The 57,671-nt window shown below is 52.4% G+C and carries 57 protein-coding genes, 2 pseudogenes and 3 riboswitches (1 of these 62 cut by a window edge); all 59 genes and pseudogenes read right to left on the bottom strand.

Annotated features, from left to right (window positions below; genetic code table 11):
* Positions 1 to 572: 572 nt before the first annotated feature.
* Positions 573 to 1,097 (bottom strand): annotated as a pseudogene (locus MHFGQ_RS13955) (methyl-accepting chemotaxis protein); the annotation flags it as partial.
* Between the two features lie 531 nt (positions 1,098 to 1,628).
* A riboswitch (cyclic di-GMP riboswitch) is annotated at positions 1,629 to 1,715 on the bottom strand.
* Positions 1,716 to 2,112: 397 nt separating this feature from the next.
* Positions 2,113 to 2,199: riboswitch (cyclic di-GMP riboswitch) on the bottom strand.
* Positions 2,200 to 3,020: 821 nt separating this feature from the next.
* Positions 3,021 to 3,194: a hypothetical protein gene (locus MHFGQ_RS05855; protein WP_170066328.1), complete on the bottom strand. Its 174-nt coding sequence runs from the start codon at positions 3,192 to 3,194 to the stop codon at positions 3,021 to 3,023.
* Between the two features lie 358 nt (positions 3,195 to 3,552).
* Complete coding sequence (locus tag MHFGQ_RS05850) at positions 3,553 to 4,299, bottom strand: glucose 1-dehydrogenase (protein WP_106005778.1); 747 nt, start codon at positions 4,297 to 4,299, stop codon at positions 3,553 to 3,555.
* A 24-nt stretch (positions 4,300 to 4,323) separates the two neighbouring features.
* Positions 4,324 to 5,208, bottom strand: coding sequence for a DMT family transporter (locus MHFGQ_RS05845; RefSeq protein ID WP_245907872.1), 885 nt, complete (start codon positions 5,206 to 5,208; stop codon positions 4,324 to 4,326).
* A gap of 117 nt (positions 5,209 to 5,325) precedes the next feature.
* Entirely contained in the window at positions 5,326 to 5,910 is a 585-nt protein-coding gene (locus tag MHFGQ_RS05840) for an FGGY-family carbohydrate kinase (RefSeq protein WP_425463822.1), read from the bottom strand.
* Positions 5,911 to 6,372: 462 nt separating this feature from the next.
* Positions 6,373 to 7,485: pseudogene (locus MHFGQ_RS05835) on the bottom strand (ribulokinase); the annotation flags it as partial.
* Positions 7,485 to 8,951, bottom strand: a complete 1,467-nt coding sequence (locus tag MHFGQ_RS05830; RefSeq protein WP_106005781.1) for a rhamnulokinase — start codon at positions 8,949 to 8,951, stop codon at positions 7,485 to 7,487. The pseudogene MHFGQ_RS05835 and the gene MHFGQ_RS05830, both read right to left, overlap by 1 nt.
* Positions 8,952 to 9,016: 65 nt before the next feature.
* Entirely contained in the window at positions 9,017 to 10,195 is a 1,179-nt protein-coding gene (locus tag MHFGQ_RS05825) for an acetate/propionate family kinase (RefSeq protein ID WP_106005782.1), read from the bottom strand.
* A gap of 102 nt (positions 10,196 to 10,297) precedes the next feature.
* Complete coding sequence (locus MHFGQ_RS05820) at positions 10,298 to 10,576, bottom strand: EutN/CcmL family microcompartment protein (RefSeq protein ID WP_106005783.1); 279 nt, start codon at positions 10,574 to 10,576, stop codon at positions 10,298 to 10,300.
* Between the two features lie 4 nt (positions 10,577 to 10,580).
* Positions 10,581 to 11,264: a phosphate propanoyltransferase gene (pduL, locus tag MHFGQ_RS05815; protein WP_106005784.1), complete on the bottom strand. Its 684-nt coding sequence runs from the start codon at positions 11,262 to 11,264 to the stop codon at positions 10,581 to 10,583.
* A gap of 27 nt (positions 11,265 to 11,291) precedes the next feature.
* Positions 11,292 to 11,837 carry a BMC domain-containing protein gene (locus MHFGQ_RS05810; protein WP_106005785.1) on the bottom strand — a complete coding sequence of 182 codons (546 nt, stop codon included), beginning with the start codon at positions 11,835 to 11,837 and terminating at the stop codon, positions 11,292 to 11,294.
* On the bottom strand, positions 11,837 to 13,186 hold the full coding sequence (locus MHFGQ_RS05805) for a 4Fe-4S dicluster domain-containing protein (RefSeq protein ID WP_211292920.1): 1,350 nt from the start codon (positions 13,184 to 13,186) through the stop codon (positions 11,837 to 11,839). Before MHFGQ_RS05805 ends, MHFGQ_RS05810 begins: the two co-directional genes overlap by 1 nt.
* 32 nt (positions 13,187 to 13,218) lie before the next feature.
* On the bottom strand, positions 13,219 to 14,691 hold the full coding sequence (locus tag MHFGQ_RS05800) for an aldehyde dehydrogenase family protein (protein ID WP_106005786.1): 1,473 nt from the start codon (positions 14,689 to 14,691) through the stop codon (positions 13,219 to 13,221).
* Positions 14,692 to 14,705: 14 nt separating this feature from the next.
* On the bottom strand, positions 14,706 to 14,978 hold the full coding sequence (locus tag MHFGQ_RS05795) for a BMC domain-containing protein (RefSeq protein WP_106005787.1): 273 nt from the start codon (positions 14,976 to 14,978) through the stop codon (positions 14,706 to 14,708).
* 1 nt (position 14,979) lies between these two features.
* The gene (locus tag MHFGQ_RS05790) at positions 14,980 to 15,309 is read right to left on the bottom strand and encodes a BMC domain-containing protein (RefSeq protein ID WP_106005788.1); all 330 of its coding nucleotides are present in this window, start codon (positions 15,307 to 15,309) and stop codon (positions 14,980 to 14,982) included.
* A gap of 13 nt (positions 15,310 to 15,322) precedes the next feature.
* Complete coding sequence (locus MHFGQ_RS05785; RefSeq protein WP_106005789.1) at positions 15,323 to 15,595, bottom strand: BMC domain-containing protein; 273 nt, start codon at positions 15,593 to 15,595, stop codon at positions 15,323 to 15,325.
* 77 nt (positions 15,596 to 15,672) lie between these two features.
* Entirely contained in the window at positions 15,673 to 16,473 is an 801-nt protein-coding gene (locus tag MHFGQ_RS05780; RefSeq protein ID WP_106005790.1) for a class II aldolase/adducin family protein, read from the bottom strand.
* A gap of 36 nt (positions 16,474 to 16,509) precedes the next feature.
* Positions 16,510 to 17,484 carry a sugar phosphate isomerase/epimerase family protein gene (locus MHFGQ_RS05775; RefSeq protein ID WP_170066330.1) on the bottom strand — a complete coding sequence of 325 codons (975 nt, stop codon included), beginning with the start codon at positions 17,482 to 17,484 and terminating at the stop codon, positions 16,510 to 16,512.
* A gap of 75 nt (positions 17,485 to 17,559) precedes the next feature.
* Positions 17,560 to 18,606, bottom strand: a complete 1,047-nt coding sequence (locus tag MHFGQ_RS05770; protein ID WP_245907873.1) for an autoinducer 2 ABC transporter substrate-binding protein — start codon at positions 18,604 to 18,606, stop codon at positions 17,560 to 17,562.
* A gap of 121 nt (positions 18,607 to 18,727) precedes the next feature.
* Positions 18,728 to 19,738, bottom strand: a complete 1,011-nt coding sequence (locus tag MHFGQ_RS05765; protein WP_106005793.1) for an ABC transporter permease — start codon at positions 19,736 to 19,738, stop codon at positions 18,728 to 18,730.
* A 14-nt stretch (positions 19,739 to 19,752) separates the two neighbouring features.
* On the bottom strand, positions 19,753 to 20,754 hold the full coding sequence (locus tag MHFGQ_RS05760) for an ABC transporter permease subunit (RefSeq protein ID WP_106005794.1): 1,002 nt from the start codon (positions 20,752 to 20,754) through the stop codon (positions 19,753 to 19,755).
* 28 nt (positions 20,755 to 20,782) lie between these two features.
* Positions 20,783 to 22,297 (bottom strand): sugar ABC transporter ATP-binding protein, encoded by a 1,515-nt coding sequence (locus MHFGQ_RS05755; protein WP_106005795.1) that lies wholly within the window; start codon positions 22,295 to 22,297, stop codon positions 20,783 to 20,785.
* A gap of 34 nt (positions 22,298 to 22,331) precedes the next feature.
* The gene (locus MHFGQ_RS05750; RefSeq protein WP_146127164.1) at positions 22,332 to 23,129 is read right to left on the bottom strand and encodes a DeoR/GlpR family DNA-binding transcription regulator; all 798 of its coding nucleotides are present in this window, start codon (positions 23,127 to 23,129) and stop codon (positions 22,332 to 22,334) included.
* A 288-nt stretch (positions 23,130 to 23,417) separates the two neighbouring features.
* Positions 23,418 to 23,657: a hypothetical protein gene (locus MHFGQ_RS05745; protein ID WP_245907866.1), complete on the bottom strand. Its 240-nt coding sequence runs from the start codon at positions 23,655 to 23,657 to the stop codon at positions 23,418 to 23,420.
* A gap of 63 nt (positions 23,658 to 23,720) precedes the next feature.
* Positions 23,721 to 24,575 carry an ABC transporter permease gene (locus MHFGQ_RS05740; protein ID WP_106005797.1) on the bottom strand — a complete coding sequence of 285 codons (855 nt, stop codon included), beginning with the start codon at positions 24,573 to 24,575 and terminating at the stop codon, positions 23,721 to 23,723.
* Positions 24,532 to 25,332, bottom strand: a complete 801-nt coding sequence (locus tag MHFGQ_RS05735; RefSeq protein WP_106005798.1) for an ABC transporter ATP-binding protein — start codon at positions 25,330 to 25,332, stop codon at positions 24,532 to 24,534. Before MHFGQ_RS05735 ends, MHFGQ_RS05740 begins: the two co-directional genes overlap by 44 nt.
* Positions 25,333 to 25,390: 58 nt before the next feature.
* Positions 25,391 to 25,876 (bottom strand): MarR family winged helix-turn-helix transcriptional regulator, encoded by a 486-nt coding sequence (locus tag MHFGQ_RS05730; protein WP_245907867.1) that lies wholly within the window; start codon positions 25,874 to 25,876, stop codon positions 25,391 to 25,393.
* A gap of 273 nt (positions 25,877 to 26,149) precedes the next feature.
* Positions 26,150 to 26,809, bottom strand: a complete 660-nt coding sequence (locus MHFGQ_RS05725; RefSeq protein WP_245907868.1) for a metal-dependent hydrolase — start codon at positions 26,807 to 26,809, stop codon at positions 26,150 to 26,152.
* Positions 26,810 to 26,816: 7 nt separating this feature from the next.
* Entirely contained in the window at positions 26,817 to 27,254 is a 438-nt protein-coding gene (gene hepT / locus MHFGQ_RS05720) for a type VII toxin-antitoxin system HepT family RNase toxin (protein ID WP_245907869.1), read from the bottom strand.
* A complete protein-coding gene (locus MHFGQ_RS05715) occupies positions 27,244 to 27,678 on the bottom strand; it encodes a nucleotidyltransferase domain-containing protein (protein ID WP_170066333.1) in 435 nt (144 codons plus the stop codon). The genes hepT and MHFGQ_RS05715 overlap by 11 nt, the downstream gene beginning before the upstream one ends.
* Positions 27,679 to 27,878: 200 nt before the next feature.
* Positions 27,879 to 28,313 carry a PIN domain-containing protein gene (locus MHFGQ_RS05710; protein WP_106005801.1) on the bottom strand — a complete coding sequence of 145 codons (435 nt, stop codon included), beginning with the start codon at positions 28,311 to 28,313 and terminating at the stop codon, positions 27,879 to 27,881.
* Positions 28,303 to 28,545: a CopG family transcriptional regulator gene (locus MHFGQ_RS05705; RefSeq protein ID WP_106005802.1), complete on the bottom strand. Its 243-nt coding sequence runs from the start codon at positions 28,543 to 28,545 to the stop codon at positions 28,303 to 28,305. Before MHFGQ_RS05705 ends, MHFGQ_RS05710 begins: the two co-directional genes overlap by 11 nt.
* Before the next feature lie 126 nt (positions 28,546 to 28,671).
* Complete coding sequence (locus MHFGQ_RS05700; protein ID WP_106005803.1) at positions 28,672 to 33,507, bottom strand: DEAD/DEAH box helicase; 4,836 nt, start codon at positions 33,505 to 33,507, stop codon at positions 28,672 to 28,674.
* Positions 33,479 to 37,399 carry a hypothetical protein gene (locus MHFGQ_RS05695; RefSeq protein ID WP_106005804.1) on the bottom strand — a complete coding sequence of 1,307 codons (3,921 nt, stop codon included), beginning with the start codon at positions 37,397 to 37,399 and terminating at the stop codon, positions 33,479 to 33,481. The genes MHFGQ_RS05700 and MHFGQ_RS05695 overlap by 29 nt, the downstream gene beginning before the upstream one ends.
* 224 nt (positions 37,400 to 37,623) lie before the next feature.
* Entirely contained in the window at positions 37,624 to 37,989 is a 366-nt protein-coding gene (locus MHFGQ_RS05690) for a DUF5615 family PIN-like protein (protein ID WP_200901620.1), read from the bottom strand.
* A 16-nt stretch (positions 37,990 to 38,005) separates the two neighbouring features.
* Complete coding sequence (locus tag MHFGQ_RS05685; RefSeq protein ID WP_011391714.1) at positions 38,006 to 38,227, bottom strand: DUF433 domain-containing protein; 222 nt, start codon at positions 38,225 to 38,227, stop codon at positions 38,006 to 38,008.
* 114 nt (positions 38,228 to 38,341) lie between these two features.
* The gene (locus tag MHFGQ_RS05680) at positions 38,342 to 38,473 is read right to left on the bottom strand and encodes a hypothetical protein (RefSeq protein ID WP_277997034.1); all 132 of its coding nucleotides are present in this window, start codon (positions 38,471 to 38,473) and stop codon (positions 38,342 to 38,344) included.
* Positions 38,474 to 39,457: 984 nt separating this feature from the next.
* Positions 39,458 to 39,718 carry a type II toxin-antitoxin system HicB family antitoxin gene (locus tag MHFGQ_RS05675; protein ID WP_106005805.1) on the bottom strand — a complete coding sequence of 87 codons (261 nt, stop codon included), beginning with the start codon at positions 39,716 to 39,718 and terminating at the stop codon, positions 39,458 to 39,460.
* 96 nt (positions 39,719 to 39,814) lie between these two features.
* Positions 39,815 to 40,024: a DUF2283 domain-containing protein gene (locus tag MHFGQ_RS05670; protein ID WP_106005806.1), complete on the bottom strand. Its 210-nt coding sequence runs from the start codon at positions 40,022 to 40,024 to the stop codon at positions 39,815 to 39,817.
* Positions 40,025 to 40,199: 175 nt separating this feature from the next.
* A complete protein-coding gene (locus tag MHFGQ_RS05665) occupies positions 40,200 to 41,051 on the bottom strand; it encodes a hypothetical protein (RefSeq protein WP_106005807.1) in 852 nt (283 codons plus the stop codon).
* Positions 41,035 to 41,262, bottom strand: coding sequence for a hypothetical protein (locus MHFGQ_RS05660; RefSeq protein WP_106005808.1), 228 nt, complete (start codon positions 41,260 to 41,262; stop codon positions 41,035 to 41,037). The genes MHFGQ_RS05665 and MHFGQ_RS05660 overlap by 17 nt, the downstream gene beginning before the upstream one ends.
* Positions 41,234 to 41,662, bottom strand: a complete 429-nt coding sequence (locus MHFGQ_RS05655) for a hypothetical protein (RefSeq protein ID WP_106005809.1) — start codon at positions 41,660 to 41,662, stop codon at positions 41,234 to 41,236. The genes MHFGQ_RS05660 and MHFGQ_RS05655 overlap by 29 nt, the downstream gene beginning before the upstream one ends.
* A gap of 307 nt (positions 41,663 to 41,969) precedes the next feature.
* Positions 41,970 to 43,646: a ribonuclease J gene (locus MHFGQ_RS05650; RefSeq protein WP_106005810.1), complete on the bottom strand. Its 1,677-nt coding sequence runs from the start codon at positions 43,644 to 43,646 to the stop codon at positions 41,970 to 41,972.
* A 119-nt stretch (positions 43,647 to 43,765) separates the two neighbouring features.
* On the bottom strand, positions 43,766 to 44,650 hold the full coding sequence (dapA, locus tag MHFGQ_RS05645; RefSeq protein ID WP_106005811.1) for a 4-hydroxy-tetrahydrodipicolinate synthase: 885 nt from the start codon (positions 44,648 to 44,650) through the stop codon (positions 43,766 to 43,768).
* A complete protein-coding gene (gene dapG, locus MHFGQ_RS05640; RefSeq protein WP_106005861.1) occupies positions 44,637 to 45,878 on the bottom strand; it encodes an aspartate kinase in 1,242 nt (413 codons plus the stop codon). The genes dapA and dapG overlap by 14 nt, the downstream gene beginning before the upstream one ends.
* 18 nt (positions 45,879 to 45,896) lie before the next feature.
* Positions 45,897 to 46,904: an aspartate-semialdehyde dehydrogenase gene (locus tag MHFGQ_RS05635; RefSeq protein WP_106005812.1), complete on the bottom strand. Its 1,008-nt coding sequence runs from the start codon at positions 46,902 to 46,904 to the stop codon at positions 45,897 to 45,899.
* A gap of 21 nt (positions 46,905 to 46,925) precedes the next feature.
* Positions 46,926 to 47,528: a dipicolinate synthase subunit B gene (locus tag MHFGQ_RS05630; RefSeq protein WP_170066334.1), complete on the bottom strand. Its 603-nt coding sequence runs from the start codon at positions 47,526 to 47,528 to the stop codon at positions 46,926 to 46,928.
* Between the two features lie 22 nt (positions 47,529 to 47,550).
* Positions 47,551 to 48,444 carry a dipicolinate synthase subunit DpsA gene (gene dpsA / locus MHFGQ_RS05625; protein WP_106005813.1) on the bottom strand — a complete coding sequence of 298 codons (894 nt, stop codon included), beginning with the start codon at positions 48,442 to 48,444 and terminating at the stop codon, positions 47,551 to 47,553.
* A 78-nt stretch (positions 48,445 to 48,522) separates the two neighbouring features.
* The gene (dapB, locus tag MHFGQ_RS05620; protein ID WP_245907870.1) at positions 48,523 to 49,269 is read right to left on the bottom strand and encodes a 4-hydroxy-tetrahydrodipicolinate reductase; all 747 of its coding nucleotides are present in this window, start codon (positions 49,267 to 49,269) and stop codon (positions 48,523 to 48,525) included.
* 143 nt (positions 49,270 to 49,412) lie between these two features.
* Positions 49,413 to 49,591: riboswitch (Lysine riboswitch) on the bottom strand.
* 59 nt (positions 49,592 to 49,650) lie between these two features.
* Entirely contained in the window at positions 49,651 to 49,917 is a 267-nt protein-coding gene (locus MHFGQ_RS05615) for a YlmC/YmxH family sporulation protein (protein ID WP_106005815.1), read from the bottom strand.
* Positions 49,918 to 49,923: 6 nt separating this feature from the next.
* Positions 49,924 to 50,238 carry a hypothetical protein gene (locus MHFGQ_RS05610; RefSeq protein WP_170066335.1) on the bottom strand — a complete coding sequence of 105 codons (315 nt, stop codon included), beginning with the start codon at positions 50,236 to 50,238 and terminating at the stop codon, positions 49,924 to 49,926.
* Positions 50,239 to 50,284: 46 nt separating this feature from the next.
* The gene (locus MHFGQ_RS05605) at positions 50,285 to 50,662 is read right to left on the bottom strand and encodes a dUTPase (protein ID WP_106005816.1); all 378 of its coding nucleotides are present in this window, start codon (positions 50,660 to 50,662) and stop codon (positions 50,285 to 50,287) included.
* A 12-nt stretch (positions 50,663 to 50,674) separates the two neighbouring features.
* A complete protein-coding gene (locus tag MHFGQ_RS05600; protein WP_106005817.1) occupies positions 50,675 to 51,940 on the bottom strand; it encodes a M16 family metallopeptidase in 1,266 nt (421 codons plus the stop codon).
* Positions 51,941 to 51,967: 27 nt separating this feature from the next.
* The gene (locus MHFGQ_RS05595; RefSeq protein ID WP_211292921.1) at positions 51,968 to 53,059 is read right to left on the bottom strand and encodes a D-alanyl-D-alanine carboxypeptidase family protein; all 1,092 of its coding nucleotides are present in this window, start codon (positions 53,057 to 53,059) and stop codon (positions 51,968 to 51,970) included.
* Positions 53,060 to 53,146: 87 nt separating this feature from the next.
* Positions 53,147 to 53,857 (bottom strand): polysaccharide deacetylase family protein, encoded by a 711-nt coding sequence (locus MHFGQ_RS05590; protein WP_106005819.1) that lies wholly within the window; start codon positions 53,855 to 53,857, stop codon positions 53,147 to 53,149.
* Positions 53,858 to 53,926: 69 nt separating this feature from the next.
* Entirely contained in the window at positions 53,927 to 56,164 is a 2,238-nt protein-coding gene (locus MHFGQ_RS05585) for a polyribonucleotide nucleotidyltransferase (RefSeq protein ID WP_106005820.1), read from the bottom strand.
* Positions 56,165 to 56,307: 143 nt separating this feature from the next.
* Entirely contained in the window at positions 56,308 to 56,577 is a 270-nt protein-coding gene (gene rpsO / locus MHFGQ_RS05580) for a 30S ribosomal protein S15 (protein ID WP_106005821.1), read from the bottom strand.
* 122 nt (positions 56,578 to 56,699) lie between these two features.
* Positions 56,700 to 56,921 carry a hypothetical protein gene (locus MHFGQ_RS05575; RefSeq protein WP_106005822.1) on the bottom strand — a complete coding sequence of 74 codons (222 nt, stop codon included), beginning with the start codon at positions 56,919 to 56,921 and terminating at the stop codon, positions 56,700 to 56,702.
* Between the two features lie 83 nt (positions 56,922 to 57,004).
* Positions 57,005 to 57,671: the 3' portion of a bifunctional riboflavin kinase/FAD synthetase gene (locus MHFGQ_RS05570; RefSeq protein ID WP_106005823.1), read on the bottom strand. The gene runs 263 nt beyond the window's last position; the window shows 667 of its 930 coding nt (coding positions 264–930); its start codon lies off the right edge, out of view; the stop codon is at positions 57,005 to 57,007.

The following is a 57,671-nucleotide window of genomic DNA, read 5'->3' as shown; positions in this document are numbered from 1 at the left end:
TGCCTGATCCCTTTAATCAACTCATTTACCCTGACTTTGTTCTCAGCCAGCAAGTCACTAAGTTCCTGTACTGCAGTTTTAGACTCATCGGCCTCCTTCGCAATTACTCCCATCGATTTTTCGATCTGCTTGATGGCGGCGGAGGATTCCTCAGAAGCCGATGCCTGTTGCTCTGCCGATTTCGCTATTTGATTTAGGGCGGCGTTAATCTCTTCTGCCGAACGGCTGGCCTCCTCAATGGCCGAGGATAGTTCCTCCGCCGCTGCCGCCAGGCCCTCGGCCGATTTGACCACATCAGTCGAGTGCTTGAGTTCATCAGCCAGATCGGCTAAATTATTACTGTTATTGCTTATCTCCTCTAGTGCCCGGGCCTGTTGCTCAACCCCCTGCAAGGCCTGCTCAGTGGCGCTGGCCTGCTCCTCAGCAGTCGCAGCTATCTGTTCGCTACCTTTCTGGAACTCGGCTACCGCTTTTTCTACTTCCGTGACCAGCTGCTCAATCCTAGCAGCTCCTTCCACTACTTTGGCTACAGAAGTAGCAATCTTCTTAAGCTCTTCCGTGATAGTCTTACCTTTTTCCGCCTCGCCCCTGGCTACCTCAGCTGCCTTGTTGATGGCTTCAGCCACCGTGCGCACGTCTTCTTGCACATTGTCTACTATCTTCCGTATGTCGCTGGCCGCTTTCTCGGAAGTCTCTGCCAGGGTTCTTACTTCATCTGCCACTACAGCAAACCCGCGGCCGTGCTCCCCAGCCCGCGCCGCCTCAATTGCAGCGTTCAGGGCTAGAAGGTTTGTCTGGTCGGCTATCCTTACTACGGTCCGGACGATCTCGCCAATCTTGGACGCCTCTTCTTCCAGTTTGGCTACTACTCTAGCCGACTCCTCGTTCCTGGCTGCGCTGGCGTCCACCCCTTGGATCAAAACCTCAATATCTTCACTCGTGCGGCTCACAAGGTTCCTTATGGCTTCACAACGAGCAAGGGACTCCCGTGTCTGTTTTACCGAAACCTTGGCCCCTTCGCCAATAACCTGAATAGCGGACAGGGATTGCTGGCTAGCACCGCTGGCCTCCTGTGCCCCGCTAGCTATCTGCTCCATGGCAGTGCGCAATTCTTGTACTGCGCTGGAAGCCTCTTCCACACCAGAAGAAAGTTGCTCCGTCGCACTGGCAATCCGCTCGGCGATCTGTTGTTGCTTCGCAAAAGTCCGCGCCTGCTTCCGACGTGCTTCCATATCTTTTTTGTCACTTTCTTTGACTGCTCCACTTTTACGGGCATCGCCGTATATCCCACGGTTAGCAGAAGGTAAAGGCTCCAATGTTTTAGTGGCATTAACAGTCATGATTATTAACTCCTCCTTAAACTTTTTAGTATTTGTTTAGTTTATTGCCATTTCCTTTAGCTCATCAAGTAGTGATCTCTGCTATGGCTTCAGTGTTCTTTAACTTGTAAATATCTTTGGGCTCACTAAAAGGCCTTTTGATATTGATATGTAAATTGTTCCTACGTCGTGTTGTAACCTGAGTTCATGCAGCCACTCCTCCTTCCACCTTCTAGCAAAAAATTAAGGGAACAGGTTACCTGTTCCCTCTAAGAGCCAATACAATTCACTTCATCTCCCAGAAGGTTCACCGGCAACCTGACAACCATAGCTTATACAAGCCTTAGGCCCACGGCTTTGCGCCCCCGTCTTTCGACGGGTTTGCCCTTAACGGTGTCTTCTGTCAGTTATGGGGTTTTCAGGGTAGTTCCAATTTAACTCCACTTTAACATGTGGCGTTACTTAGCTTTTTGGGTAAACAATCCACCATTTTTCTTCCAAAAGAGCAGCAAGTACCATCTTTTTCCTGTATAGGTAGCCGAGTTAGTGTCGGCACTTTGTCCTCCTTAATCTGGGCTATTAGTTTTTCGTACGCAGCCAACAGTTCGTTAATTTCTTCCTCAGTTAATGGGCCATCAACCATACTTTGCTCCCCCGTAAACAAATGTCTAATGACTTCAGGTGGTAGGCGTTGCCTGGCTTATTACCCTACTTAGCATTTAACCATAGCCTTGAGGATTTTTCCTTACTGTTGCATGGTAAAGGAAAATAATGCCAGTAAAAGGCAAAAACCTACGCCAACTGGCGTTAAAACCCATGAAAGGGCTTTAGGCCCATGGCTTTGCGCCCCTGCCTTTCGCCAGGTTTGCCTTGAGTGTAAGATACGTAGGTAAAGTGAGTTTACTGTTGGTTAGGGGAATTATGGAAAAGAAGAATAATTTTACCGCGGGCGAGACAAAGGAATAGGAGGCAAAATAGAATGAGGATGTAAAGAGGGTTTATTTCCAGTAATCGGAGGTTATGGTAATTATACCCCCCCCCCCCCCCGTTTAACATTCTTTACCATCTTAAATCTCCTTCCCAATTCCTTAATTACTACCGTATTAGTTGTATATTCGCTGTTTCCTTCAAAATTCCTCCTAAAAACCACAATGAAATACAAATTTCATCACATTAACTAAAATCTCGACAGTAATAGCCAAGAACTCCCAACCCGGTAACGTCCGGCCTATCCTTTCTATCCATTTCGTCACTTTCCAGCGTTAGGCGCTGCGTCTCTTAATCTTCGGCAGTCGAGACCTTAAAGGTATTCGCGAAGAGGTTCTAGGGTGAGCGCTTCAAGGTTTTTAATTGCCTGTAGCGGTACAATCTCCCCATCGCCGTTTTCAAAAGCTCGGCAGCACCTCCCTGGACAGGAGAATTGTATATTTCTGTCAGAGACCCAGCCTTGCGCAGGTACGTCCCGCCCCCGTTTTCCCTCAACCACCGGCAAAACCCGCATGTGGCCGCCGGGCATGCGAACAAACGGGCGTTTTTCAACGTAATACCTCCGCACGCGGTCGTACCGGAACACTATGCTAAAGCAGTCTTCATAGATATTACCGCCTTTCCTCCCGCCTCCTTCAAAAGGCTGGAGGAAAGGCGGTTAAGACACCTTTTTTGAGGAAAAATAGCAAGATCGCCAGGAAACGCTGGTGAACACTAGGCAGTCTTCCGGCCTTCCGTTTTGGGTGAGCCTTTTGCCGTTTTCCGGTCGTACAGGCTCAAGCGGCCGTTTAAATGACAGCCGATGGAGCACAGATCGTAGTTCGGGTGCTTCACCAGGATCCCGCGCTTGAAACCGCAACTGCAGGTGCCGCCGTAAGGCTTCCGCACGCCACCTTTTTCCTGTTCTAACCGGTCAGCTTGCGACGTTGGAAGCGGAGGGGGACTAGATAGTGGAAACCGATGTGGTCCGGTTTTTCAGCCCCTGAAACGGAGGCCGCCAGAACCCAGGCGTCCACGTAGTGGCTGTAGACTATTTAGCTCCCTAACTACTTTGGACAAAAAGTCTTAAGTCTGCTAGATTAAAAGAAGGTTGGTCTATCTTCCAGCATGGTTAACCGTTGGATGCTTTGGCACTCTTCTCTTTCTCGCTGGCCCCTCTCCCGTGTCCCATTTTGCCTGTCAATATATTTTTACCCTTGCCGTAATTTATACTGATAACCCCAAGTGTAATAACTAAACGCACCTTTTACGGCTCATAAATCATCTTCCGGGTCATACCGCCGTCAATCACGAGGTTTGCTCCCGTAATGAAGCTATTTTCATCGGCCGTAAGAAAAAGGCATGCCCTGGCGATATCGTCGGGCCTTCCCACGCGACCTGCCGGGTGTTGAATATGGTCGATTTCCCGTAGTTTACCGTAATCCCCTGTCTCGATCCATCCGGGGCTGATGGCATTAACCCTTATTCGATCCGGTCCCAAAGAAACCGCCAGCGCATGTGTGAGGGCGAGTATGCCCCCCTTCGAAGCGGCGTAGCTTTCGGAATTGGGCTCGGACATGATTGCTCTGGTGGAAGCTATGTTTACTATAGACCCTCCGCCGCTTTTTCTCATGATTTTAGCCCCTTCCCGGGAACACAGGAATGTGCCGCGAAGGTTGGTATTTATGACGCCGTCCCACTCTTCCACCGTGAGGTCATAGGGAGACTTCCAGCAGCCGAACCCGGCGTTGTTTACGAGAATATCCAGTCTTCCGTACCTTTCTGCGGTCTTTTCCATTAATTTCACAACATCTTCAGGCTTGCTCACATCGACAAGGAGGGCAAGGGCTTCGCCACCTCCCTCCTTTATAAACCTCGCCGTCTCCTGTGCCCCCCGAAAATCTCGATCGGCTACGACCACGTTGGCACCATTGGCTGCGTACATCCCGGCGATGCTCCGCCCTATACCCCGACCGGAACCCGTTACCACCACCACTTTGCCTTTAAAATCCATACCTATGATCTCTCCCTGTCCTTATTATCTACCCGCGTTTACGGTAATTCTCGCTTTATAATTCGGTCTGCCTTGTGTCGACATGCGGTTTACGATAACAATCCCCAGGGCCACCAGGGCCAATCCCAGCAGCAGGTTCAGGGTCAGCTTCTCACCCAGGATCAGGGAGCTGAAGGTTACGCCGAATACAGGAACCAGGAAAAGGTAAACGCTAGTACTTCCGGCCGGGTAACGGGTCTGGACGGTGAGGAGGATGGCAAAGCCCAACGCCGATGTAAAAAGGGTCGTATAAGATATGATTCCCAATGCTACAGGCTCCCAGGAAAAATGAACCCCACCTTCGATTAGAGCGGCAACTAAAAATAAAACCACCGAACCGTATAACATTTGGTAAGTAGTTACCGCCAGCTTGTCATGCTCCTTAAACCGTGCCTTTAAATAAACGCTGGCGAGGCCCCAGCTTACCGCTCCGCATAAAAGAATGATTAAACCGGCTATTTCCGGCCCTGTTAAATGGGCCCGCCAGGGGTCAACGGCCAAAACCAGGCCGACAAAACCAAGCAACATACCCGTTATCTGCTTCCATGACAGGTCTTCCTTTAATAGTACAAATGCCATAAAAGTGAAAAAGAAAGGATAGCTATACAATACAACCGAGGTTAAACCACTTTTAACAAGACTTGACCCAAAATGCAGGGCCCCGCCCATGATGGTGGTCTGCAGGAGGCCCAAAAGCATTAAAGGTCCGAAATCCCGCCTTTTATGCCACACCTCGCCCCGGCGCCGCACCACCCAAAAATAAAGGCAGAGCGCCCCCAGGAAAAAACGCCAGGCACCGAAGGATAAAGGTGGCAAATAGCGGTTGCCTATTTTTAAAAGGGGAAAAGTCACGCCCCAGAAAAAAGTCACTAAAAGCAATAGTTGGACATCCCTACTTTTCAGGACCGGTCACTTCCCTTTGGCCATTTAAAACGACTGGGCTGAAGGAGCGCCAATTTCCAGATATAATTATAAGCCCTTCAACCTTTAGAAACAATTTCTAAAACCCACGTTCTGCGCCTTTAATAAACCGCCTCCCTCCAGCACCCTGCCCAAATCCAGGTAGTCCTTATACAGCCTACGATACTTGGCGGCATTTTCAGGGTCAGGGGTATACGTCTTGGCAAAGCCGCAGCCCATCTTTTCCTGGGCCGCCTCTACCGTCGGGTACAACCCGGCAGCGACGGCACCAAACATGGCGGCTCCCAGGGCGCAGGTCTGATCCGAAGCGGCGACCTTAATGGGCATGGCCAGCACATCGGCCAGGACCTGCATGGCAAAGTCGTTCTTCCTGGCAATGCCGCCCAGGGCGATGATTTCTTTAATTTCTAGGCCTTCTTCCCTAAACCTTTCGTTAATGGCCCTGGAGCCAAAGGCAGTAGCCTCTACCAGGGCGCGGAAGATCTTCGGCGCTGAACTTCCCAGGGTCAGACCGGCAATGGCTCCCTTGAGGGTCTGGTCCGCGTAAGGGGTCCGCCTGCCGTTGAGCCAGTCCAGGGCCAGTAAGCCCGTCGCACCAGCGGGTATCCTGGCCGCTTCTTCTGAAAGACGCTGGAGGAGGCGGCCTTCTATCTCTTCCTGTAGCTTCTGACCGGTTTCCTTATCTACTAAAAAAAAAAAAAAAAAAAAAAAAAAAAAAAAAAAAAAAAAAAATTTTTTTTTTTGTGGAGTAGGGGAAGAGGGGGTAAAGATTTGGTTTTTTTTTTATTTCCCTTTTTTTTTTTTTTTTTTTTTTTTCCCCCCCTTTTTTTCTTTTCCCGAAAAAAGGGGGAATGGGGTTTTTTTTTTCCGGGGGGATAGGAGGACCCCGGATTGTTTTTTCCTTTGCGAGAGTTTTTATTTTGTTGAGGGGATTTTTTTTTTTCCCCCCCCCCCCATAAGAAATAGGAAATGTGGATATTTGTTTTTTTTTTTTCCTTTTTTAGAGAGTGGGAAACCCCTTTTAGGTTTTTTTTTTAAGGTAGTTTTTTTTTGATTTTTTTTTTTTTTGGTTTTTTTCCCTTACAATTTTTTTTTTCTTTATCAACCTAGTGTATCTACTAGGGAGGTTTCCGGCAGCAGGACCTTCAAGGGCCAGGAGAGGAGGTCTTTGAACCAGGCATAGACGTCGCCGTAGGCTGACTGGCCCGCTTCCAGGCCGATGAGGCCGGGGATGACCGAGCCGTCTACCTGGCCGCAGATGCCGTCGATTAATTTAGCACCGATTGTTTCCTTAGGTGCAACCATTATGTCGCAGGTGGACGTGCCCATGATCTTCACCAGGGCGCCGGGGGTGATCCCGCCGCCTACGGCACCTACATGGGCATCCACAGCCCCTACCGCTACCGTGATGCCCGGTGGTAAACCAAGGCGCTCCGCCCAGGCGGGCGTAAGATTCCCGGCCTTGGTAGCGGCGGTGTACGTCTTGGTGTAGAGCCGGTCGCGCAGGCCCTGCAGGAGGGGGTCGATACGGACTAGGAATTCCTCCGGCGGCAGCCCTCCCCATTCTTCGTGCCACATGGCTTTGTGCCCGGCCGCGCAGCGGCTTCTTTTGAGGAGCCGGGGGTTTTCGGTGCCTGTGAGCAGTGCCGGGATCCAGTCGCAATGTTCTACCCAGGAATAGGCTGCCGTCCTTACCGCCGGGTCGTGACGTAATATGTGAAGAATCTTGGCCCAGAACCACTCGGAGGAATAGACCCCGCCTTCATATTTGGTGAAATCGGTGCCGCCCCAGTGGCGGGCCGCATGGTTGATCTCCCCGGCCTCCTCCACGGCGGTGTGGTCCTTCCAGAGGATAAACATGGCGTTGGGGTTCTCGCTGAATTCTGGCAACAGGGCCAGGGGGCGCCCACTGCCATCGACGGGGCCCGGCGTTGAACCGGTGGTGTCGATGCCGATGCCCACCACCCGTTGCGCCGCCCCGGGCGGTAATTTGGCCAGGGCTCCCTTGACGGCGGCTTCCATCCCTTCGAGATAGTCCCGGGGGTGCTGGCGAAATTGGTTCTTGCCGGGATCGCAGTACAGGCCTACTGCCCAGCGCCGGTAATATGCTACCTCACTGGCCTCCTCTTCCCCGGTGGCGGCGTCGACCACCATCGCCCGCACCGAATCGGTACCAAAGTCGAGGCCGATGACCAGGTTATAGTCTTGCTTCGCGCTCTGCCGCATCAGCTCACCAGCTTAACAAATACTTCATATTTTTCTTCCCATGCCCCTGTATTTTCCGGATCATAAGTTTTCAGGACAAAGGAGCGGCGCACTATCTCCCGCGCTTCAACCAGGTTTTTTATTTCACCCATAGCCATGGCCTGGACCAGGAGGTTGCCGGCGGCCGTGGCTTCCACCGGGCCGGCCACCACCTGACGCCCGGTGGCACCGGCGGTAAACCGGCAGAGGAGCTCGTTTTGCGTACCGCCGCCGACCATGTGGACGACAGGTAGCTTTTTCCCCAGGATATCCTCCAGCTTTTCCAGCACCCAGCGGTATTTCAGGGCCAGGCTCTCCAGGGCGCACCTGACGATCTCGCCCTTTGTCCCAGGCACCGGCTGACCCGTTTCCCGGCAGTAGGCCTGGATAGCCGCCGGCATGTCTTCCGGGTTCAGGAAGGAGGGGTGGTCCGGGTCGACAACTGCCTCCAGGGGCTTCGCTTCCCGGGCCATGGCCGTAAGCTCGCTGTAACTTAAATTTTCCCCCCGGCGCGCCCAGGTACGGCGGCATTCCTGGACCAGCCATAGGCCGGTGACATTTTTGAGGAGCCGGAAGGTACCACCCACCCCGCCTTCGTTGGTAAAGTTGAGGCTAAGGGTTTGTTCATTGATTACCGGTTCCCTTACTTCCGTCCCTACTAGAGACCAGGTGCCGCAGCTGATGTACATATAATCCGGACCTGCCGCCGGTACGGCGGCTACGGCGCTGGCGGTATCGTGGCTGCCGGGGGCGATAACTGGTATCTCCCCGGTTCCCGTTTCCCGGGCCACCCGGGGTAAAATCTGGCCTACAATCGTACCCGGCGGGTTGACGGCCGGGAGCAGGTTAACGGGTAACCCCAGCTTTGCCAGCATATCAGCGGCCCAGGCTCCGGTGCGGGGGTTGTACATCTGGGTGGTAGTGGCATTAGTAAATTCCCCGGCTTTTATGCCGGTAAAAAAGAAGTTGAAAAGATCGGGTATCATCAAAAAGGCCTGCGCCTGGCTTAACAGGTCCGGATGTTGCTGCCGCCAGGCCAGAAGCTGGTAAAGGGAATTGAAAGGCAGAAATTGGATGCCGGTCTGGGAAAAAATCTCTTCTCGCTGTACTATCTTGAAGGCTTCCTCCATCACGCCCCGGGTGCGGCCGTCCCGGTAATGGTAAGGATTGGCCAGGAGAATATCTTTATCCCCCAGGAGGCCGAAGTCCACGCCCCAGGTATCGACGGCCAGGCTTTTAAGGCCCGTCCCGTAGCGGGCCGCAGCCCGGCGCAGGCCTTCTTTCATCTCGTGAAAGAGGCGTAAGACATCCCAGTGCAGGCCGTCCGGGATCCGTACCGGTTCGTTGGGAAAACGATAGATTTCTTCCAGGGTGAGGCGGGCATCTGCCAGGGTGCCGATTATGGCCCGGCCGCTCTCGGCCCCCAGGTCAAAGGCAAGATAGCGCATGCTTGCCCAACTCCTTTTAAAGTATGCAGTCTAAGAAATTACGCCAGGCGAAAGGCGGCATCGGGTTATTTTGCAGCCAGCACCTTTATCGTTTCCCGGGCGATCATCACTTCTTCGTCGGTATGCACCACCAGGACCTGAACTCTGGCCTCCGGGTTGGAGATTAAGCGGTCGCCGCTCCCGTTTTCATTGCGTTCTGTATCCAACTTGATGCCCAGAAACTCCAGCCCGCGGCATACTTCCCGGCGCAGGCTGCTGCTCTTTTCACCGATGCCCCCGGAGAAAACCAGGACGTCAAGCCCACCCATGGCTGCTGCATAGGCGCCGACATATTTTTTGGCCCGGTAAGCCAGAACGTCCAGGGCCAGGCGGGCGCGTTCATGCCCCTGACGGGCGGCTTCCTCCACCGCCCGGTAGTCGTTGCTGATGCCCGAGATACCCAACCAGCCGCTTTTTTTGTTGATTACTTCCTCCAAGGTATCAGGGGTAAGGCCTTCCCGGCGCAAGAGGAAAATCAAGACGCCGGGATCGACATCGCCACAGCGCGTCGACTGGAGCAGCCCTTCCGTAGGTGTGAAGCCGGTAGAAACATCGATAGATTTTCCCCCGCAGCAAGCGTTGGCCGTCGTACCGCTGCCAAACATGAGGGACACAATTTTCAGCTCCTGCAGATCCCGTCCCAGCATTGCCGCGGCGCGGTGGACCATATAAGCGAAAGTTATACCGTGGAAACCATAACGGCGCAGGCCGTAACTTTCGTAGTATTCGTAGGGCAGGCCGTAGAGATAGGCCCGGGGCGGCAGGGTCAGATGGAAGGTGTTGTCACAGACGGCCACTTGAGGCACTTCCGGCAGGATTCGCGCCACGGCCTCGATACCGGCAATGTTGGCCGGGTTATGCAGGGGCGCCAGCTGGCAGCAAGCCTTTAAAGTTGCCAGGACAGCGGCATCAATCCGGGCCGGCCGCCGAAGGCTCGCACCGCCGTGAACCACCCGGTGACCGACGGCCTCTATGCGGTAAGGCCGCAATAACTTGAGGATTTCTTCCAGAGCTTCGCCGTAGTCGCCCCGGGGTAAATGCTTTCGATGCTCAGGCGCCCCGCCTGCTAAATCTTGATGTCGCAGGATGGTATCCTGCCCGCCGATACCTTCAACGCTGCCCTGGACTAATACTTTTTCTTCCGGCATGGAAAAAACCTTGTATTTTATCGAAGACCCACCGCAGTTCAAGGCCAAAACTTGCATCTTTTTCCCCCTTTAGGCCTTATTTTCTTGGGAATCACCCATGCCCGGAAGGGCACAAACGCTAAAAATAAGCTTTTGGTACCGGCGCCTTCCGGCACAAGATCAGCGTGGCAGTCCCTTGATGTCCCCTTCTACCTGGTCGATAATACCCACTATGGTCATGTCTACCGGAGCATGGGGGACACCCAGGCCCATCCTGGCGGCGCTTCCGGTGGCTACCAGCACCAGTTCTCCCCTGCCGGCACCCACCGTATCTACGGCCACCAGGGTTTCCCCGCGGCGGCCGCCATAAAGGGGCCGGATGAGAAGGAGCTTGCTACCGGTTAGGCTTTCATGTTTACGGGTGGCGACCACCGTGCCGGTAACTTCAGCAATGAGCATCTTCTCACCTTATTTCTACTTCGTCATTGCACTGCAGCCCGGCGGCATTGGCGTCGTCGGTGTCGATGTGCATGACTAGCTTGAACTTGGGGCTTACCCGCACCTGGACACCGCCAAAAATGGTGGGTCGTTCGGAGTTAACGGTGCGCACGGTAACTTCGTCGTTATCTTTTAGTCCCCATTTTTCCGCTTCGACCGGGCTCATGTGGATGTGGCGGTTGGCGATAATGGCCCCTTCGGGCAAAGTAACTGAGCCCTTCGGGCCCACCAAGGTAATGGGTGCGGACCCGGCTAGATCCCCGGAACGGCGCACCGGCGCCTGAATGCCCAGGAAGATGGCATCGGTGCGGGATATCTCCACCTGGGTGCGGTCACGTACCGGCCCCAGGATGCGGACGTTGGTCAGGGGACGCAGTTTCGGGCCTACCAGGGTGACCACTTCGTTGGCGGCAAATTCTCCCGGCTGGTAGAGGTCGTTCCTTTTGGTAAGCTGGTAACCGGGGCCGAAAAGGATATCAATCTCCTTTTGCGCCAGGTGGACATGGCGGGCCGAAACGGCCACGGGGACACGTTTGGCTGCCGGGGTGACAGGGGCAGAAAAGCCGGCCGCGGTGGTTTTACCCCGGCGTTCCCTTAGCTCGGCCAGGACTTCCCTGGTAATTAATTCGATAAGGGCGGTATTGGACATTTAGAGTTCACCTTGTTCTATGGGATTTTATTTTAGTTGCTCCCATACTTCCGGATGGGGCGAGGGAATAACGACGGCATCCACCAGTTCGCCTTCTTCTTTGAGGGGTTGCGCGGCAGCATTTATGGCGGCCTGGACGGCACCGACGCCGCCGGTAATAATGACCACCCCTTTGCCCCCCAGCCCGTAGGCGAGACGGATATCCAAAAGCTCCACAACGGCGGCCTTGGCGGCCGTATCGGCGGCCTTGATGGCGGCCGTGACGCTGAAGGTTTCGAGAACGCCCAGGGCACCTTTCGAGGGTACCGCAGCCACCCCGGCCAAGGCCGGCAGGACATCAGGGTGGAGGTTACCGAGGATTAAACTGCTAATTACCGTTATCCCGCCGGCGGTGACGCCGTGTTCTACGGCGCTGGTCACGGCGCCGATCTCGCCGGTTAAGATAATCAGGCTTTTACCAGGACAGGTAGTGCGTATTTTTACGTCTACCGGCGCCGCCTTGAGACAACTGTCGGCGACCATTAAACCCCGCGCCAGGCTTTTTACCTCGATGAGGCCGATGGCGATCCCCATCAGTCACCACCTCCCTCAATCACGATTTCATTATTGAGGGCTATAATGGTGCCCCCTATACTGGCGTGCAGGCTGGCCCCCAGGCTGCTGTCTTCTATGCATGCCAGGAGGTCGCCCTTTTCAACCCGGTCGCCAACCTTGACTACCGGCCGGGGAACGGCGCCAGCACCCTGCCTTAAGGGGAGGTGGACGCGGTTAACCGTAATGTTTTCTTCCCAAAAAGTTACCGGGCGGGCGGAATATTCTTTTAGGCCCAGGCGGTCGATCAGGCGTTGTGTGGGAACCTGCCGTCCTTCCCGGAGGGGGGACGGGGCGGCAGCCTGCCAGGGGCCGGCCCGGAACCCTCTTTGCCGCAGTTCGGCTTTTATTTTCCTGTTGACCTGCCGCGGGGAAAGGCCGAAGGGGCAGGCGTAAAGGTCGCAGAGGCCGCATTCGCTGCAAAGGAGGGCCTGGGGCAGGGTCGTATCGGCCAGGCCATAGGTAATCGCCCGCATGACCCGGTGGGGTTCCAGGGGATGGCCTAAAAGGTGCCGCGGGCAAAAGTCGCTGCACTGCATGCACTGGCAGCAAACCTTGAGGGCAATCTTCAACTCCCGGTCCAGATCCCGCCGGTAAGCCGCCGACAGGGGATGGTCCAGGGGCAGGACGATAAGGCCCTTGGTGGTTTTGGTAACCGGCGCATTTATGCTTATAACCTGGCCCATACAGGGGCCGCCGGCGATAACAAGGTATTGGTCTGCAACCGGCCCGCCGGCCAGGGCCAGGAGTTCCCGCACCGGGGTGCCAACAGGTATCCTGGCGGTGAGGGGCTGCCGGACGGCACCGGTGACGGTAACAAACTTATGGGTTACAGGTTTGCCTTCCAGGGCCTGGTGGATATTGTATAAGGTCTCGACGTTTAGAACTACCGCTCCTGCCTGTAGAGGTAGCCCCCCGGGCGGTATGGTCCTGCTGGTAACGCTATGGGTTAACAAGTGCTCGTCCCCCATGGGGTAGACGTCCGGCAGGAGGTGGAGCTTTAGGCCGGGGTAATTCCTTATTTCTCCGGCCAGGGCGGCATGGGCAACCCGGTATTTTTCTTTGAGGGCTATAACCCCTGTTTGGGCACCGGTGGCACGAACTACTGCGGCTAAGGCGGCCAGGAGTTCCGCCGGATAACGGGCCATAAGTTCCTGGTCTACTTTAAGTAAGGGTTCGCACTCGGCCCCGTTAATGATGACGGTCTGGATGGGGGTTGGGGTCTTTAGTTTAAAGGCGGTGGGGAAACCGCCCCCGCCAGCGCCGACCACCCCGGCGGCGGCTATTTTATTTATAACGAAGTCCAGTTGATTGCCGGTTGTTTCCTTCAAGGCGGTATTCACTCCGCTCGCGTTTCTTTTTCCTAATCTACCGTCCGCAGCGCTCCGACGATGACCGTTCGCTGCTCCCGGGTGTAGGTCCTGGGTGTGCAGATGCCTTCGCCCGTTGGGCTGGCGATGGTGTGGCTGAAATGCCCTTCGCCGCCGATATTTAACCCGGCAGCCGAGGAGGCGTTGGCCACCAGGATGTCGGTGCGGAGCCTGCGGGCATAAGCCGTAATGCGGCCGACGTCCTGGCTGTGGATGATGGCTGTGTGTTGGAAGCCGTGTTCCACCTGGGCGGCCAGCTCCAGGGCGGCGTCAAAGTCCGGTACTCGTACCAGGGGCAGGACCGGCAGCAACTGTTCTTCCTGCACCAGGGGATGCTCCGGGGGGCATTCCATAAGGACGATCCTTGTGTTTTCCGGAGCGCTTATGCCGGCTTGTTTTAATATAACGGCGGCGTCCCGGCCGATGAGGTCGGGATGGAAACGCTTGCCGTCGGGCAGGATGGTGCGGATAAGTTTTTCTTTATCGCTTTCATCCTGCACGAGATAGGCGCCGTGGTTCTGCAGTTGGAAGATGAGTTCGTCGGCTATTGCGGCCACGGCGATGATGACCTTCTCGGCTATGCAGAGGACGGTGTTGTCAAAGGCGGCGCCGTCGACGATACACCTGGCAGCGTAGGCCAGGTCCTTGACGGTTTCGTCGACGACTACCGGCGGGTTGCCCGGCCCGGCGGCAATGGCTTTCTTGCCGCTCCTTAAAGCCCGGTTAACCACTTCGGGGCCGCCGGTGGCTACAACCAGATCAACATCGGGATGGCTTAAGACCAGATCCAGGTTTTCCAGGCTAACTCTGTCGCCCACTACTAATAAATCTTCCGGCCCGCCGGCTTCCTGGATGGCGGTGTTGAAAAGGCGCACCAGGTACTGGGCAGTCTTGAGGCCCTTGGGATGGGGCAGGAAGATTATGCTGTTGCCGGCGGCGACCATGCTGATGGCGTGGTTGATAACGCAAGAGCCGGGATGGGTGGCCGGCTCGATGGAGGCGATAAGGCCGAAGGGCGTCCGCTCGATTAGGATAAGGCCGTTGTCGCCGCTGATGGCTTCGGTTTTTAAGTCTTCGAGGCCGGGAGTTAACCGGGCGGCGTAAAGCTTTTTCTGGATCTTATCTTCTATCCGGCCGTAGCCGGTTTCTTCGTGGGCCAGCCGGGCTATTGTTTCTACGTTTTCAATGGCCGCCCGGCGGATAGCGGCGACGATGTTGCCCCTGGTTTTGAGGCTTAACTTGACCAGTTCTTGCTGTGCTCTCTTGGCAGCATGGATGGCGGCATTTAAATCGCTGTATACGCCTTTGTCACCACTGGAGGTCTTGGAGCCGGCCTGACTGAGCCGCCCCTGCCCGGCACCGCCGCCTGCTGTTACCGGTGTGGTTCCTGCCGCCTGGGGCGACTGCTGCTGGATGTTTTTCAAAACTTCGGCCACAATGCTGGCGATAGTGGTCTCGTCGATCATTTCTACTCACCGCTTTAAGCTGGTAATATCCTGCTGAGGTCCATGTGGGGCCGCGGGATGACATGGACGGCAACAATCTCGCCTAAGCGACCAGCGGCGGCGGCACCGGCTTCGGTGGCGGCCTTGACAGCACCGACATCACCGGTAACCATGACGGTCACCAGTCCGGAGCCGATCTTCTCTATGCCGGCCAGCTCGACACCGGCGGCCTTGAGCATGGCGTCTGCCGCTTCAATGGCCGCCACCAGCCCTTTGGTTTCGATAAGCCCCAGGGCGCCGTCCTTCATGTTAATCCACCCCCTTAGCCGCGGCGTCTTTTTGGCCGGGCAGGATGCGGGCTACATCGGCATGGGGCCTGGGGATGACGTGGACGGCGATGACTTCCCCGAGCCTGGCGGCGGCGGCACCGCCTGCTTCGGTGGCGGCCTTGACAGCACCCACTTCGCCGCTGACCATGACGGTGACGAGGCCGGAACCGATCTTTTCCATGCCTATCAACTCGACGCCGGCGGCCTTGAGCATGGCGTCCGCCGCTTCAATGGCCGCCACCAGTCCTTTGGTTTCGATGAGTCCTAATGCGCTCACTATTGGTTTTCCCCCTTGCTTTTTTTGTTTCATACCGGGTTCTGCCTTAACTTACATGCCGCGCCAATTCTTCATGGGCCCGGGCGATAATCCGGCTGGCAAAAACGGTACTGACGCTAGCAGCCTGTTCCCTGGCGGCTTCGATGGCCGCCGTGACGGCGCTGACTTCACCGCTGATTTTTAATACCACCAGGCCGCTGCCTTTGGTCGGCTCATAGCCGAGGATGGTGACTGCCGCCGTCTTGGCGGCCGTGTCTGCGGCGGCAACGGCGGCGGCCAGGCCGCGAACTTCAATGATACCCAGGGCTTGGTTATTCATAATTAGCCTCCGAAACTCACTTGTACTGCTTATAATCAAATTAGCTTAAGGGATGGCGAAGCTGCCTTGCCCCTTCTTTACTGTTTCCTTTCTCCAAGGGAGGCCAAAACGCGCCGGGTGACGGTAGTGATGATTTCCTGGAGCTCTTCGGCCGTAAAACCTCCCGTTTCATTATGCGGCTGTCCAGATATTGTACAGGCACCACACCCCGTGCAACCCGGATGCCGGCCGCTTACCCCGAGTTTTTCGCGGATCTGCAGAAGCTTCTCTACTTCCTCGCAGGGGAGAACCCGTTCCCCGCCCAGCTGTCGGGCCGCCAGGCTGATCTTGGCAAAGTGCTCAATGGATTCCATCTTGTAAAAGGCGTTGTAGACATCCGTCCCCATGGTAAGGGCCCCGTGGTTCTCCAGCAGGACGGCATCGTATTTATCCAGGTATTCCCTGACCGCCAAGGGTATCTCCTCGGTGGAAGGGGTGCCGTACCTGGCGATGGGGACGGCTCCTAGGCTGATGATGATTTCCGGTAGTACCGGTTTGTCCAGGGGAATACCGGCCACGGCAAAGGCGGTGGCCACAGGCGGGTGGGCGTGGACCACTGCCCGCACATCCGGCCGGTGCCGGTAAACATCCAGGTGCATTTTTATTTCCGATGAAGGTTTCAGGTTAGCGTTGCCGGCGATTTTACGCCCTTCCAGGTCCACCTTGATGATCATGTCGGGCGTCATAAAACCCTTGCTCACGCCCGTAGGGGTGGTTAAAACCTCGTTTTCCCCGATGCGAACGCTGATATTGCCGTCGTTGGAGGCGACAAAACCTTTGGCATAAATGCGCCGGCCTACTTCACAAATGTCCTGCCTGATTTGATACTCGGAAGCCACAACGAAGACTCCTCTCTTTACTTACAGCCCTGGCTGTCAGGGCAAAATGTGCTGCCGGATAAAGCTCAAGGTAGCTATGGCATCGCCTTTAGCAATTAACTCGTCAAGCTTGGGGATACCCAGCCGGTTTACAAGGTTTAAAATACCTTGCAACGTAGCAATGCTCTCCCGGCATACCTGTACCGGGTCCTCCCGGTAGGGGAAGACGTCCAGGGAGTACCAACCGTCATAGCCTACTTTTTGCAGCCAGTAAAGCAGCTCAATATACTCGACCAGGTGGACCGAGCCTACCAGCAGGTCGTCGTCCCAGCTACGGTAGTTGTCATTGAAGTGGAAATGGAACATCTTGCCATGACCGGCCAGTAACGCCAGGGCTTCCGCCACATTTTCCCCGGCATTGAGGGAATGGCCGACATCAATGGTGACCCCGATATTGTCCAGTCCTACCTCCTGGACCAGCAGGAGGGCCTTGGCGGCGTTATTTATGAAAGCATGAGTCCGCGGCTCTTTAGGCTTATACTCAACGCAAACCCGGACATCGCTGCGGTAACCGGCTATCTCCTTCAGGCTTTCTACCAGCCAGCGCCAAGCCTTTTGATAATCCACCTGGAAGCAGTAATCAAAACCGTCCTGCCCCAGCCAGATATTGATCTGGTTCGCCCCCAGCCTGGCGGCCACGTCCATACCGCGCTGGGCCAGGATAACGGCTTCCCGGCGAATTCCGGGATCGGCAGCCGCCAAGCTGCCAAACTGCCACTTGCGCTGGCCGGTGTGGTCCACGCCAATAATGGAAGCCTGCAGTTTATTCGCTTTCAAGGCCTCTTCGACTTCATCCAGGTTGGCGTCGGTTACATCGGCCGGGTAGTTTAACTCTACGCCACTCAAACCGGGAATGCTGGCAGCTTCTTTAAGGCGTTCCGCCACGAGTTTGCCGTCGCGATAACCCCTTAACAGGAAGCGGTCGCCGCAACCGTCAAAGGCCCACACGCCGGCGGAAAAACGGATATCCACGCTTATCTCACCTGCCCGCAAGTAATTTAATTAAAAGGGGAGGGACAGGCCCCCGGCCCTCCCCTTTTTAAAGTTTTAGAAGTTAAATTGATCGACGTTGTCTTTAGTAAAATCGGTCGGCGGTCCCATAATGACCGTCTTGCCATCCGATTTGACCTGGATCTTGCCTACATTGGGCACTTCCTGGCCTTCGGTAGGTTGCTTGCCATCCAGCATATCTTTAATCAATGCCACTGTGAGATAACCCAGTTTAGCTGGTTCCCACAAAGTCGCTACATCGAGGGAACCATCCTTTAAGTAGGCCTTGGAATCATTGGGCAAAGCTGTTCCTACAACGCTGACTTTATCCTGTAAGCCCTTCTCTTGAACTGCCTGGGCAGCACCAATGGGAGCCGGTGTGCTGATACCAATTATCCCTTTCAGATTGGGGTAGGCCTTAATTAACTCCAGGGCTTTCTGGTAGGCAACCTGCTGCTTTTCGTCGGAGGGAATCTTATCGGTAACCAGTTTCAGGTTAGGATATTTGTTTTTGGCATACTCCAGGCCATAATTAATCCAACTGTTTAAATTGGCAGCAGAAAGACCTCCGGTTATAATGGCGTATTCGGCATTATCAGTGCCCATGCTTTGAACAAGCAGGTCCCAAATATGCTCTCCATACTCCTTGTCATCGATTTGGTGGATAGAGAGGTCAACCACCGACTTATCGGCCGGTGTATCCCAATCCACTACCAGGATGCCTTTATCCTTCGCCTTCTTGAGTACAGGGGTTAAGGCAGCCGGATCGTTAGGCGCCACAGCAATGGCGTCTACGCCCTGGGTAATAAGGTCTTCAATCATTTTCACCTGTTCAGCGGAGTCGGCCTTGGTGGGGCCAGTATAAATTACCTCTACACCGAGATCTTGGCCGGCTTTTTTGGCACCCTGTTCAGAAGCGTTAAAGTAGGGAATACCTACCAGTTTAGGCATGACTACAATCTTGTATTTTTTGTCCTTGTTTGAAGCAGTCTGCTGGCTTCCTTGCTGCTGTTGGGACTGGTTGTTAGAATTGCCGCTGCCGCAACCAGCTAAAAGGGAAACCATTAATATCGCCGATAATAGAAATAGCAATAGTTTTTTCATCAAAACTGTAACCTCCTTTTTTCTTTTGGCAAATTTAGGAATAAGAGAATATGATTGAATTCCTTCAATGCTTTTCTTTTCCATCTCACCTCCTGGGAGGGTCTTATTGCCTCCTCACCTTTTATGCAGCGATGCTTGTCTTTTTCGCTTCTTTTCTTACCCCCTTCTCTTGCTTTCTTTTACCAATAAAGTAGTTTAATAACAACACAGCAATCAGAAGGGCACCCATGGTAACATCAACTATAAATCTGTTTATACCAATTAAGTTTAAGCCGCTGGAGAGCACCTGAACGATACCTACGGCTACAACCGTTCCTATTACTTTGCCATAGCCTCCCGCTATATCGGTACCCCCTAGAACTACAATGGCCACGCTCTGTAATAAATACGACGAACCATAATCTACCTTGGCCGAATTATAACGGGAGATCATAATGATAGCGGCGACGGCAGCCAATATGGCCGCATAAAGATAAACAAACATTACTACTTTTTTCGTATTGATGCCCGAAAAATAGGTAGCAATCGGGTTGCAGCCAAACATGTAGACACTTCTTCCCCACGCTGTTCGTTCTAAAAGAATTCCGGTTACGATGGCAAAGACGATAAATATTAAAATTGGAACGGGAACAAATCCTAAATAGCCATTGCCAATCCACTGAAATTGCTCCGGGAAGCCTGATACGGCCCCGCCTTTGGTGAGCCAAACACTTACACCCTCAAAAAGGGTCATGGTCCCGAGGGTGACAAGGATTGGTGAAACGCCTACATACGACACAAGAAAACCGTTCAATGAACCGCACAGCAGGGCGGTAATCAAGGTCGCCAGGAGGGCCTTTATGATCAAAATCATAACTGCCGCACCCTCAATCCCCGCGTTATAACCGGTAGACAAGACTAGGGCGCCGGCTATTCCAGACAGGGCCGCGGTATACGTAATCGAAAGATCTATACCACCGGTAAGAATGACTACCATCATTCCCAGCGCTATTAAACCTAACTCGGGTAACTGCGTGGCCATAGACTGGAGATTCCCCAGGCTCAAAAACTTAGCAGGAGATATCGCTGCCATTAAGACAAAGAGGCCTATAAAAACATATAAAAGTATCATTTCTTTGCTCGTTTTAGACAAAGTTTCCACCCTCTTTAATATTCAACATCTACTCTAGGCAGGCTCTTCTCCATTCGTTTCCTTTGGATAACATCAAAGCTGACGGCCAATATAATAATCAAGCCAACAATTATCTTTTGCCAGAATGTCGGGATATGGGTTAGAATAAGCCCGTTGTTAAGGACCGCCATAAACAAGACACCTAGGACCGTGCCGATAACAGAACCGCTGCCCCCCGTAATGCTGGCTCCGCCTACCACTACTGCCGCTACCACTTGAAGTTCAAATCCTAAAAAGGCATTAGGATCAACCTGACGCATAATAGACGTATGGGTGACAGCCGCCACGCCGGCAAGGAAACCCATATAAGCGTACACAAATATTAAAGTACGTCCTATATTTATACCAACGCGTTTGGCCGAAACAGGATTACCTCCTATGGCATATACAGCTCTACCAATGAGGGTATATTTTAATAAAGCCCAGGTCAAAAAGATCATTATTAGGAAAATCACTATCTGAATAGGGATCCCCACCATATTTCCGCTAGCATCAGTAAACTTAAAAAAGGTGATTTTCCCGAAATCTATAAACCAGGTAGGAAGATCGTTAATCCAAGATCCATTAGTGTAATAAAGCATCAGACCGTTTATAATACTCATGGAGCCAAGGGTAACAACAATAGCAGGAATATTAGCCAAGGCAATTAAAGTACCGTTTATTATTCCAATGAGAATACCGCTTGCAATAGCGACCAAAAAAACCAGCAACAGGTTGCCGCTAAAGGTTACCATAAATTTACCGGCTAAAACAGTGAGGAGCGCCACTACCGCACCTACTGATACGTCTATGCCTCCTGTAATAATAACCAGAGTCATCCCCAAAGCCATGATACCCAAAACAGCATTGTTTTTGAGTAAATCGATTAAATTATCAGGTCGCAGAAACACACTGCTGCGGACACTTATCAAAACCGATAAAACAATTAACATTATAAATATCCATAGTTCCTTTGATTTGGTAAGTTGTTTCATCATTTCAACCCCTATCTGCACAACAGCTGGTTTAAGCCGTTGCCTTACCAGGCGTTCCCATAAATGCCTTGTTCATAATTTTTTCCTGAGTTGCTTCTTCAATCGCAAACTCGCCTACTAAACGTCCTCGACGCATCACTAAAACACGGTCGCTAACCGCCAAAATTTCGGGAAGCTCGGATGAAATCATAATAATTCCCATACCTTGTTCAGCCAACCGCTTAAGGAGTTTGTGGATTTCGGCTTTAGCGCCGACATCTATGCCATTTGTGGGTTCGTCTATAATTAATACTTTAGGATGGGTTGCCAGCCATTTAGCCAGCACTACTTTTTGTTGATTGCCTCCGGAAAGCTGCATGGCCAGCATATTAGGCAGACGCGGCCTTATGTCAAGAGCCTCCATATATTCTTCTACCAGCTGCCGTTCTTTGCCAGCATTCAGTAGGCCAAATTTGCTCCGCAGCTTTTTTAACACGGCAAGAGAAACATTTTGGGCTACCGATTGCCTCAACACCAAGCCTTCACGCTGTCTGCCTTCCGGAATATAGGCAATGCCTAAACCCATGGCTTCTTCTGGAGAGTGTATATTTACTTTAACACCCTCCAAAAAAATTTCTCCGCTTTCTGGTACATTAAGGCCAAACAAAGCCTGGGCTACTTCTGTCCTGCCTGCACCGACCAAACCGGTAAGTCCCAAGATCTCTCCTTTATGCAGGGTAAAAGAAATATCTTTAAAGTTCCCCTTTTTTGTTATGGATTTAACCTCCAGCAAAACCGGTCCCGGGGAACTTCGTGATTGCTTGACGAATTCTATCTTCCGTCCTACCATTAAGGAAATGAGCTTGTCTTCATTCAATTCTTCCTTAAGATAGGTACCAATATATTTACCGTCGCGTAAAACAGTAAATCGTTCGGCAATAGTAAATAATTCTTGTAGTCTATGGCTAACGAAAAGAATAGCGATTCCCTTCTCTTTCAAGGTGGCGATGATTTTAAACAGGTTCTCAACCTCACCACGGGACAGGGAAGAAGTGGGTTCATCCATGATAATAAATCTTGCATTAAAAGCAAGGGCGCGGGCAATAGCTACAAGTTGTTGTTTGGCTACAGGCAACCTTTCTAGTTGTAAATTAAGATCTAACTCGATCCCAAGCTCTGCAAGTGCCTTTGTAGCCGTTTCTTTAATCTCATTCCAGTTGACCAAACGCTTACCCAGACCAATTTCCTTTCCAAAACTTATATTTTCTGCTACCGTAAGGTTAGGAAAAAGGCTGAAATCCTGATAAATAACAGCAATACCTTGCTGATTAGCGTCAATGGGTTGCCGGATATTCACGGGATGTCCGTCAATTAAAATTTCCGCTCCTGGATCGGGTTGTTCTACACCAGCCAAAATCTTTATTAATGTTGATTTACCGGCTCCGTTCTCCCCCACTAGAGCATGAACTTCACCTGGTAGAATTTCTAGTTGGACCTCGTCCAAAGCACGAACACCCGGAAAAGTTTTACTTATATTTTTCATTTGCAGAAAAGGCTTTCGGCTCATGTAAAATTCCGTCCTTCCCTATCGCCCAATATGCTTATGCCAATCGCCCGCCCGGTGCAACGCTTGCCCCCTCAGCCACCACTACTTCCACCCCGGCTCGGCGAAATTTTTCCAATTCCTCCTCAGGCGTGCCCATATCAGTAATCAACTTGTGTACTGCCTTTACCGGCGCCACCGTAGCCAGGGCCGCCGTGCCGAATTTATCATGATCGGCCAGTAGAATGATCTCTTTGGCTCCGCGTACCATTTCTGCTTTCACCCTGGCCTGGACCTCGGTAGATTCAGTGATGCCTTCCTCCAGGGTAACCCCCTTACAAGAGATGAAAGCCTTCTTAATGTTGTAACTTGCCAGGGCGTTCTCCACTAGAGGCCCTACAAAGGAAAAGGTGCGCGAATGCAAGGTGCCGCCTGTACATATAACCGTAATATCCGCATTGCCTGCCAGGGCCATGACCACCTTCAGGGCGTGGGTGATTACCACCAGATCCTTTTTATCTTTAATAAAATTAACAAATTGTAGAGCGGTAGTGCTGGCGTCAACGGCAATAACGTCGCCGGGCTGAACCAGTTCGGCCGCCTTCCTGCCTATTAATTGTTTTTCATAGCGGTTGCGCATGTTGCGGATGTGGAAGGCGGTCTCTTCCTGGGTAGAGGCTATTTTTACGGCGCCGCCGTGGGTCCGCTTCAAATAGCCCTCGGCCTCCAGGCGTTCTAAATCGCGGCGAATGGTTTCTTCCGTCACCTGAAACAAATTGCTAAGTTCAGTAACTTTGACAATACCATAGTCTTCTAAATGCCTTATGATTTCTCGCCGCCGGTCTTCAGCCCGCAAGACCTCATCCCCCCCTTTCCGCAAACAAAAAAATATCTTTTTGTTTTGCTAATTTAATTCGCTATTTAAAAGCAGATTCCTTCTGGTTTAACATATTTTTTTGTTTAAAATTTGGTTTTACAAATTTGTATTTTGGTTTTCCCAAAAATCATCCATGTTTAATCTTGATACATTAGCAATCATTTGCACACCGCACTTTTCAAGGGGACTCCCCTTAAATGCTGGGCGTACCATATTTCGTGCCTCCCCCGGCGACAAAAAAGGCCGGCCGTAAGGCGCGTGTACCGCCTACGGCCGGACCGTAATATAATATACCTGTTCCTCCAGCTGCCTGGCTACCTCCAGCACCTGCTGGGCATTGGCCGCTATATCCTGGGTGGAGGCCGACAGCTCTTGTGCCAAGGCCGCTATCTCTTCCGCCGAGGCCGACGTCTCTTCGGCTACCGCGCTGATGCTCTGCACCCGCTCCAGCACTACGTCCTTGGCCTTCACCGTGCTGTCCACCTCACGGTATGTAGCTTCGATCATGGGCGCCAGCCTTAAGGCCGGGGCAGGTTTTCGGCAGCCGTTTCTACCCGTACAGCCTCCCCTTTAAGTGACGATCAGGGGATACAGGTAGGTGGCGATTACCTGGATCATTATAGTGGCACCCAAAAGAACCATCCAGGCATGGCAGCTCCCCGCCACGGCACCGTTCAGCAAGTAACCGCGCAGCAGTTCCACCACATAACTTAAAGGGTTAACTTTAGCCACCACCTGTAGCCAGGCGGGCATAATGTCAATAGGATAAAGGGCGTTACTGGCAAAAAACAGGGGCATGGTAATCACCTGGCCGATCCCCATGAACCGCTCCCGCGTCTTGACAAGGGCGGCGAATATCATGGACAGGGTGGCAAAGAAAGAAGCCCCCACAATAACCGCCAGGGCGCTGAAAACTATCCCGGTGATACTCCAGCGGATATCCAGGCGCAGCAAAAAGGCGAGGAAGAGAATAATAACCACCTGGCTCAAGGCGCGGATGCCGGCACCTAAAGCCTTGCCCGTGACAAAGGCGGCCCGCGGTACGGGCATGACCAGGAGTTTCTGTAAGATACCCTGGTCGCGGTCCCAGATAATGCTCAGGCCGTAAAAAATGGCGATAAACATCATCGACTGGGCCAGAATCCCCGGTGCCATAAAGGTTTGGTAATTTATGCCTCCTGTCGGTATGGCCCGGATGCGGGAAAAGGCCTGGCCGAATATCAGCAGCCATAAAACCGGCTGGACGGCCCTGGTAAACAACTCCGTAGGATCGTGGCGGAGTTTGCGGGCTTCCATTTCGGCCACCACCAGGGCGCCGGTAAGATAGGCCGCTATAGGGGAACCGGCACTCCGGGTGCGATTGCCCTCCTTAACAGATTTATCAGTTGAAACGCTGGACACGTAGGCGGGTTTTTCGTAACTCATGGAAACTCCCCCCTGTCTCCACCTGATCGCCGGTATAAAACGTAAAAACGTCTTCCAGGGTGGCATCCGGTTTGCCCGTCGCCCTTTTCAACTCTTCGGGCGTGCCCTGGGCTACAATCCGCCCGCGGTTCATGATTGCCACCCGCCGGCAGGTCGCTTCGGCTTCCTCCATATAATGGGTGGTAATTAAGATCGTCAACCCCGTCTCCTCGCGCAGTTGCTTTAAAGTGTTCCAAACGGTGTGGCGGGCCACCGGGTCCAGGCCCACCGTCGGCTCATCTAAAATAAGAATATGGGGCCGGTGCAGGATGGCCTGCCCAATCTCCAGGCGGCGCACCATGCCGCCGGAGTATTCCCGTACCAGCTTATGGGCGGCGTCCTGCAGATTGAGGAGGTTCAGGAGCTCGTCAATACGCCTCTCGCGTTCTCCCTTACCCAGGCGTAGTAACTTGGCAAAAAGCAGGAGGTTTTCATAACCGGTCAGAGTTCCGTCGGCCGAGAGGGCCTGGGGGACGTAACCGAGCAACCTTCTGACCAGGCCGCCGTGGCGGCGAACGTCCAACCCTTCCACAAATATTCTCCCCGAAGTCGGCGGTAGCAAGGTAGCCAGCATGCGGATGGTGGTCGTTTTACCAGCGCCGTTTGGCCCCAGCAGACCGAACACCTCGCCTTTATTTATACTGAAATTTATCCCCGCTACGGCTTCATAATCACCGAAGCGCTTGATCAAGTCCTGCACTTCTATGGAATAAACCATAACCTTTGCCACCCCTCTCAGTTCCGGAAGAACGCGCCCGTACCCGCACCGTAACGATCTAGACTGCTCCTGTTCCTCTATCGGCTTTGCAGCCCGTCTTGCAGGGAAATTGGTTTTTTAGGTTTTTTAAGATTAGGGAAAGCTCTTTATTAAGCCCCTCTATTGCACCAACGTCCAGGGCGACGAGGGCCTTTTCCAATACGGCCGCCCGGAACTGCAAAATTTCCTCCAGGAATCTTTCCCCTTCCGGCGTAAGGGCAAGAAACACCAATCGACGGTCGTTTTCATCCCGCCAGCGCCGGACCAGGCCTTCTTCCACCAGGCCGTCCACCAGGCCGGTAACCGTTCCCGGCGCCTGCAGCAGCCGTCGCTGCAGTTCCCCCATTGTCAGGGGGCGATCGGCGACCATGTTGCTCAAAACCCAAAAGCGGGGCATGGTTAATCCCCGCTCGGCAAGATAGCTGCGGGTAGAGTGGTTTATTACATGGTTGATCTGCCGCAGCAGATACTCCAATTCCCGCGTCGGCTCTTGCGGGCCGCCCAAGTTCTTTCGCCTCCCGTAAATTTCGGTTATCGAATTTCATTTTAACCAAGTTTTTCTTTTTGTCAAGTATTTTTCCTTCGCCGATAATTCCGGCCGCCGGCCGCGGTAAGTTATAATAACTAGGCCCGCCCCGGTAAATAAGGCAGGCCTCTTCCCGAATTCATGACCGGCAAATAATCACTGCTCCCGGAGAAAGCTAGCCTTAATTACATCAGCCTCTTTAGCATTACCACCGCCTCGACCCTGGCAGGGATGCCGGTGGGGATCACCCCCTTATCCCCCGGCGGTGAGGGTATAAACCATACCTACAACCGCCAGATACGACCATAAACCCTTGATGCGCACATATAACCCTCCTATCTCCGGGCCCGCCTGCAACGAGCATTTATAGGGGCAAATTTTGTTAACATCCAAAAGTCCACTTGCTATATTCGCCATTTTTGGTAATAATCCTACCCGGCAGACAAGCCGCCCGAAAATAACCACAAGTATGACACCACCCGTTACTTCCGGCACATACACAGAAGGGTCATGCAGGAGCCCCGCCAGCCACTGCCAGAACCACTCTTCCGGATGGCCCCGGGGGAAGCCCCAGCCGTACAGGGGCCAGAGGAAAGTAGCCGGATAGCGCCACATCCCGTCCAGCAGGTAGTGCATGAGGCTCCCCTCGGCCAGGACCATGCCCCCCGGCCGCCGGTAACGCCGCCACCACAGCAGGCCGGCGGCGCTGGCAAATAATAAAAAAACCAGGGTATGGGCGTAGATACGGCCGTTACCCAGGGTTTCCTTGAAAATTACCCCGCCCAGGGGCTTGTCGATAATGTCCGGCAGCATAGAACCGATAAGGACTATGCGATAATCCAGCGGACCCGGCGGTCCCGGCCCTCTGCCCGGCCTCTCCCTGCAGCCGGTAGCGTAAAAAATGGGCCGCACCGTGAATCTAGGGCTCTTCCTTGTTACCAGTGAAAAATTTGCCCATTGCCTTTAAATAAGCATCGAGATCTTTGAGCCCGTTCACTAAAATATTATAGAGGGTATCATTATCCACGTCCCAATAAATATGGACCAGCCTGTTCCTGAATCTAGCCATTTTAATGAGAGTAGCAGTAAATTCAGGAGGAAAAATGCCAACCTCACCCAAAACACGAAAGGTATCAGCGTAATCCTCCGGTATTCTCAAATTGTTTCTGGCGATAATATGATTGCTTAAATCAATGGCTGCTTCAATGGCCAGGATGAAATGATATTTAGCGCTGCCTATTTTATCAGGATCAGCCAAAAACTCCTCTTTTGGCAAGCGGGCCAGGTCTTGCAGCCGCTTTTGAGCCTGCTTGAACGCAGCAAGAAGTTTGCCGGCTTTTAAAGCATCAAATTTCAAGGCCAAGCGTCTCCTTTAAATAGCGTTTCCGAAACGGGGCAAAATCAAAATACCTGTCCAGCGTGTATTCCTCAAAATCAACTCTGATATTTGGGACATTCTCTATTAACAGGTAACCGTTTTTTAGAACGGTATATTTGAAGGATAAAGGAGCTCTATTAATAACCCTGACATCGATTGGGAAAGGAATGAGCTGCCGGAGGGAATCTTCCAACTGCATCTCATAAAGGAAGTAATCTGAATCTATCCCCTCATCATTGATATAAACGGCCAGATCAATATCCCTAAAAGGACCTTCACAGAGAAAAGAACCGTGAAGATAGGCAAAGGCTATCTCCTCTCTTCCTTTTAAGCAGGCAGCAATTCTTTGAAGCAGGCTATGCTTCTCCTCATCAGTCAAGGAATAGAACTTAAACCGTTCCAAACTCCTACCTTCCTTCACTTTGGGCGTCCTAATTTTTCTAAAGCGCTCGCCGGTATGCGCAGTTGCCGTCCATAGCGCAAGGCCGGCAAATCCCCCTTTTGCACTCTCCTCAAGACCGGGATTGGGGCACATCGGCAAAGAAACTGTAAATCTGGGCCGCTGTAAGCGGCTGCAATTTTTCTTGCAAATCAGCAGATTGCTCAATCCAGATGGAACGGGTTTAAAACCACTATCCCTTCGTAATGATGGCCGTTATTAAGGTCTTCTGTCCAGATGACATCGCAGCCCAACTTTTTGGCGCTGCAAATAATAAGCGAATCCCAAAATGATAGTTCATTCCGCTGCTGGATTTCAATAGCTTCCAGAACATCCTCGACATCAGGCACATGTAGCGTCCACTGGCCTAAATCGGCAATTATCCTTGCGGCCGTTTCCGGCGCAACCGGTTTTGCTACCTTTTGAACTATCGTCACGTAAAATTCTTGCAGCACCTGCAGACTAATACAGCCCTGACGGGAGTCCCACAAACTTAATATAAGATCCCTGGCCTTCTCATGTTTTATACCAGCCGAGGTATCATGAGCATAAACGAGGACATTAGTATCGACGAACTGGCGCCTTAAATTATCGTTCATGGATATCTGCTCTCCGCCAAGTAATTCTACCCTCGGTACCAAGGCAAACACCATTTCTTAACAAAGCAGTATGGCGTTCGCGAGCCTTGGCGTAGCTATCTTCTTGCCGGACGAGTTCCTCAAGGGTTCGAGCCAAAAGGCCTGACACAGAGGTTTGCCTCTCTATGGCTATATGCTTAACCCTTTGCAGTACCTGCTTTGGTAGGGATAAAGTAATATTTTGGTATTCCATTTTAAACACCTCCACGTAAATAAGTGTAACCCATATTTACGTGATATGCAAGGCCTTTCAGCTTCTTGCTACCCACGCCCGGATAGAAAACCTGCCCATCCTTACCGCCGATCCCCAAATCGCCCGTTAGACAGAAGGAGAACTACTTAACAGTTTCTTTATAAACTCTATTACATAGCCCCTGTTCAGTTTATCATGGCAATACTGGTTGGTATAATTGCGCAGGCAACCGTAGCAACTTGTGTTGGCCAGACTACCACCGCATTCGCATCTGGAGAGTATCGCCAACGTCCGGTGCAGAGCTCGCATCAGATTATCTTTTTCCGCAATCCGCTTGACATGGCCTGCGCCACCCGGCACATCATCAAATAATACCAGCGCAGGGCTGTAAGGATTGCCTGCATAGGGGTATAAAGTACCATCGACATCCTGGCGCTCAATGTCCAGTGCACTGCAGGCTCCCTCTAAAATGCCGTATAAGACAGACTCCCAGAAACCCTCACGTTGATCATGGTATTCCGGAAACCATAATCTTAAAACATCAGTGTAAAACTCGTAACCCAATGAATAACGGGCAGCTCTACCATTACATTTTATCCCCCAGGGCGTCTCGTGGGGACCCAGGGGCTCCCCGGTATTAACCTCAGCATAGCCGCAAGACTGGCAGATTTTAAACCCCTTCTTCCCGGCACTATTAATTACGGCCAGCCTGCCGGCGCCGGCTTGCAAATTGAGCTTGAAACCGTTTAAAGTAAAGGTAATTTCCTGTTCGATATTTTCTTCCTGAGCAAAGAATTTCCTGGTGGTATACGTCTTTTGTGGTTTGGTCATTGTAGGCGTTTCAGGCGGCCCGGCAATAAAGCCAAATTCCGGGACAATAAATATACCGCGATTGTTTCCTATTTTATTACCACAAATGCAGGTATCCATAGGGGTATTTTTTTCGGCTATATCGCTCTGGTAGTACCCGCAGTAATCACAGATCGCGTAGGCGTATTCCACAGGATTCCGGTCTGGAAGTTTTTTAATATACTTGCTGGTCCATAATTTGCCTCCTGCTATCACCTGACTCCCAGGTGCATATTCAGACAAAGCAACTTTGAGATCCCTATCCAGCTCCAGACCCCTGGCTTCTTCACCGTGATGGTAAATCTGTAATTCCACCACATCTACCGGAAAGCCATACTTGGGAATTACATTTTGTTGCGCCAGAAAATCTAGAATATAACGCTTTTCAATGGTATTAATGGTTTTATGGACGGCCTGGGCTTTCAAGTGGTTTTTGGTCCTGCTATACTCTGCTTCAATGGCTTTCAATTCGCGCAAATCCGCCATTACCTTCGCCTCTGCCTTGCTCAGTACGCCAACGGTTTCAACTAAAAGTCCGTCCAGCCAGCTCCAGTCATGAACCCCCAGTCTTTCCTGCATCTCGTTGGGAATAATCCTACTAAGACTTTTTTGTAATTCCCCGGGTTTATCACGCAACAATTTTCCTAACGCCTGAGAGGCCGTCTCACCAGATTCAGGGAAAAAGGTTTTGACCTGCCCGAAATACTCCGGCCTTAATTTCCAAAACATTGCCAGGGCGACGGCATACATATGTCGCTTTATAATTTTGTCATTGCTAATCTTTATATGGGGTGGCCGGATTTCGCCTTTAATAATTCGCAGGGGTTCATTATAATGAGAAAAGTCATGGGAATGACGCTGAGCAAAGGTAAGGACAAAGGCCGTAGAATCTGTTCTCCTCCCTGCCCTGCCGGCCCGCTGGATGTAATTGGTAGCCGAAGGCGGTACATTACGCATAAAAACAGTTTCCAGTTCTCCGACGTCAACCCCCAGCTCAAAGGTAGTAGAACAACTTAAAACATTAATCTGCCCATCATTAAATTTTTGCTGTATTTCAGCAGCCTTCTCTGTAGTAAGCTGGGCTGTATGTTCACTGGTTTGCATGATCAAGGGCAATATATCCAGATACAATTTTCGGTAGTGGTTGCCGGCCATTTCCTGAGCTGGATTGCAGGCGACCAACTGGCCATCACACCGGTAAGTCGGGCAAACACCTTTAATGTTATATAACGTCAGGCGCCGGCACCTGCTGCAGCGATACCAGGTAACAGTATCATCAACTACTGCCGGCAGCACCCGCCAGTATTCCGGTTTCAGGCAGTATACTTCCCCCAGGCCCTGGGACTCATGATGGCTGGAAAAATGGCCCTTCCACGGCGCCCTTTCACCCGTTAACAACCGGTTCCAAATTTGCACCAGCAGCTCTTCGACTTTTTCGCGGTCAATCCCGCCCTGCACAGCAGCCAGGCGTAATAAATAATCCATACGGGAGTTATTGCCACCCTTGCGGGTAGGAGTCCAACTGTAAACCCGGCCGGGGTAAGACATGTTTTCTTTAAAATAAAACTCTTTATTTCTAGGTGCAAAGAAAGGATCTCGGGGATCCACAACATCCGGAAAACGAACGGCGCCGCTTTTTCTGACCGTGTCCAGCAAAACCATGATTAAATCAGTAGCCTCTGCAACCGTAAAATTCCACGGTTCTTTACACAAAGCCCTGGGTGGGTTCCAACCCGGCGGTAATACCGGCTTAAAACCAACTAAACCCAGCCCTTCCAAGCCGATAATGCGATCGCTGACAATGAATTCATGCAACACCCATTTCCATGCTTCTATTTCCAACTGCTGCATACTCATTTGCGGGAACAATTGCAGATCATACAACATCCTTTTAACAAAGTTTGCCAGATCGTTTACCCGCCATTCATTGGCCACCACCTGGCTTTTATACTTCTCCAGCGTCATGATAATTAGGCGGCGCTGCAAAATTTGATTGTATGAGGCTTGCAAATAAGTAGAAAAATAAGCGGCATCCTGGCGGCTGTCGGAAAAAATAAGCAGGCGACGATTACTTTTGTGAAAGCTTATATTGTCGGGAACCTCCCAGTCGTCTGTTTCAGTATCATCATCTTGCATTACTTCCACCTGCTCCGGTATCTGCTGGTAAAGGGCAGTCGCCAGAACGCTGGTAACCGCCTCCGCACCGAGGACAAACCGCCGCACCACGGAACCGAGAGAATTAATGCTCCCGCAGGCCGGGCACTTATATACATTCCCGTTTTTAGCGGAGACTTTAATTACCAAAAATAAGCTTTTCTCACCACAACTACAAAGGGTTGCAGCATCAGTTTTAGGCCTGACGGCCCCGCACCCACCACATAAATGATATTCCTCTCCTGGCGGTATATCCTCACCGCTTGCCACTATTTCATCTTCATTCTCGGGAACCGGCATTTTATCGTCAAGGAGCAAAAAATAGACAAGGTTGTTATTGTCTTCATAGAAACGCCTGCCCGGCTGTTTAAGAATATCGTGTTCCCCTCCACGTACCACTTCGCCTACAAGATACAGCGCATCACATTGACGGCAGGTAGCTGCTTCAAATACAGGAAACATTTTACCATCTGCACCTTTAATCTGTTCCCGTCGTTCCAGATAAAGCCTCTTTTCAGGGAGCAAAGAAACATACGCACCTTCTAGTGCCCGGATAAATAAATGGTATCTGGCCGGCAGCAGGGATTGGCTTCCGGGTTCCAGCCTGGCCTTATTGGCCAGATAAACCAATGCTACCAGGCGGTTTTGACCGTCCTGGACCCCGGGAAATAATTCCCGGGCAACATCCTGTAGAAAACAAGGCCCCTGTTCCAGTCTCTGTTGCAGGGTAATAACCCTGCTGTCTCCCGAAAGTACCAGATAAATAAATCTGGACCATTCCCCCCGGCAATCTTTTTGCGCCAGAGTTAAAATATTTTGGGGAATACCTGATTCCAACCCGCCAGCTATTAACCTTTCAATCTTGTCTGGCTCATCGCCATCAATAACTTCCGACCATTTGCCGTAAAGCTCACTCCCAGGTTTGCCCCAACTGCTCTCAGCAACCTTTAAATGTTTTTTAAAGGCCACTACCACATCTTGCCGGGCAGGATTATCTTCGATCCATTCAAACTTTTCGCCAAAAAGCTTGGTTCCAAGCTCAGTCACTTCCCGGAACCCTTTTTCATCTACACCTAATGTAGCACTAGTACCTATACACTGCAGGGTGCCAGGCCTGCTTTCACAAACCCTATCTTTCAGCCTGCGTAGGAGCATGGCCATCTCTATTCCTTTAGCTCCGGAATAGGTATGGACCTCATCAATCACGATAAACCGCCAATCCCGGGCATATTCACCATCAAAAAAAACATTATCCTGGGGCCGCAGCAATAAATATTCCAGCATAGCATAGTTGGTAAGTAAAATGTGCGGCGGGGTTGCCTGCATTTGCTCCCGGGACAACAATTGATTGGGCAGCAAATCTTCCCGGGGATTCATTCTTCTGAACTGTTCAATTGCCTTTCTCTCATCCCTTTCTGTCTCACCAGTATAGCTACCAAAAGTAATAGCTGGATAATTCTTTAACAGGGTGCGCAGTCTTTTTAACTGGTCATTGGCCAGGGCATTCATGGGGTACAGCAACAAGGCCCGCACCCCCGGACCGAGGATACCCTCTTCCTGTTGCCGGAATAAGTAATTGAGAATAGGCACCAGGAATGTTTCCGTCTTGCCGCTGCCCGTACCAGTTGCAATAATGATATTCCTTCTATTTTCAACTAATTTGCGTATGGCAATTTCTTGATGTAAATACAGGGGACGCTCCAGCGGCAAAGCTGGTGTTTGTAGTTTCCTAAATTCTGGTGATAACACACCCTGCTCAATCAGCTCATCTATTGAGCAGCCGGTCTTGAAGGGGGGGATGGCCTCCAAGATAGGACCTTTGGCAAACTTTCCTTCCTTACTCAATTCCTCTGCCAACTGCCGACGCAGGTCCGTATCTTTAAAAGCAAAGGTCGTCTCTAAATAATCCAGGTATTTGCCGACTACCGCCTCAGTTGTCCGCAACGGATCCAGGCCCATTTTTACCTCTCCTTATCTGGACGAAAATATATTCAGGCAGAATTACTTGCCCTTGACGCCCGCATTCTTGATGAGCTATCTCCCAAAACAATACCCGGCATCTTTTGCAATATGTCGCCCCGTCCCTATCTCTATCTATCAGAAAAGGCAACCTGCTTAATTCATCTAAATCCAGATAAAAGCTTACCGGATTACAATCCAGGATAATCGTATTGCCGTGCTCATCAACAGTACAAATGTTGCCCTGGAACCGTTCCTCTCCCAGAAACTCGGGTTTTATAGCAATATCCTGGATCCAGTATAATCTTCCGGCCGGGATAATTTCGCCCTCACAGGCAAAAGATTCGATCAACAGCCCATTTTGCAATATATCCTGTAATATTTCCGCTTTATCGCCAAGCATTACATCTATGCAGTTTTCGCTTTCAGGATCCGGCAGTAAAACTTCATCTTCTTCCCAGGGATCATCGATAGTAAACTGCAGCCTGTAGCCGCCCGCCGGCAGCCGCCTGTAATGTTCCCTAATCTCCACCTTGGATACGCCGTCAGGGACACGGCGTTCAAGCATATCTGCCCCTGGCAACCCTAACGGCCACAAACGTACAATTCTATTGGTAACTACCCCGAAATCTTGCCAGGCCAGAACAACGATACGTCTTTCGCCCTCTAACCTCTGCACTATAGAAATATCGGCAACCTGCCAGCGCATCCGCACGCGCACCAAAAGACACGCCGGAATAGTACTATCCTGAAAACTTAGATATAAATCGTGAACCGGCAGGTTATCACTCCCCAGGGTGTCACTGAGCTGGCGCAAATTAAAGACGGCAACTCCTTTTCTTATCTGGCGGGAGATAACCTGCCGCCCATTGTCTAATGCCAATTTAACCATTCCCGAAATACACGCCGGCAATTTAACCTCGATTTCACCCAGTTCTTCATGCCAGATCTCTTCGACTTCCGCTTTCCAGGGAGTATCGGCACTTCCCCGCCAACGAACAGCGGGAATATCTATATAAACTTCCACCCGGAAGTCGTTATCTTGATCTATAGAATAACCCAATTGTCCAACAATCTGGTTTTGGCGGGTATCAAACTCAACCAGGGTCCTGCCGGGTGAGCTTTCGACCAGTTGCGCCGGGGGCCGGACGAAGAAAGTAAAATAATGCCGCGAACTTAATTCCAATCGCCCTGTTTCTCTTTTTCCATCTTGAGGGCTGTATATCACCCGATCAAACTCTAATGTCAAATCGGGCACCACGACACACTTTTGATGCCACAGGACGCTCTCCCGGTAAATCAAAGTAATCCCGCATACTCCATATACATCGCCGAAGAGAACGGCAAGGGGTACAAAAATAATATCATCCTTACTGATAACCGCCCCCGGGGTATCTAAAGAAACATATTTAGCAACCCCGGCCCAGTCCAGGCGCACACCATAAGAGCGCAGCTCTTCCTGCTCGTTTTTCGAGAACAAGAGCATCGGTAGTTTACCCCGGTAGACCGGTCCCTCCCTTGTTTTTACGATAACTATTTCTTCTCCTCCAAGTAACCCTGGTTCCAGTTTTTCCGGGAGCTTTTTAAAAACCGCTGCCTCTTTTTCATTCCTGACCAGCACTGCATCAATTCCATCTAGATCCAGATACCAGTATTCATAATCCGACCAGGAACCTGTCAATCTTTCCTGTTCTTTTACCGCCTCGACAGGCATCACCCTGCTGCCGGCAGGAGCAACCAGATAAGCACCGTCTTCCGGCAGCCGTTCGTCTTCGATCAGCTTTCTTTGCGAACTAAAAAGCAAGCAAGCATTATTGCCGTCGATACCGTTAATCTTCCAGGAGCGAAAAATTTCCCCGGCGCGAAACTCAAAGTGATAAACAGGTTCCGGCGGCTCGAGATTAACGTCAACAATTCCGGTCCTATACTGCCCTTCTCCCACTTTATGTACCGGGATATTGACCTCTCTTACAGTACCGCTTTTTCCCCGTATCACCAATGTTGCCCTTGCCGGTCCTCCCACCGTTTGTTCGGGGAATTCAACCTTGATGGATCTTGCGATAGTATCCAATTTGATAACCGGCCGCCGTAAAGTCACGCCGTACGACTCCCTGTCCTCACCCCTTGAGGAGCGCATTTTATCAAGCATGTCTTTACCCTGCTGGTACCACCACTTTTCCATAGCCCGAATAATCCGCGAGGGTAAGACAATATCGCCAATGGGTTCCTCACCTTTGTCGAGTTTTTGCATTAATAACAGGGAATGAAATACGAATTTTTCCGCCAGGTTCCCACCCTGCAATATAAATATACGGGTTGATTCATTAAGGAAATATAACGGTTCTTTAATTGTTTTAAGTTTTTCCAAGATATTATTTTCCTTCTCCCGGATAGCAATCAAGTCATTGAACAGGGAAGTTTCCTCAGGGTACTTTTCTATCAATGGCAATATAGCCACCAAGGAATCAATATCATCACGATTGAGTTCCGCCACAATAGTCTCAATTTCGCAGCGAATACTCCTCTGTTCAGACAGCTTCCTCAACCCTTCTTCTAAATCGCCTTTGCCCAGCCGGACCAGATTCATTTTATATTCGGCTATTTTTCTGTTCAGTTTAGTTAACCTCTCCTGCCAGAGGGCGATTTCTGTTTCGGAAATTCTATCAAGGGCAGGGCTGGTCGCAAAAATTCCCTGCTCTGCTTTACGAAGGTTCTCTAAAAGTATTTCTAACTTATGATAATCCCGTAAAAGCTGCTGTAGTTCCCGTAAAACCTTGGGCAAAGCCGGCCATGGATTAGCCATCAGCTCACTTCGCACAGGAAGACCATCAAGCTTTTCTTCAAGCATCTGCCGGCACTGCTTTACCTGCCGGTACCGGCGACGTAAAAGCAAACGTAATAGCCATACCCAAAAGCGACCTGATCCTACGAATACCCGATTGCCTTCCGTATATTCCCAAGCCAGCTTATTAATCTCATCGACCGGCAGGCCCTCTATCTTGCCTGCAAAACTATCATCCCAGTGGCCCATTATTTCTTTGCCGGCGTCTTCTATCGCCCTGTTTAACGCGTTAATCTCGACATGACCGGCTTCTTGGACGGCTGCAATCTCCTGCAAATGCTTCAATGAACTATAGTAGGCGTCGATTTGTTGCTGCAAGCGGCTCCGTTCAGCTTCAGCCTGTTCCAACCAACCTTCAGGAACAGCCAAAGCGGCCTTTAACTCTACGGAATCTTCAACCCCGGCCCGCAGGTCCTGCAACCGCTCCAACTTTTCTTTGTTTTTCCACATATCCATGGCCAGGGCCAAAGAACTTTCATGGCCTTTTACTTCGGCAAGTTCTCTTTCCAGTTCATTACGGGTATGATAGTCCCGGCGCCAGTTGGTCGCCAGATGGGCTATCTCGGCCTCCATCACCGGCAGTCCTGCTCTTTCCCTTTCGTAATATATGGCCAGCACCACATCGCTAAAATAGTCGTTCAGGTATGCATTTGGGACGATACCGTGGGCCAGGATAGGCATAATATAACGCAATTCATCCGAAAATGCAGGCAAATTATATTTCTCAACGGTTGCCAGAAAAGCCTCCCCTAACAGCCGCTGCCATTTAATCTGTCCGGGAGGCAGCCCGAGGGCGGTATATACAGGGGCCCAGAAGTTGTCATGATAATAATTCACACCCATGCCAACAAGAAAGACGGCGACACTTAAAGAGCCTCTTTGAGCAAAATCAGGTTTCCCTAATTCCCCAGCAATCAACTTCGCCAGGTGATCGAGTTCCTCAGGATTCAACTCGATATTCCCTAAAAGGGACAGATCTGCAGAGCCGGCTAACAATTCCTCAAAGTACCTGTCACTATCGCTCAAATGGCAACATTGCAACAGGTTCATTCTTACACCTTCTTCAACAATGGCCCCAGTGTCACCTAAGAACAAGCGAAGGGTTGTTCTCTTGTGCCCAAATCCGTACCCCGGAGCCGGCAGCGCAGTTGTTCGGAGCCTAAAAGCACCTACTGGAGGCCCCCGGCGATCTTTCCTAAAATAACTGCCCGCGCTTCTTCTATAGTATCAGCAGTAAACAGCTCATCTAGAATGCGGTCCAGGATTTGGACCTTTCATCTTTCAGGTCCTCTAATCCTGATTCGATCTTTTTGTACTATCCATAAATATCCAATAAGATTCTGATAACGTAGGTGGGGGATGACTTTTTTGAAAAGATTTATAACACTCTGTTTGCCTTGAGACGCTATACGAAGTAAAATTATTCCTTGATAATCTTCAGGTCTATACCTGCGAATATCCGAAAAATCCATATCAAGGGTAACTAGAACCCGCTTTTCATTCCGGCAAATACCTAAAAGTTCAATATCAGAAAATCCTTGGATTTGTTCTGACCAGACAGTTTCAGCTTCATAACCTGCTTCCCTGAGAAGATCAGCAATCTCAATGGGAAGATTTTCATCGATTTTAAATCTCAGCATCTTTATTCCCCTTAATTTACAGGGCAATATGTCGTTCTTTAGCCAGCATAGCACCGTAAGCTATTGCTGCCTTAATATCTTCCAAGGATAAAGAAGGATAACTCTTCAGGATTTCTTCCTGGCTTATACCTTCAGCAAGGTTATCCAAAATAACACTTACAGGTATCCTAGTTCCTTTGATGCAGGCCTTCCCGTGACAAACCGAAGGATCAATTGTAATTCGCTCCAAAGGATTCATCTTTATATCCCCCGTATCATATTTGGATTCCAACTAGAATTAGGTTCTGCACCGCAGGGATAATTTAGGCGTACTCCTGAGCCGGCAGCGCAGTTGTTCGGAGCCTAAAAGCACCTACTGGAGGTTCCCGGCGATCTTTACTAAAATAACTGCCCGTGCTTCCTCTATAGTATCAGCAGTAAACAGTTCTTCCAGAATGCGGTCCAGGATTTGGAGGTCGCTTATTTTCTGCACCTTTTCTTGCAAATCAGCAGAGTGCTGCCCGAATTGTGGGAGAGGTACTTGCAGATAATCTCTTAGGATTTTTCCATCCGGCCTTCCATCCTGCCTTTAGTTTCCGCTTCTGCACGCTCTTCCCTTACCCATTCCTGGTAAATTGGCGACTGCATTACCATTTCCCTCCTTATCATTGAATAAACCAATTCTGCCGCGTATTTACCCCCGGCCAAGATTCCCATAACCACTAGAAGATCCTGCCGGAGAGCCTCATCCTCAATTTCGCTTACTACTGTTATACTCTGCTGTAAAACCTGTCTGGCCTCTTCTCCTTTTTCTCCCTTCATTAACGGAAGCAGGGGGTAAAGACCGATAAGTCCCCGCTCTATTACGGATTGCCTGGGCTCTTCCCAAACCCGAACTACCCGGTAGGTAAATTCCAGGGTCTTTAAGTTACCCCAGTAATCACTGAGCTAGTGGTAGCGCATCATCCGGGCCGGTAGAGCCGGGTCGTAATAGCCCATGGGCTCATGGCCTAATCCACTCTTCCCGGCATGACCGTTGTAGAAATCTTACCCAGTCACCAGCTCTTCGCTGGACCAAACGTTTGATCGGGAGATCGATTGAGGGCACAGGGATAATTCTCCTTTTTTATTTTACCATATAACATCCCAGGGCAACAGGCGCATCTCCATCACGTTCACCTGAACAAATTAAATTATACTTAACTACACAAGGGTGATCATCGCCGTACCATCTCCGTCCCCACTCAGTATTATGGACATAGATCTTATAAAGTAATATTTAATTAAACACCGGCCAACACGGGCTATCAGCTTTGCCACTGGGATATATAACTATAGAAATGAGTTTTATTCACTCACTCAAGCTATCCCATTTTCCTTGTTAATATTCTTTTATTTTAAAATTCTGATTTATAATGAAACACTTATATCATCACCATGGGGATTGGGTATGCGAAGTTTATGCCGGCCCCGGCGCATAAAATCGTGTTTAGAGCTTTACTTGCCATTTATGATTTAGATCTGCGCCGCCTAAAACAGGAATATCGTTGTCCCCATCCCGCAGTTTAAAAAGAAGCCATTCTTCCAGAACTTCCTGCAAAGTGGCTAGACATTCCTTTTCATCTTTTCCGTCAGCCCAAACGCCAGGGCACGGAGGTATTTCAGCGAAGAAAGTACCATCTTCTAGCCGTTCGATGACAGCTTCTTTCATTGCTGCCTGTATAAAAGTAGGGAACGCCCCTCTTCCCATTTTAGCCCTTCCTCTTTAAGCCCCTTTTGGGGAGGATGAGAACTTTCAAGAGTGGAATTTTTGCGGGCAAATTTATTAAATGTCGGCCAGGTTTACTTAAATAATAGCGGTCTCCAGAGGAAGCTCATTTATATTAACATTAGGTATAAGAAAATTAAGCTTTTCAAGGCCGATCACTTTCCCATTTTTGTCTTTGATTAAAATAACCTCTTCACCGCTTTCCTCACAAATATACTCTTTTTCAGGATCGTCAAACCACATATTTAATGTGTTTGCTTTGTCGTAATATAGCCTAATCTTTTCCATACAAGCTCACCTTCTTTAATTCCTGAACCTCTTTTTTCCTTCCCTTCATCGCTGGGTGTTTTTTATTGATTGCCCAGTACGTTTTCGTTGTTCTGATCCTTTTGCCCATTTTGCTGATGACTTCAAAATATGGATTATCCATGAAAAAGGTTCTTCTTTGTCCTCATCATAAAAGTCACGGATTGACTCTTTGCTGCACAAGACGATCAACGTCAGCTTTAGTTTGGATATGCATGAGATCAGCTGCATGGTTTCTGAGAAGATGCTGGAGCTTTCTCAGGCTGAGGCCAGCATATATCAAGATGCGGCGGCGCGCATACCGCTTCAACCTTCTCTCTTTTTCCAAGCCAAAATTGAGCCTCAAGAAGACAAGCTCATACTTTGAAATTAGTGCCATGACGTAAAGAAATGGCGTGAATAGCAAGGAAAGAAGCGGAGCCAATGCAATGCTTCTGAAAGTATCCAAACTGAGGAGAGTCTGGAAATTAGAAATGGCGCGGTTAACTACGATCGCCAAAATAACGAAGCTAATGATCATCTGCACCCACTTGGTTATTTTTGCAACCGCAGAGTACTTCTCGTCCGAACTCGCTATTACGTCAACCATCGCAATTAGAGTAAGTATCGGCACGAGGACAAGTTCAGTAGGGAGCGAAAATGTGTATGTATTGACAAGGAACTCAAGGACAATTACACTCTTGAAGCTGTCGGTTAGTACCTTCTGGAAGATATTCTCAGCATCGTCCGACGTAATGAAACGTATCATCATTGCCATCGCATTGACACATAACCATACGATGGTATCTTTGAGAAGAGAAACTTTCCATAGACCAATGGCAGCAAGTAGCCTCACAACGGCTAAAGTATAAAATACCATCAGGAAAACTGACAAGAGAATCTTAAATTGGCAGAATGCTCGCAGGACTGCCACGAACGATTTGCGTATATCGGCCTTTCGCAACGCGAATGCCAGGAATACAATAACCCAGAAGGCGGTTGCGATTTCGCGATTATTGAATGGACCCATGAGTCAATAAGCTCACCTCACCTCCATGGACCGCCCGGTTGGCCTCCAGGATATCGTTCTTCTTGCCCGTATCCAGCAACCCGACCTCTACCCTGCGGGCGGCTACGTTGTAATCCATATTCAAGTGTTCCTGGATGGCGTCGGTAATCTCCAGTTCCCCCCGACAGTAAGGCTTGACGCCCTCAATGGGAGATTTCTTTCCCGCTTTCATGCAAAGCCCGCCACAACGGCCCGGCGACCACTACTGCCACCACCGAATGGGCCATGAAGTAGGCTATACCGATGCCGTTTAAGCCGAATATCTCTAACATTAAATCGCCTAAACCCAGGGCCAGGACGGCCAGGGAAAGAGTCGGGTAAATAATCAAAAACACCCGTTTCTTTACCTGGTTGACGGTGATGTAAAGCTGGTTCACGCACTGGGGGATAACCGCCAGGGCTAAAAACCTTATCACTCCGGTCCCTTTTTCCGCGTATCCGGGGCCAAAAAAGTGTAAAAACCATCTGCTCAGGACAATCATGGCTATAACCGCGGGTACTGACAGCAAAAGGGCAATGCCCAGGGCACGCCGGCCATCCCAGCCGCCGCTGATCGTGGGACCCCTCAGCAAAAAGGGAAGAAGCCAGGCCCGAGGGGATAACCGAGAGAACCATACTCATCATCCAGGCTATATAAAAATAGGCGCTGTTTTCCGGGCCCAGGGTATTAAGCACCATTAGTGGGTAGATAAAGGCAGGGGGTGGTGGTTGTAACCGTAGAGATCAACGGTAACACCTCCCTTTTATTTTTTTGACGGGGGCTCCCTCCCCGTCTATTTTGGATTCTTTCGGCATAAATAGGAAAATTCCTCCTTGTTTTTGCAACCATATGCAGCGAAGGCCGGTTGCCCGGCGCTCCTGCCGGGACCCGGCCCTCCCTCATACTTCCATGATGATCGGCAAAATCATAGGGCGACGCCTGGTCTTTTCAAAGAGGAACTTGCTTAAGGAGTCGCGAATGTTACCCTTTATAGTCGCCCAATCCGTGATCCGGCGTTCTTCGCATTTGTCCAGGGTTTGACGCACCTTTTCTTTGGCTTCTTCCAGCAGTTCCTCGGCCTCGCGAACGTAGACAAAACCGCGGGAAACAATGTCCGGTCCGGCAACGACAGCTCCCGTGTCTTTGCTTAATGTCACGACGACGATTAACAGCCCGTCCTGGGCCAATTGTTTCCGATCCCGCAAAACGATATTGCCTACATCGCCTACTCCCAGGCCGTCAACGAGGAGCTTTCCGGCAGGCACCCGTCCGGTGATGGCGCCTTTCCGGCGCGTAAACTCCAGCACCTGGCCGTTTTCTGCTACGAAGATGTTTTCCGGCGGGATGCCGAGTTCTTCCGCCAGGCGGGCATGCTTGATGAGCATGCGGTATTCGCCGTGGACGGGGACGAAGAATTTGGGTTTGACGAGGCTTAAGACCAGCTTCAGCTCTTCCTGGCTGGCGTGGCCGGAAACGTGGACACCGTCTATGGCTTCATGATAGACGTCGGCCCCTTGGCGGAAGAGCTGATCCACCGTCCGCGCAACCAATTTTTCATTACCGGGTATGGGAAGGGCCGATATAATCACCGTATCGCCCGGGACGATCTCAATCTGGCGGTGATCGTTTCTGGCGATACGCGTGAGGGCCGACATGGGTTCACCCTGGCTCCCGGTGGAGATGATCACCGTCCTGTTTTTGGGCAGGGAGGCCAGTTCGCTTAAATCCACCAGGGTGTTTTCCGGAATGTCCAGGTAGCCCTGCTCCAGGGCGATGTTTACGACGTTGATCATGCTCCGGCCCACCACGGCCACTTTGCGGTTGTACTTATAAGCCGTCGATATTATCTGCTGCAGCCGATGGACATTGGAAGCAAAGCTGGCGACGATAATACGCTCCCTGGCCTGACGGAAGACTTCATCAAAGGTTGCGCCGACCACTCGTTCGGACATGGTGTAGCCGGGGCGTTCAACATTGGTGCTGTCGGACAAGAGCACAAGGACGCCCTCTTCCCCCAGCTGGGCAAATTTATAAAAATCAAATACCTCGCCGTCTATTGGGGTGTAATCGATCTTGAAATCGCTGGTGTGCACTATGGTACCTACCGGCGTGTGAATGGCCAGGGCCACCGTATCGGCAATGGAATGGCTGACGTGAATAAATTCTACCCTGAAAGGCCCTATGCGCACTGTATCCCGCGGCTTTACCATCTGCAGTTTGGCGCCGTTCACATTTCCCTGTTCCTTCAGTTTGGCCTGAACCAGGGCCAGGGTGAGGCGCGTGCCATAGACGGGTACGTTTAAATCTTTCAACACATAAGGCAGGGCGCCGATATGGTCTTCGTGGCCGTGGGTGACGATGATCCCCTTGACCATCTGCCGGTGTTCCAGCAGGTAGCTATAATCGGGTATGACCGCGTCTACGCCCAGCATTTCGTCCTCGGGGAAGGTCAGGCCGCAGTCGATGACCAGTATGCTGTTCCCGTACCTGATCGCCATCATGTTTTTGCCTATTTCGCCGAGGCCGCCGAGGGGAATCAAGTAAACTCTCTGCTCATTTTTCTCATTTTCGGCCATTAATCCACCTCCATGTTTTAACAATTAAAGACCGGGCCCCTTGCTCTCGGCCCGGTTTTTTAGTCCACGTTCTAAACCAGCTAATTTTATTATACCCCATCTACCAATGTTTCGCAATATTAATCAGCTAAAATGCCTGCTGCTTTGAGGGCCGCGGCGATTTTTTCTTTCTCCGCCGGGCTGGCCTCGACCAGGGGCAGGCGTACCGGCCCGGCCGGCAGGCCCATCATGTTAAGGGCTTCTTTGACCGGTACCGGGTTGGAGGTTATAAACAGGGCTTTAAACAGTGGGAAGAGCTCCCGGTGCAGGGCCGCCGCCCCGGCCACGTCGCCGCTGACAAATGACCTGACCATGGCCTGCATTTTGTCCCCAGCTACATGGGCGGCGACGCTGATTACCCCGTAGGCGCCTACGGCCATCAAAGGCAGGGTCAGGGAGTCGTCGCCACTGTATACAAGAAACCCCGGCGGTGCGTCCCTGATGATGGCCGTCGCCTGGTCCAGATCGCCGCTGGCTTCCTTGACGGCGACGATATTTTTAATCTCCGCCAGACGCAAGGTGGTCGCCGCTTCCATATTGCGCCCCGTGCGGGAAGGTATGTTGTAAAGGATTATGGGTAGGTTAACGGCTTCGGCAATGGCTTTAAAATGCCGGTACAGCCCTTCCTGGGAGGGGCGGTTGTAATAGGGAACCACGAGCATCAAGCCGTCTAATCCCAGGGCTTCTGCCTCCCGGGAAAGCTCAATGCTGGCGGCGGTGGAATTGGTGCCGGTACCGGCAATGACCGCTGCCCGGCCGCCCACTGCTTCCTTCACGGCTTTAAAAAGGGAAATTTTTTCCTCGTGGCTTAACGCCGGCGATTCCCCCGTGGTGCCGGCCACCACCAGTCCATCGCTGCCATGGTCTACCAGGTGGGCGGCCAGTCGCCTGGCACCGTCCAAATCTAATTTGCCGTCTGCGGTAAAGGGTGTCACCATGGCGGTAAGGATTCTACCCCACGGCATATGCTTTCACCTCGCCTGTATCTTCATCGTGTAGTTTAAATTCCCGGTGCAGGACCTGTACGGCCCGTTCCATATCCGCCTGGTCCACCAGGCACCAAATGGAGGTGTAGGAATCGGCGGACTGCAGGATCTTTATCCCCGCGCGATTCAAAGCGGTAACTATGGCCGCCATAACCCCGGGAACGCCGCGCATACCGGCCCCGACGGCCGCCACCTTGGCGCAGTTGGGCCTTACCGTAACTTTAAGACCCAGCTCCTCAATGAGCTCTACGGCCCTCCCGGCGACCGCGGCGGCGACGGTAAAGACCAGCTCACCGGGAAAGACGTTAATAAAGTCTACGCTAATATTATTTCGGGCCAGGGTCTGGAAAACGGCATCGGCCTTGTTGCCGTCGGGAACTATAACCCTAAGCTGGGTCAGACCGGCCATGTGGGCGATGCCAGTAATCACCCGGTCGCGGCTGATGTGCACGCCGCTGGGACCCGGCTGCCAGGCCACTACCAGGGTACCGGGCCCCTCGGTAAAAGTCGATTTTATCCTTAAGGGTATATTTCCTTCCCTGGCGATCTCTACGGCGCGGGGATGGATGACCTTCGCCCCCTCATAGGCCATCTGGCATATTTCCGTATAGGTGATGGTGCTCAAAGTCCTGGCTTCGCTCACGATACGGGGATCGGCAGTCTTGACGCCGTCGACGTCGGTGTAGATCTCTACCGCTTCTGCCTTCAGGGCCACGCCCAATGCCGCGGCCGTAGTGTCGCTGCCGCCGCGCCCCAGGGTGGTGATTTCTCCGGCTTCGGTCATTCCCTGGAAGCCAGCGACCACGACGACCAGACCTTGCTCCAGGTAGGACTCGACCCGCCGCGGTTCCACCCGGAGGATACGGGCGTCGTTAAAGCGGGCGTCGGTGATGATGCCAGCCTGGCCGCCGGTGAGAAAGACGGCCGGAATACCCATTCCCTGTAAGGTGGCGCTCAATACTACACCGGCGATGATTTCCCCGCAGGACAAAAGGAGGTCGCGCTCCCGGGGAGAAATGGGATTGTCGCCCAATAAATCCAATAAGGTGTCGGTGGCGTAAGGTGCCCCTTTGCGACCCATGGCCGATACGACGACGGCCAGGCGGTACCCGGCCTGACACGCCCTTTCAATATGGCGGGCCACCAATAAACGCTGCTCCGGGGTGGCAACCGAGGAGCCGCCGAATTTTTGCACCAGGACCTTCATAACCATCACCTCTCTTTTTTAGAGAAGGCCCTCCTGCACCAGGAGTTCAGCAATCTGGACGGCGTTGGTCGCCGCGCCCTTGCGTAAGTTGTCGGCCACTATCCACATATTGAGGCCGCAGGGGACCGTGAAATCTTCCCGGATGCGGCCGACAAATACTTCGTCGCGGCCGTCGGCATGGATGGCCAGGGGATAGGCTTTGGCCTCCAGATCATCCACCACCACGACCCCCGGCGCCCGGCGCAAAAGCTCCTTAGCCGCCGCTGCCGTAAGTTTTTCCCGGGTTTCTACGTTTACCGCCTCTGAGTGACCGTTGAAGACGGGTACCCGTACCGTCGTGGCCGTGACCTGGATCTGATCGTCGCCCATGATCTTTTTGGTTTCATTGACCATTTTCATTTCTTCTTTGCTGTAGCCGTTTTCCAGGAAGACGTCGATGTGGGGCAGGCAGTTAAAGGCGATCTGATGGGGAAATACTGAGCCCGTAACTTTTTCCCCCGCCAGCACCTGTTTGCTCTGGAGCCGCAGCTCGTCGATGGCTTCTTGGCCGGCCCCGGATACGGCCTGATAGGTGGAAACGACTATCCTTTTAATGCCGACGGCGTCGTAAATGGGCTTTAAAGCCACCACCATCTGGATGGTAGAGCAATTGGGATTGGCGATTAAACCTTTGTGCCAGCGGACGTCCTGGGGATTGACCTCGGGCACCACCAGGGGGACGTCTGGATCCATGCGGAAGTTGTTGCTGTTGTCGATCACCACCGCTCCAGCCTCAACTGCCGCCCGGCCGTACAGCTTGCTGGCTTCGCCGCCGGCAAAGAGGGCTATATCGATCCCGGCAAAGGCGGCCGGGGTAGTCTCTTCGATGACGTATTCTTCACCCTTGAAGTTTACGCTCTTGCCCGCCGAACGGCTGGTGGCCAGGACCTTCAGCCGGCCGACGGGAAAATTCCTCTCTTCCAAAACCTTAAGGAGGGTCTGGCCCACGGCTCCTGTTCCTACTACTGCGACGTTGTAAGTCTTCATAGGTTAATTACCTTCCTCCCGTTACTCCCGTCCCTTTGGCGGAGGACCCAGCAGAAGGGGCTGGAGCTGCCTCCCCTCCAGAGCCGCCAGGATGGTATCGACGATTAAATCCATACTGGCCACTAAAGAATTGGGCTTGTTAAAAGGGTCGTCCTGACCAAAGGGCACCAGGTAAATGTTTTTCATATTCATTACATGACCTAAATTTACAGCGTTGGCCCCCAGACCGTCGTTAGTGGAAACGGCAATCACCACCGGACGCAGGTTGCGCAAGTGCGCCTTAACAGCCATCAGTACCGGGGTGTCGGTAATACCGTTGGCCAGTTTGGCCAGGGTGTTACCCGTACAGGGGGCTACGACGACGACGTCGAAGAGTTTCTGTGGTCCGATGGGTTCTGCGGCTACAATGCTGTCGATGGCTTTCTGGCCGGTAATCCTTTCCACCTCCGCCCGCCAGAAGGCGCTGGTACCGAACCGCGTGTCGCTGTCCCTTACAGCAGGGGATAGAATGGGGACGACCTGGGCACCTTCAGCAACTACCCTGGCCAATTGCGGCACGACCGCCGCCAGGGTACAGTGGGATCCTGTGACGGCAAACCCTACTCTTTTGCCTTTGAGCCGCATTTTCAGCACCTCCATGTAGGGTTTACAGTCGTCCCAGGCACTTTAAAATGAGGGCGGGATAAATGCGGGCCAGAATCTTACCGGCCGTCTGGGGAGCCACTTTGCCCGGCAGCCCCGGGGCAAGCATGGCTCGGCGCTTGAGGTCCGCCGCGGCGTTGAAGTCCGTACCGCCCGGGTCCGAGGCCAGATCGATAATCAGAACCTCGGGCTTGGTGCGGGACAACACATCCCGGGTGAGGACGGGTGCTGGTACGGTGTTAAAAATGACGTCGGCTCTTGCGACCGCGGCCGCCAGTTCCGAGAAAGGAAAGGCCGGCCAGCCCTCGACATAGGCCCGGGCCCGGTCGGGGGCGCCCCTGTCGATTACCGTCACCCTGGCGCCAATCCCGTCCAGCATTCGGGCCAGGGTGAAGCCGGTCCGGCCCAGCCCCAGGACCAGGGCTTCGCAGCCGTGGATAGTGATGGGCATCTCCTGCATGGCCAGCATGATGGCCCCTTCGGCCGTAGGGATGGAATTTAAAATGGCCATTTCATCCATCTCGGCCGTCTCCACCAGCAGCCAGCCGCCTGCAGCTGCCATCTCCTTCAGAGGAGGCCGGGCCACCCCCACTAGGACCGGCGTCCCCGCCGGAATAGCCGCCGCTACTTCCTGTGAAAAATAAAGAGGCCGCCGCGCCCTTGGGGCGTAGATCAGACCTTCCCCCTTGATGCCCGGGACCGGTAAAATAATGACATCCGCCCCTTCCACGGCGTCGGCAGGGTCCTCGCAAATGGTGCAGCCGTCTTGCCGAGGTAGCTCCCCAAGTCCGGCCACCTTGATTTCGGCGCCCTGCCGCAAGAGCTCTTCGAGGAGGATGACTTCCCGGGCATCGCCGCCGAGCATCGCCACCTTTATACCTGACAACATCCCGCCCATGCCGGAACGACCCCCTGTCAAGTTAGTACACCTGTACTACTTGCAATATATGTGCGGCCGTTCCGGGAGGTGCCAGGTTTATAACTCCATCAGGTTTTCCAGGCCGTATACCACCCCCTTAAGGTGGATAACCCGTCTTATGGCCAGTAAAAGCCCCGGTAGAAAGGCCTCCCTGCCGATGGTGTCATGGCGGATGGTTAACAACTGCCCTTGCCCGCCGAAGATTACCTCCTGGTGGGCCACCGCTCCGGGTAGGCGGAGGCTGTGGACGGCCAGGCCGCGGTAAATTCCTCCCCTGGCCCCGGCGATTTTCTCTTCCCCTTTCGGCAGGGGCGGCACTGTTTCCATCTCCCCGGCCATGAGTTCGGCCGTTTTCATGGCCGTCCCAGAAGGGGCGTCGAGTTTTTGTTCATGATGGAGCTCGATAATTTCTGCCCGGGGAAAGTAGCGTGCCGCCTGGCGGGCAAAATGCATCATTAAAATGGCCCCTATGGAAAAATTGGGAGCCACCACCGCCCCGATCTGCCGCCCTTCGCACATCTTATGGAGCTCGTCCAATTGCTCCGGGCCAAGGCCCGTAGTTCCGATCACCGGGCTGACCCCTTCTTCCACGGCCAGGCGGGCGTTGGCCCAGGCGGCGGCGGCTACGGTGAAGTCCACCATTACCTGGGGACGGGCTTCTTTGATTACCTCTGCCAAATCGTCCTTGATGGCCACCCCTGCGGGTTTAAGACCGCTCAAGGTGCCGATATCCTCACCAACCGCCACTTGATCGACGGCCCCCACCACCTCTATGTCTTCCGTCTGCAACAGTCCCTTCGTCATTTCCCGGCCCATGCGGCCGGCGGCGCCGGTAACTATTACCCTGATCGTAGCTATCCACCCCGCTTAAAAAATTAAGGGAAACCATGAGCATCCCGCTCCGGTTTCCCCCGGATTACCAGAATACTCATCTCGCCCGGCCTCTTCGTGCGAGTAGCGCTCCACCATTATTTTATGGTGACAGTCCGGTCCTTTTTCAGAAACCGGCCCAGGGAGAAGGCCTCGGGTTCTCTTCTCCCTTCGGCAGCGTACCCTTTCTCGCCGTCTCACAGGTGCCCGAAACCTCACCGGCGGTACTCTTGCCCGCTGCACCTCTACCCCACTGCACACGAGATGAGTTTATGGCTTTGTTTATCTTATGATACCATCAAAATTAAAGTCCTGTCAATCTTTATCCCGCCGGCGGCTGTAGGTGGGGTCCATGCTGACGACCACCACTTCGGTGCCGACTTTATGGACGGCATCCCAGGGAATAATCAGTTCCTGGCGTCCCCCAAGTAAGGGTATCCATCCGCCTTTTACGGGAAGGATAAGGGCGGCAATGGTCCCTTGGGCTGCATCGAGGAGTAGATCGGCATCATTTAGATTTCCCAGACGGGAGCCGTCGTAAAGATTTATTATCTCCTTCCCCATGAGCTCTGAAAGGCGCATCGATCCCTACCGCCCTTTCAACCGCGGCCAGAGGCCGAGGATAAGGGGTTGGATGAGGGCGATTACCAGGGCGACAACGGCGAGGGGATCCACCAGGAAGCCGCCGATGGCTATCGTTTCCGGAAGGCTGATCTTTAAAAAGCTGACCAGGAGGACGAGGGAGAGGTAAATCCCACCGGCGATGGCTACCAATTCGGCCAGGGCCCGGGAAACGGGACTGGCTACGGCTTCGACATTATTGCTGCGGTAATTACCAACCTTAACCTTCACGGCCAGGATTAAAAGGAGAGCCAGGGCGAGAAATACCAGTAGCGCCAGCATCGGTTCCATCTCCCTTCATTACAGGATATGAAGGGAGATTATTGTTTTATGCCTCCTTGTCCTCCAGGCCGGCGGCATAGCCACGGCGGTTCGTCAAACCCTGCTGGCGGCGAAAGTTTTCTTCATTTTTCGCCAGATAGGCTTGGTAGAATTCTTCTGCTGTAATGCCGGCTTTCAAGCACATGCTGACGAGAAAGTGGAGGATGTCCACGAGTTCGCCTTTGATGGCTTCGCGATCTAAGGGATGGGGGTTTTTCCACCACTTGAAATTTACTTCTTCTAAGAGCTCGCCCAGCTCGGCGACCATGGCCAGGACTTCTTTTTGGATCCACTCCTCGACGCTATAATCGGGCAGCCGCCGCCGGCGGGCCAGGTCCTGATCGAAGCGCTCCTGGAGGGCAAAGATATGTTCTAAACGGTCCATCCGCTAATCCTCCTACACTCCGGCCTGGCGGGCACAGGCGGCCAGGTCCAGGACTTCGACTTCCGGACCCAGGGTAGTCAGGGTGAGGCATTCCGGCCGAAAAAGGCGTGCGGCCACGGCCTGGATGTCGTCGGCGGTGACCGCCTGCAGCCGTTCGATGATTTCTTCCGTGGTGACGACCCTGCCGTAGGTGAGTTCTGTGCGGCCCAACCGGCTCATGCGGTGATTGACGTTCTCTTGGCCCAGGAGTAAATTGCCGCGAATTTGATCCTTGGTACGCTTCAACTCCTGGGGTGTCACGCCTTTGTTTTTGATAGAGGCGATCTCTGCCAAAATAAGGGCCACTACCTGGCGGTAATTGTCCGGGCTGGTACCGGCATAAATGGTTAACAGGCCGCTGTCACTGAAGCCGGCGTGGTAAGAATAAACAGAATAGGCCAGGGCCTGCTCTTCGCGGATCAGCTGGAACAGGCGGGAGCTTAAACCACCGCCGAGGATGTTATTCAGGGCCTGGAGGGCATAAATGGCATCGTCATCCTGGGGCAGCCCCGGGACTCCCAGGCAGATCTGCACCTGTTCGGTATCCTTTACATTTACGCTTACTCCGGATTTACTGCTAGGTGGAAGATATTCTCCTGCCTTACCCGAGCAGTTTCTTTCCCCAAAGGCTTTTTGCAGCTTATCAACCAATTCGTCGGTATTAAATTTTCCGGCTGCGGCCAGGACTATGTTGGCGCTGTTGTACTGTTCTTTGTAATAGTTATAGATGACGTCCCTATTTAAATTAGAAACCGTTTCATAAGTACCGAGGATGGCCCGGCCCAGGGGATGTCCCGGCCAGACGGTCTGGGCAAAGAGGTCGTGGACCAACTCGTCCGGGGAATCTTCGTACATTTTTATTTCTTCCAGGATGACCTTTTTTTCTTTTTCGATATCTTCGGAGGTCATGAGGGAATTAAAAAACATGTCGCTTAACACGTCGATGGCTAAATCCATGTGTTCGGCCAGAACCCGGGCATAGAAGCAGGTATATTCTTTCGTTGTAAAGGCGTTGATTATTCCACCGACGGCTTCCAGCTCTTCGGCTATCTGCCGTGCTGTTCTCTTTGATGTGCCTTTAAATAGTAAATGTTCTAAAAAATGGGAAACGCCCTGGTTGGTAGCATCCTCATTGCGGGAGCCGGCGCGTACCCACACCCCCAGGGCTATGGAATTGGCAAAGGGAACTTCTTCGCTTACCACCCGGATACCGTTATCCAGGATATTTTTTTGGTACATCCCTTTCCTCCTAACCTCTGCCTGCTTTTATTGTTTAAACTGCGCCCACCATGACAGAGCGGCTACGTCCTGGGTGGATACCAGACTGGTATTGGCAACTTCCCTGCCCTTATACAAAATCAGCATCCGACCGAGGGTCTGTCCCTTCCTTACAGGCGCTTTTACCACCGCCGGGAGGAGAACGCGCTTTTCTAGAAAAGGAGCCTCTTCGACCGGTACGGTGAACCCGATCGTCGTCACCGGCGCTACCGTAACGCTTTGGAACTCTCCATTTTTGACAGATACCCGACCTACAGGCTCACCGACCGCGGCCGCTTCACTGTAAAAAGCGTTAAAGCCGTAATCCAGAAGGGCCTGGACATCGGCATAACGGTCTTCGCTTCCCAATACCACGGCAATCAGCCGGCGTCCTTCCCTGGAAGCCGAGGCGACCAAACACTGGCCGGCGGCATCGGTTGTTCCCGTCTTTACCCCGTCGGCACCAGGATAAGATTCTAGAAGCCGGTTGGTATTATATAGGTAACGTACCCCATCCGGCGCCGGGATTTGGTCTTCCCGGGTGGCTACCAATCGGCGGAATTCAGGGTTGCCGAGGGCATACCGGGCCATGAGGGCCAAGTCATAGGCGGTTGTATAATGTTCCGGCTCAGTCAAACCGTGGGGATTGGTGAAATGGGTATGATAGGCGCCTATTTGTTTGGCTTTACGGTTCATCAGCCAGGCAAAGCCGTTTTCTGTACCGGCAATACCTTCGGCGATGGCCACAGCGGCGTCGTTGCCGGAATTGAGAAGGGCCCCTTTTACCAGGTCGCCCAGGGTGAGCGTCTCGCCCGCCTTTAAATAAATGCTGGCTCCCGGGGTGGCGGCGGCATTTTCACTGACTTTGACAACAACATCCGGCCGAGCCAGTTCCAGGGCCAGGATGGCCGTCATGATTTTGGTGGTGCTGGCCGGCGGCCTTTCCTTCCTGGCGCCGCGCTCATAGAGGACCTGGCCGGTACTGGCTTCCATTAAAATAGCTGCCGGTGCCGTAAGATAGGGTTCACTGGCAGCCCTTGCTGTTTCCGGCTGGAGCAAACAGCCAATGATCAATACCAGCGCCAAAAAAACTCTTGCCAAGAGGCCTTCACTCCCCTGGATAAGTTTCATTAAACACGGCTTATTATATCCAGGGAAGGGCGGCCTTATAAAAACCTCGCTCTTTCCTTAGAGAACTTCGGAAACCGTTACCAGGGCGTAACCCCGTTCCTGCAATTTTTTTAGAAGCTCAGGTAACGCCTGGCTTGCCGGCTTGGTGGGGTGCATGAGGATGATGGCCCCGTTTTGACATTTGGGTATGACCGACGCCAGAATATCTTCGGGTGTCGTGTTGGGAAGATAGTCGCCGGTGTTGATGGTCCACATTATAAATTTATAGCCCAGGTCACCGGCCGCCGCCACCACCTGGGGTTTGCTTTCCCCGTAAGGAGGAGCGTACAGCTCCGGTTTTTTTCCCGTAATGGCCGTAAGCGTCGCTTCTCCCAACTGGATATCGCGGCGGTTCTCCTCCCGGCTTAAATTGTCGGGATGGGGGTGGCTTTGGCCGTGGTTGCCTATTTCATGACCGGCGGCCGCCATCTGCCGTACCAAGTCGGGATGCCGCTCGGCCCACTGGCCGGTAGGAAAAAAGGTGGCCCGCGCCCCGGCCTTTTGAAGGGCCTGCAGGATAGAGGGCAGGTATTCTTCCCCCCAATCGATAGTAAAGGTCAGGGCCACTGCCTTGCGCTCCGGATTCCCCTGGTAGATGGGCTGGATTTTCATGGTCGGCACGGCCCGTCCGGCCAGCCAGTGCCAGGCGGTGAAACCCAAAACGAGCAACAGTCCTACCGCCGCCATTATTCCCAGCAGCCGCTGCCGCCTGTAATAAAGCACATACATTGATCGCACCACCTTTATCGAGGGTACTGATCAATGTATATGCCTTTGCCGCCGCAATCAGAATTAACCTTAACGCTGGCGCTTATTGCCGGGGGTATGTCTGCCGCCGTCCCGTCCCTGCCGGCGCAGGTGACGCCCGCCGCCTTCTAGAGCAGGAGGGGGCAGGGCTTCTTTCCGGGACAGTTTAAGCCGTCCCTGGGAATCAAAGCCGATGGCCTTCACCAGAATATAATCGCCTTCCTGGACGACGTCTTCCACCTTTTCTACCCTCTCGTTGGCCAGCTGGGAGATGTGAACCAGACCTTCTTTGCCGGGCATGCCCAGGACTCCGGGAATGACTTCGACAAAGGCGCCGAAATCGGTAATCCTGGTCACTTTGCCGTTATATACCTTGCCGGTTTCTACATCCTGAGTCAGGGCCTGGATAATCTCCATGGCCCGCTGCCCCTTGGCGGCGTCGGTGGAGGCGATGAAGATGCGGCCGTCGTCTTCAACGTCGATCTCGACGCCGGTTTCTTCAATGATCTTCTTAATTATTTTGCCGCCAGGGCCGATGATATCCCGAATTTTATCGGGATCGATGGTCATGGTCAGCATCCGCGGGGCATAGGGCGACAGTTCCGGCCGCGGCGCCGGTATGGTGGCTAAAATTTTATCCAGGATGAAAAGGCGTCCTTTACGTGCCTGCTCCAGGGCCTTTTCTAAAATGGACCGGTCTATGCCGGGTATTTTTATGTCCATCTGCAGGGCCGTAATGCCGTTCTTGGTGCCGGCAACTTTAAAGTCCATATCGCCAAGGGCGTCTTCTATCCCCTGGATGTCGGTAAGTATAGCCACCTGATCCCCTTCCTTGATCAGGCCCATAGCCACCCCGGCGACCGGCGCTTTGATGGGCACGCCCGCATCCATAAGGGCCAGGGTGCTGCCGCAGACGCTTCCCATGGAGGTCGAACCGTTAGAACCCAGAACTTCGGACACGAGGCGAATGGCGTAGGGGAATTCTTCCTCCGGCGGTATCATGGGTTCCAGGGCCCTTTCCGCCAGGGCGCCGTGGCCGATCTCCCTGCGTCCTGGCGCGCGGATGGGCCTAGCTTCACCGACGCTGTAAGGAGGGAAGTTATAATGGTGCATATATCTCTTTGTTTCATCGACGCCGAGGTCGTCAAGTATCTGCTCATCGCTTATGGGACCGAGGGTCGTAACCGTCAGAACCTGGGTTTCTCCCCGGGTAAAGAGGCCCGAACCATGGGTGCGGCTTAACACCCCGACCTCGCAGGTGATGGGTCTTATTTCATCAAGGGCGCGGCCGTCGATCCTTACGCCCTGGGTAAGTATCATCTGCCGCATGATTTCTTTTTCGATTTTCGTGATCAGATCGTTTACCAACCGGGGTATATCCGGCTGTTCCGCCACCAGCTCTTCCTTACCGGTCAAAACCAGTTCCTTTATTTCCTCTCTGCAACTTTCCAGGCGTTGTTCCCTTTCTTGTTTGGCGAGCTTTAAGTCGCGACTGGTATAAATGGCTTCCTGGAGGCGCGGGGTGGCGATTTCACGTACCAGGTTTTCCAAATCAGGTGATAGATGCGGCTCTTCCACTTGCTGCTTTTCTTTGGCCAGCCCCATGGCTAGGGCTTCGGAACGAAATTCGTTAATAAAGGCGACGATGCGTTTAATCTCTTCATGGGCTGTAATGATGCATTCCAGCATCAGGTCTTCGGGAACTTCCTTTGCTCCCGCTTCGACCATCATGATAGCTTCTCCGGTGCCGGCCACCACCAGGTGTAACAAACTTTTTTCGTCTTCGGCCAGCGTGGGATTGATGACAGGTCGCCCATCGATCAGGCCGACGCCTACCGCACCTATGGGGCCCGCAAAGGGTATGGAAGAAATGGTGAGGGCCGCAGAGGCGCCGATGATGCCGGCGACATTGGGCGGGCAGTCCTGGTCTACCGAAAGTACGGTTGCGACAACATGGACATCATTGCGGTAGTACTTGGGAAATAAAGGCCTGATGGGCCGGTCGATAAGCCGGGCCGAAAGGATGGCCTTTTCGCTTGGCCGGCCTTCCCGTTTAATAAAACCACCCGGAATTTTGCCGGCGGCGTAAAGCCTCTCTTCATAATCGACAGTCAGGGGAAAAAAGTCGATTCCTTCCCGCGGTTCTTGAGAGGCCGTTGCCGTTACCAGGACCATCGTGCCGCCGTAGGTTACCAGCACGGCACCCCCGGCCTGGCGCGCCAGCCGTCCGGTTTCCAGAATCAAATCGCGGCCGGCAATGGTGAGGGTCTTGCGTAATACCCCTTGCATTAGTTCAAAGTAGCCTCCTTAAAACATTCCATTAATAAACTTTAACTCATTCGACATTTATTATAGTATTTCCTTCCAAAGTAAAGCTAAATACCGGGAAAATATCATTAAAAAAGGGAGCGGCCCCACCGCTCCCCGATGCGCTATCTTCTTAAACCCAAAGCGTCGACAATTTGCCGATAACGTTCGATATCGTTCTCCCGCAGGTAGTTAAGTAAGCCGCGTCGCTGGCCGACCATTTTCAAAAGGCCCCGGCGGGAGTGATGATCTTTGTGATGCACCTTGAGGTGCTCCGTCAGGTGATTGATACGTTCCGTAAGAATGGCAATCTGTACTTCTGGAGAACCGGTATCGTTTTCGTGCTGGCGGTAGCGGGCGATTATTTCCCGTTTTTTAGCTGGATCCAGGGGCATCGACTTCACCTCCTCTTCCTTAAAAATCCCCAGCGGGCCAAGAAAAGCGCCGGAGGCTCGCTAATCCTAGCCTCGGGTTCACTAACAACTATAATTATAGAGCTATTGCCCTGTAAAAGCAACTATTTGCCTATAATAGTGATTACCATCCGCCCTGCCGGAACGTCTTTCATCACCAGATCGAATGCCCGCCCGGAAGTAGCTAAAAAACCTCGAAAACGAGTGGCGGTAGGTATACGGGCGGTGATTCTCCGTGCCGCCTGCAAAACGTCGTTTTCGTTGATTTGTTCCTGTCGTAAATCCTGCAGGCGTTTCCTGGCATGGGCCGTGATTATTACCCGCATTGCTTCCAGCCCCAATCTGGCCATGGTAAATATCTGGATTCGCCGCAGTATATTTTACGTTCAGGGCTGGAAAATGGTTACCCTTACTCTGGGTCGGATAAAATGGCGCGCGCCCTGGTACAATCCGCCTCCATTTGGGCCACCAATTCACCAGCATTGGTAAACCGCCGTTCCGGACGTAAAAATGCGCGCAACTCGAGTTCTAACTCGCAGCCGTAGATGTCGCCCCGGAAATCGAGGAGATGAGCTTCGACGGTGGGCGGTAGGTTGTGGCCAAAGGTGGGACGGCGGCCGATGTTGACCACTGCTTTATACGCTCGCTCCTGAAAACGGGCCAAGCAGGCGTATACTCCCTTTGCCGGCAGCTTAACTTCCGGCGGTACGGCTAAATTGGCCGTAGGAAAACCGAGTTCGCGTCCGCGCCTGTCGCCGCCTACAACATTACCGCTCAATACCGGCCAGTAACCCAATAGTTCTTTGGCCATGAGGATATCCCCCCTGTCCAGGGCGTTGCGGATGACTGTGCTGCTTACGGTAACCCCTTTATGGGTCACTGGCTCCATTACTTCTACTTTAAAGCCCAGTTCTTCACCTAGGCGGTGTAATAAATCAGGCGTACCTGTTCCCTGGTACCCGAAGGTGAAATTAAAACCTACGGCCACCAGCCGGGGTTGAAAATAGGGCCACAGGATTTCCCGCACAAAAGCCGACGCCGGGAGACGGGCCAATTCTCTATTAAAAGGCAAGACA

Origin of the sequence: Moorella humiferrea (assembly GCF_039233145.1) — a bacterium.
Taxonomy (GTDB): Bacteria; Bacillota; DSM-521; order Neomoorellales; family Neomoorellaceae; genus Neomoorella; species Neomoorella humiferrea.
The sequence above is the reverse complement of the archived record's forward strand: the minus strand, read 5'-3'. Positions and strand labels throughout refer to the sequence as shown.

Bases quoted from the DNA above. Each gene is read 5' to 3' on its own strand.
- MHFGQ_RS05850 (WP_106005778.1), bottom strand. From the start codon at position 4,299: ATGGATTTTAAAGGCAAAGTGGTGGTGGTAACGGGTTCCGGTCGGGGT.
- MHFGQ_RS05830 (WP_106005781.1), bottom strand. From the start codon at position 8,951: ATGCGCTATCTTGCCTTTGACCTGGGGGCCGAGAGCGGCCGGGCCATA.
- MHFGQ_RS05825 (WP_106005782.1), bottom strand. From the start codon at position 10,195: ATGCAAGTTTTGGCCTTGAACTGCGGTGGGTCTTCGATAAAATACAAG.
- MHFGQ_RS05820 (WP_106005783.1), bottom strand. From the start codon at position 10,576: ATGCTCATTGCTGAAGTTACCGGCACGGTGGTCGCCACCCGTAAACAT.
- pduL (WP_106005784.1), bottom strand. From the start codon at position 11,264: ATGTCCAATACCGCCCTTATCGAATTAATTACCAGGGAAGTCCTGGCC.
- MHFGQ_RS05810 (WP_106005785.1), bottom strand. From the start codon at position 11,837: ATGGGGATCGCCATCGGCCTCATCGAGGTAAAAAGCCTGGCGCGGGGT.
- MHFGQ_RS05800 (WP_106005786.1), bottom strand. From the start codon at position 14,691: ATGATCGACGAGACCACTATCGCCAGCATTGTGGCCGAAGTTTTGAAA.
- MHFGQ_RS05795 (WP_106005787.1), bottom strand. From the start codon at position 14,978: ATGAAGGACGGCGCCCTGGGGCTTATCGAAACCAAAGGGCTGGTGGCG.
- MHFGQ_RS05790 (WP_106005788.1), bottom strand. From the start codon at position 15,309: ATGAAACAAAAAAAGCAAGGGGGAAAACCAATAGTGAGCGCATTAGGA.
- MHFGQ_RS05785 (WP_106005789.1), bottom strand. From the start codon at position 15,595: ATGAATAACCAAGCCCTGGGTATCATTGAAGTTCGCGGCCTGGCCGCC.
- MHFGQ_RS05770 (WP_245907873.1), bottom strand. From the start codon at position 18,606: ATGAAAAAACTATTGCTATTTCTATTATCGGCGATATTAATGGTTTCC.
- MHFGQ_RS05760 (WP_106005794.1), bottom strand. From the start codon at position 20,754: ATGATGAAACAACTTACCAAATCAAAGGAACTATGGATATTTATAATG.
- MHFGQ_RS05755 (WP_106005795.1), bottom strand. From the start codon at position 22,297: ATGAGCCGAAAGCCTTTTCTGCAAATGAAAAATATAAGTAAAACTTTT.
- MHFGQ_RS05745 (WP_245907866.1), bottom strand. From the start codon at position 23,657: ATGATCGAAGCTACATACCGTGAGGTGGACAGCACGGTGAAGGCCAAG.
- MHFGQ_RS05740 (WP_106005797.1), bottom strand. From the start codon at position 24,575: ATGAGTTACGAAAAACCCGCCTACGTGTCCAGCGTTTCAACTGATAAA.
- MHFGQ_RS05735 (WP_106005798.1), bottom strand. From the start codon at position 25,332: ATGGTTTATTCCATAGAAGTGCAGGACTTGATCAAGCGCTTCGGTGAT.
- MHFGQ_RS05710 (WP_106005801.1), bottom strand. From the start codon at position 28,313: ATGAACGATAATTTAAGGCGCCAGTTCGTCGATACTAATGTCCTCGTT.
- MHFGQ_RS05705 (WP_106005802.1), bottom strand. From the start codon at position 28,545: ATGGAATACCAAAATATTACTTTATCCCTACCAAAGCAGGTACTGCAA.
- MHFGQ_RS05700 (WP_106005803.1), bottom strand. From the start codon at position 33,507: ATGGGCCTGGATCCGTTGCGGACAACTGAGGCGGTAGTCGGCAAATAC.
- MHFGQ_RS05695 (WP_106005804.1), bottom strand. From the start codon at position 37,399: ATGAACCTGTTGCAATGTTGCCATTTGAGCGATAGTGACAGGTACTTT.
- MHFGQ_RS05690 (WP_200901620.1), bottom strand. From the start codon at position 37,989: ATGCTGAGATTTAAAATCGATGAAAATCTTCCCATTGAGATTGCTGAT.
- MHFGQ_RS05685 (WP_011391714.1), bottom strand. From the start codon at position 38,227: ATGAATCCTTTGGAGCGAATTACAATTGATCCTTCGGTTTGTCACGGG.
- MHFGQ_RS05675 (WP_106005805.1), bottom strand. From the start codon at position 39,718: ATGGGAAGAGGGGCGTTCCCTACTTTTATACAGGCAGCAATGAAAGAA.
- MHFGQ_RS05670 (WP_106005806.1), bottom strand. From the start codon at position 40,024: ATGGAAAAGATTAGGCTATATTACGACAAAGCAAACACATTAAATATG.
- MHFGQ_RS05665 (WP_106005807.1), bottom strand. From the start codon at position 41,051: ATGGGTCCATTCAATAATCGCGAAATCGCAACCGCCTTCTGGGTTATT.
- MHFGQ_RS05660 (WP_106005808.1), bottom strand. From the start codon at position 41,262: ATGAAAGCGGGAAAGAAATCTCCCATTGAGGGCGTCAAGCCTTACTGT.
- MHFGQ_RS05650 (WP_106005810.1), bottom strand. From the start codon at position 43,646: ATGGCCGAAAATGAGAAAAATGAGCAGAGAGTTTACTTGATTCCCCTC.
- dapA (WP_106005811.1), bottom strand. From the start codon at position 44,650: ATGCCGTGGGGTAGAATCCTTACCGCCATGGTGACACCCTTTACCGCA.
- dapG (WP_106005861.1), bottom strand. From the start codon at position 45,878: ATGAAGGTCCTGGTGCAAAAATTCGGCGGCTCCTCGGTTGCCACCCCG.
- MHFGQ_RS05635 (WP_106005812.1), bottom strand. From the start codon at position 46,904: ATGAAGACTTACAACGTCGCAGTAGTAGGAACAGGAGCCGTGGGCCAG.
- MHFGQ_RS05630 (WP_170066334.1), bottom strand. From the start codon at position 47,528: ATGCGGCTCAAAGGCAAAAGAGTAGGGTTTGCCGTCACAGGATCCCAC.
- dpsA (WP_106005813.1), bottom strand. From the start codon at position 48,444: ATGGGCGGGATGTTGTCAGGTATAAAGGTGGCGATGCTCGGCGGCGAT.
- dapB (WP_245907870.1), bottom strand. From the start codon at position 49,269: ATGACGAAGGGACTGTTGCAGACGGAAGACATAGAGGTGGTGGGGGCC.
- MHFGQ_RS05615 (WP_106005815.1), bottom strand. From the start codon at position 49,917: ATGCGCCTTTCAGAGCTCATGGGGAAGGAGATAATAAATCTTTACGAC.
- MHFGQ_RS05610 (WP_170066335.1), bottom strand. From the start codon at position 50,238: ATGCTGGCGCTACTGGTATTTCTCGCCCTGGCTCTCCTTTTAATCCTG.
- MHFGQ_RS05605 (WP_106005816.1), bottom strand. From the start codon at position 50,662: ATGGACCGTTTAGAACATATCTTTGCCCTCCAGGAGCGCTTCGATCAG.
- MHFGQ_RS05600 (WP_106005817.1), bottom strand. From the start codon at position 51,940: ATGTACCAAAAAAATATCCTGGATAACGGTATCCGGGTGGTAAGCGAA.
- MHFGQ_RS05590 (WP_106005819.1), bottom strand. From the start codon at position 53,857: ATGTATGTGCTTTATTACAGGCGGCAGCGGCTGCTGGGAATAATGGCG.
- MHFGQ_RS05585 (WP_106005820.1), bottom strand. From the start codon at position 56,164: ATGCAAGGGGTATTACGCAAGACCCTCACCATTGCCGGCCGCGATTTG.
- rpsO (WP_106005821.1), bottom strand. From the start codon at position 56,577: ATGCCCCTGGATCCAGCTAAAAAACGGGAAATAATCGCCCGCTACCGC.
- MHFGQ_RS05575 (WP_106005822.1), bottom strand. From the start codon at position 56,921: ATGCGGGTAATAATCACGGCCCATGCCAGGAAACGCCTGCAGGATTTA.